Raw genomic sequence first — 56504 nt, 5'->3', positions numbered from 1 at the left:
CGCGACGGCCAGATTCACGAATACGAGATTCATCCGGAAGACTTCGGCATGCAGATGGTGTCGAACCGGACGCTCAAGGTGAATGACGCCGGTGAATCGAAAACCATGCTGCTCGAAGCGCTCGACAACAAACAGGGCGTCGCGCGCGAAATCGTCGTGCTGAACGCGGGCACGGCGCTGTATTCGGCGAACGTGGTGGCATCGATCGCGGACGGCATCCAGATCGCGCGCGAAACCATCGCGAGCGGCCGCGCACGGGCAAAGGTCGACGAACTGGTCCGTTTCACGCAGCAATTCAAGAAATAACTTCAGTATCGAGATACCCATGAGCGACATTCTGGAACGCATCATCGCGGTCAAGCGCGAAGAAATCCGCGCTGCGCAAATGAGCGCGCCGCTTGAAGAATTACGGCTCGAGGCGTCGACGCGCGACCGGCGCGACTTCGTCGGCGCATTGCGCGCGAAGCACGCAGCCGGCCTCGCCGCGGTCATCGCCGAGGTGAAAAAGGCAAGCCCGTCGAAAGGCATATTGCGCGAACATTTCGTGCCCGCCGATATCGCCCGCTCGTACGAAAGCCACGGCGCGGCGTGCCTTTCCGTGCTGACGGACGTGCAGTTCTTCCAGGGCAGCGCGACTTATCTGGAAGAAGCGCGCGCCGCCTGCGCGCTGCCGGTGCTGCGCAAGGACTTCATCATCGATCCGTACCAGATCGTCGAGGCACGCGCGATGGGCGCCGACGCGATCCTGCTGATCGCCGCGGCGCTCGAAACGCCGCAGATGCAGGATCTCGAGGCGTTCGCGCATTCGCTGGGGCTCGCGGTGCTCGTCGAAGTGCACGACAGCAACGAACTGATGGAAGCGCTCACGCTCAAGACACCGTTGATCGGCATCAACAACCGCAATCTGCGCACGTTCGAAACGTCGATCGACACGACGATCGGCATGCTCGAATCGATTCCGGACGACCGTATCGTCGTGACCGAATCGGGCATTCTGTCGCGCGTCGACGTCGAGCGGTTGCGCACGATGGACGTGCATACGTTCCTCGTCGGCGAAGCGTTCATACGCGCGGAGCAGCCGGGCGCGGAACTCGCGCGGATGTTTTTCTGAGCGCGAACAGCAGGTTGAGTTCGACGCATGCGGCGGAGCAGCTTCGAGCCCGCCAGGCCGGATCGAACGGGACACAGGATGAGCATCGAGAGTGAAATCAAGCTGGCGCTGCCGGCCGGACAGGTCGACGCGGCAACCGCGTTTTTCGTCATGCGTACTGGCGAAGCCGGGCATGCCGTCACGCTCGAAAACATCTATTTCGACACGCCCGGCCTGACGCTGGCGCGCTCGAAAAGCGCGCTCCGGCTACGACGCACGCCCGATGGCTGGCTGCAGACGTTCAAGACAGCCGGCTCGGCGAAAGGCGGCCTGCATAGCCGTCACGAATGGGAAATGGCCGTCGCGGGCGATGCGCTGGAAATCGACGCATTGCTGCGCGCGTGCGAAGCACCGGACGTCACGGCAGCGTTGCGCGAGGCGGCGCCAGGCCTCATCGAACTATTTCGCACGAACTTCACGCGCACGCTGTGGCATATGCAGCACGACGGCGCCGGCATCGAAGCGGCGATCGATCTGGGCGAAGTGATTGCCGATGTGAACGGCGAAACGCGCCGCACGCCGATTTCCGAAATCGAACTCGAACTGAAGAGCGGCGATGAAGCAGCGCTTCACGCGCTGGCTCAGGCATTGTCGGCAAACATTCCGGGGCTCGCGCCGGATGACGTCAGCAAGGCACAGCGCGGTTACAGGCTGCGCGAACAGTAACCTGCGCGGCGCGGCGACCCTCGAAGCGGTGGGCAGCAAACGCCACCTTGAGCTACACGTCGTTTGCTGCGACACTTCCCCGCCATGACCTCCGCCACCCGCTCCCGCTCCTCTTCGTCGCAAGCCTCGCTTTTTGGCGAGGCATCTGCTGCGCAACCCGCGTCACCCACGCAACCGGCAAGTAACACCGCCGCCGCGCTCGAAGCCCAGTTCGACGCGTTACCCCCCGCGTGGCGCCAGCACCTGAAACCGTTCACCGGGAGCGATGCCTATGCGCCGTTGTGCGCGTTCGTCGACGCCGAGCGCGCGGCCGGCAAAACCGTCTATCCGGCCGACGTGTTCCGCGCGCTGCGCCTGACGAGCCCTGACGACGTGAAAGTCGTGATCCTCGGGCAAGACCCGTATCACGGTGAGGATCGCGGCACGCCGCAGGCGCACGGACTCGCGTTCTCGGTGCCGCCGGCGGTGCGTCCGCCGCCATCGCTGCGTAATATCTTCAAGGAAATCGCCGCGAATTTCGGCTATGAACCGCCGCGCCACGGCTGCCTCGACACGTGGGCGCGGCAGGGCGTCCTGCTGCTGAACACGGTGCTGACGGTGGAACGCGACTCGGCCGCGAGCCACGCGAAGCGCGGATGGGAAAAATGCACCGATACGTTGATCCACGAACTCGCGATGCGACACGAAGGGCTCGTCTTCATGCTGTGGGGCGCGCATGCGCAGGCGAAGCGCGCGCTGCTGGGCGGACGTTCGCACTACGTGCTCGAAGCGCCCCATCCGTCGCCACTGTCGGCGCACCGCGGCTTTCTCGGTTGCCGGCATTTCGCGCTGGCCAATGAATATCTCGAACAGCACGGCCGGACGCCGATCGACTGGCGTCTGCCCGACGAAGCCGAAACGCTGGCCTGACCGCGCACATCACGCACATCACGCCGCGATTCGCGAGTCGGAACACAACGATATAGCCGGATCAGAAACAAAAAACGCCACGAGGTCGAAAACCCGTGGCGCTTTTCGTTCCGACGAGACCGGGACATCAGCCTCGGATGGAAAATGAAGCCTTACGCTGCGGCGATCGCTTCGCGCGCGCCGGCGAGTGCCGCGTTCGCGACGTCCGGGCCCATGTTCAGGCCTTCGGCATAGATGAAGTTCACGTCGGTCATGCCGAGGAAGCCGAGGAACGTCTTCAGGTACGGTGTCTGGCTGTCGCCCGGCGTGCCGACGTACTTGCCGCCACGTGCCGAAACAACGTGCACTTTCTTGCCCGTCACGAGACCTTCCGCGCCGTTCGCGCCGTACTTGAACGTGATGCCGGCGCGTGCGATGAAGTCGAAGTACGTCTTCAGTTGCGACGACACGCCGAAGTTGTACAGCGGAGCGGCGATGACGACGATATCGGCAGCCTGCAGTTCGGCGATCAGCGCTTCGCTGCGTGCGGCGATGGCGTTCTGTTCCGGCGTGCGTTGCCCGGCCGGCGTGAAGAACGCGCCGAGGATCGTGTCGTCCAGATGGGGCAGCGGCTCAGCCTGCAGGTTACGGACGACGACTTGCGCGCCCGGGTTCGACTGTTGCAGCTTTGCGGTCAGTTCGTTGGCAAGCAGCGTCGAATTCGCGCCTTGCGAGCGGGCTGCCGAGTTGATTTGCAGAATCGTGGTCATGGGTGACTCCAGTTGGGGCGCGCAGTGTTGCGCGAGTGGAGCCATTGTGTTTTTTTACCCGCCCGGGAAAAAGTACCGCGCGAGCGAAGGATTGTTGCATGGGTAGAACAATCCGCCATCTTCAACCCGGGATTTTGTCGCTTTCAGAGGGCCGACGGCGTACCACCGGCCCCCAGCATGTCATTTCCCCAGCCAGCGCTCGCGCCAGTTCCGCGCCGCGACGCGCTTGTCGGTGACCGAAAGCGAGTAGCGCGCGACGTCCGGGGCATCGAGTTTCAACTGCATGGTGCGCAGTTCGTCGCGACGGAACGCATGCACTTCGACCTTCGCGCCCGGCTGGTAACGCGCCAGCAGCGCATCCAGATTCGAGCCGGTGACGCGCAGGCCATCGATCGCGATCAGCACGTCGCCGGCCGACAGGCCCGCCTTCTGCGCCGCGCTACCTTCGTGTACCGTGGCGAGCGTGCAGTCGGCGTTGCCCCGCACGCGCACGCCCAGCGACGGCTTGCCGTTCCTGTCCGGCTCCGGCGCGATACCCACGCCGAACGGTGCGAGCAACGGTTCGAGCGGCAGATCGCGCGTGCCGTACGCGGCCTGATCGAGCAGATGCGCGACGTCGACACCGGTCGCTTCGGCGAAAAGGGCCTCGATTTCCGTCTCCGGCACGCCAACCGGCTTGCCGCGATAGAAATCGCGGCCGAAGCGTTGCCACAGGAGGCGCATCACGTCGTCGAGCGATTTGCGGTTGCCGGTCTGCGCGCGGATCTCCAGATCGAGGCACAGCGCGACCAGCGAGCCCTTCGTGTAATAACTGACGATCGCGTTGGGCGCGTTTTCGTCCTGACGGTAGTACTTGACCCACGCATCGAACGAGCTTTCGGCGACCGACTGTTTCAGACGCCCGCTGCCGCGCTGCACGCTGCCGACCACCTTGCCGACGAGGCCGAAATATTCGTCCTGCGTGATGAGACCGGTGCGCACCAGAATCAGATCGTCGTAGTAGGACGTGAAGCCCTCGAAGAGCCACAGCAACGACGTGTAGTTCTCGCGCGTCAGATCGTATGGCGCGAACGCGGCCGGCTTGATGCGCTTCACGTTCCACGTGTGGAAATACTCGTGACTGCACAGGCCAAGGTACGTCCGGTAGCCTTCGGTCGTTTCCGGACGGCCCGTCACCGGCAGATCGGTGCGATTGCAGATCAGCGCCGTCGACGCACGATGCTCGAGGCCGCCGTAGCCGTCGCTGACCACCTGCGTCATGAACACATAGCGATCGACCGGCGCCTTCTTCGACTTCGGCTCGAAGAGCGCGATCTGCGCTTCGCAGACGCGCTTCAGGTCGGCGGCGAGGCGCTCCATATCCACGGCGACGGTGCGTCCCGCGATCACGATATCGTGCGGCACGCCATGCGCGCTAAACGTGGAGAGCGCGAATTCGCCGAGCGTGACCGGATGGTCGATCAGCTCGTCATAGTTCTGCGCGCGATACTCGCCAAAACCGTAGCGCTTCGTGCCGCGCGCTTCGGGCAACGCGGTCGCGACCCGCCACCGGCGATACGCGTCGCCCGCCGGCTTCTGGATGTCGACCACGCATGGTGCCTCTTCATGGCCGAGCGGCGACAGAAACACGCTCGTGCCATTGAAGAAACCAGTTGTGTCGTCGAGATGTGCGGCGCGCACCGACATATCCCACGCATACACCTCGTAGCGCAGCGTCAGCTCGCCATTGACGGGTGCGGCCCGCCACGTGTGCTTGCCGGTTTTCCCGACGCGCACCTTGCGTCCCGCTTCGTTGAAAGCGCGCAGCGTCACGATGTTGCGGGCGAACTCGCGGACCATGTAGCTGCCCGGAATCCACACCGGCAGCATGAAGGACTGCCCGGCCGGATCAGGATCGGCGACGGTCACGGTCACTTCGAACAGATGGGCGGCGGGTTGCTTCGGGACGATGGTGTAGCGGATCGGCTTCATCGGCGGGACATCCAGACAGTAAGCGGAGCGTTAAAACGGCAGGAGGCGCACGACGCGCCTCCTGTTCGACATGTACGACACGTGCGACGCGGTTAGTGGACGGCGGACAATTCCTTGTCGAGCCGGTCTGCCGGCACGGCGCCCGGCAGGCGGCGGCCGTCGGCGAGGAACACCGTCGGCGTACCGTTGACGTTCATCTGCTGGCCGAGCGCGAGGTTCTTGTCGATCGCGGTGGTGTCGCAGCTGGCGGCGGCCGTCGGCGCGCGGTGATCGAGCATCCACGATTCCCACGCCTTCGCGCGATCGGTCGAACACCAGATCGACTTCGATTTCACCGTCGAATCCGGCGAAAGCACCGGGTACAGGAACGTGTAGACCGTCACGTTATCGATCGACTTGAGCGTCGTTTCGAGCTGCTTGCAGTACGGACAGTTCGGATCGGAAAACACGGCGATCCTGCGTGAGCCGTTACCCTTCACGACTTTCACCGCGTTGCCGAACGGCAGGCTCGCGAAATCGATCTTGTTGGTTTCGGCCAGGCGCGCTTCGGTGACGTTCGTGCGCGTTTTCGCTTCGACGATGTCGCCAAGCACGAGGTAATCGCCATTGACATCGCTGTAGAGGATCTGCGTGCCGAGATTCACTTCGTAGAGGCCGGCGATCGGCGACTTCGAAACGCTCTTGATCGTGGCGTCGCCAAGGCGCGACTGCAGCGTGGCCTTCAGCTTGTCGGTGGTCTGGTCGGCCTGCGCGGAGCAGCCGAGTGCGGCGGCGGCGACGGCCAGTGCCAGCGTCGCGATGCGGATACGTTTTTGCATGTTCAATCCCTGGGCGATTTGCACGCGTGCGTGGCGTGCCTTTCATATGTTGGTGCGGACCGTGTGAAACGAAGGTGCCCTTACCCGAGCGCCGCGGAAACAAGCCAGCGTTTAAGCAGCGGCTGCGCGCCGACGAACGCCATGCCGGTATTGCGGACGGCCCGGGCCACGGTGCCCGGCACGGAAAACAGCTTCTGCAGGCCATCGGTGGCGATCATCAACGCACGGATGTCCTCACGACGTGCGCGCTCGTAGCGACGCAGCAGCACCGTGTCGCCGGGATCGCGGAACGCTTCCTTCTTCGCGATCGTATCGGCGAGCGCGCAGACATCGCGCAGCCCGAGATTCATGCCCTGGCCGGCAAGCGGATGGATCAGATGCGCGGCGTCGCCGACCAGCGCGACACGCGGTGCGATCAGCCGGTCGACCGTTTGCAGCGCGAGCGGAAAACCCTGCGCCGGCGTCACGCACTCCAGCGGGCCGAGCAGGCTTTGCGTCACGCGTTCCACTTCCGCCGCGAGCTGCGCGGGCGCGAGTTCCAGCAGTTCGCGCGCATGCTCCGTCCGCGCCGACCAGACGAGCGACACGTGACCGTCCGGCAACGGCAGCAACGCGATGATCTCGCCTTCCCTGAACCATTGATATGCGGTGTCGCCGTGCGGCCGGCCGGCCTTGAAATTCGCGACGACGCCCGTCTGTCTGTAATCGCGGCGATCGACCTTCGAGCCGATCTGCGCGCGCACCCACGAGTGCGCGCCATCCGCGCCGACGACGAGATCCGCTTCCAGCACACGACCGTTCGCAAGCCCGATTGACGCAGCATCGGGTTTCACGTCGAGCGCCTGGGCGCGCGAATCGATCCACGTCAGATTGGGCTGGAACCGCAGCGCGGCGTCGAGCGCGCGTTCGATCAGCGACGATTCGGCGATCCACGCCAGTTGCGACACGGAGGCCTGGAACGCGGAAAAATGGAGTTCGGCAGCCGCATCGCCGAAAACGCGCATGTCGTAGACCGGCGCAAGGCGCGCGACGTCGAGCGCCTGCCAGACGCGCAGACGTTCAAGCAGGGTTTGCGAACTCGCGGAAAGCGCATAGACACGCGCGTCGAACGCGGCACCGGCGGGGAGCGACGCGCATGTCTGCGCGAGCAGTGCGACGCGTCTGCCGCCTTGCGTCAGCGCGAGCGCGGCGGTCTTGCCGACAAGCCCGCCGCCGATCACGGCAACGTCGAAGGTCTGATGGTGAACAGTCATCCGTTCATTATAGCTGCGCGTGTTCCCGGGGACTGACGCGGCGAGCGCGGCGTTTGCCCTCGCTCCAGGGCGCGTGCCGCCTGGCGGCGGTCGCACAGGCAACGGCAAGAACGCTACGTCAACGCGCCTGCATCGAAAACGCCACGCAAACTACGACATGAAAGCGCTTCTTGCGACCGGTCATGCATCATGTGTATTTCATGCTCACAGCATCGATTTGCCCTGGGCAAGAATCTTGTCGCACACCTGCTTCGTAATCTGCTGTTGCAAGCCGCCACCGCTCAGGTCTAGCTGCTTGCCATCACCGCTATTCAGGATGCCCTTTGAGCCGTCGGTGTAGCCGCTGTCAGACGAAGACGAACCGCCGGGCAACTTGCTCATCAGGGAGTCCTTGACCGACGACGCGCTGCCGCCCAGATAGTTGTTTTTGACACAAAATTCGAGAACTCCCGCTACGTTGCCGGTACTGCTGGATGTCAGCGATTGCAACGAGAGTCCGTTACTCAACCCGCTCAGGTTGCCAGGTCCACCGGTCGACCCGCTGCTGTTTCCAGCCTGATTGAGAAGACCGCTCAATTGCGCGTGGGCCGTGGAAATGGACAGCAAACCAGCGATCAGGAACCCCTTCACTACGGTGCGATGCCTCTGTCTGCTCATAACATCCTCTTTTTTGCGAAACTGAACCAGTTTTCAATATAGTGCCTTTCACGGACACCACGATTGCACGAAGCGAGCGGAGATAAAAAAACCCGCATGGCGCGGGTTTACTCGACAGCAGGGGTCAGTGGCAGTCCTTTTCCCAATGGTGATGGATCTTCACCTTGTGACACCGCGGGTGGTGGTGGTCATCTTGCGCACAGGCCGGCAAGGTTGCGCCAACTGTTACGACCGTAGCACGCAGCGCACGAACGGGCTTCTTCATATTAGCCTCCCTGATGCTCGACGAGCTCGACGACAAATCTCAATATTAATATTACACGGCGGTCCGCGCGCAATGATGAAAATTTGACGTCGCGCGGGAATTGGTGACCTTGCTGCCTGACCGCCGTGTTTCACGACCATACCCGCCACGAATGAATCTATCGACAACCGCGGGGTTGTATCTGGATCGTTGACGAAGCTTGATCACGGGTTCCTGTCTTGCCCGGACCCTTACGAATCAGGGCGTCCGAAAGAGTTACAATTGCCACTTCCGTGTACAAAACCAGTACAAAATCGTTGAGCCAACAACGCCACGATTCGTGCTGTTTGTCGCTTCCCCGAATTCACTTTCCGGCTGTCGCGCTCCGGCCATCGCCAGACACCGCGCAACCCGCTGCACAGCCGTAACAAACTGATTCAAAAGGTTTTCCATGAGCCTCAAATGCGGCATCGTTGGCCTGCCCAACGTCGGCAAGTCCACCCTGTTCAACGCGCTGACCAAGGCGGGCATCGCCGCCGAAAACTATCCGTTCTGCACGATCGAGCCGAACGTCGGCATCGTCGAAGTGCCCGACGCACGTCTCCAGGCGCTGGCTGACATCGTCAAGCCGGAGCGTATCCTGCCGGCGGTGGTGGAATTCGTCGACATCGCGGGTCTCGTCGCCGGTGCGAGCAAGGGCGAAGGGCTCGGCAACCAGTTCCTCGCGAACATCCGCGAGACCGATGCGATCACGCACGTCGTGCGCTGCTTCGAAGACGAGAACGTGATTCACGTCGCGGGCAAGGTCGATCCGCTGTCGGACATCGAAGTCATCAACACCGAACTCGCGCTCGCCGATCTCGCGACTGTCGAGAAATCGCTGACGCGTTATTCGAAGGCCGCGAAGTCCGGTAACGACAAGGAAGCGGCGAAACTCGCCGCGGTGCTCGAACGGGTCCGCGCGCAGCTCGATCAGGCGAAACCGGTGCGTGCGCTGGATCTGTCGGAAGAAGAAAACGCGCTGCTCAAGCCGTTCTGCCTGATCACCGCCAAACCGACGATGTACGTGGCGAACGTGAAAGACGACGGTTTCGCGAACAACCCGTACCTCGACGCGGTGAAGAAGTTCGCCGATGCCGAAGGTGCGCCGGTCGTCGCCGTGTGCGCGGCGATCGAAGCGGAAATCGCGGATCTCGACGACGAAGACAAAGGCGTGTTCCTCGCCGACATGGGCATGGAAGAGCCGGGCCTGAACCGCGTGATCCGCGCCGCCTTCAAGCTGCTCGGCTTGCAGACGTACTTCACGGCGGGCGTGAAGGAAGTCCGCGCATGGACGATCCATATCGGCGACACCGCGCCGCAGGCGGCCGGCGTGATCCACACCGATTTCGAGCGCGGCTTCATTCGTGCGCAGACCATCGGCTTCAACGACTTCGTGACCTGCAAGGGTGAACAGGGTGCGAAGGAAGCGGGCAAGATGCGCGCGGAAGGCAAGGAATACGTCGTGCACGACGGCGACGTCATGAACTTCCTGTTCAACGTCTGACGGCTGCGCGGCGAGTTCGCCGCATTCACTGCAAACCCCGCATGTCCCTGTGACAGCGGGGTTTTTTCATGCCGTAGCGAACGGGACATCGATACTCCTGACCGGTAACCGACAAGGTCATCGGCAAAATAAAACCCGGCAGCAGGCGGCCCAGACCACCGTGTTCACCCGCGTCAGAGCGTGGCTGATACAGTCCGCCCGAATGTCAAAATCCGTTGCGTCAGCAACGTCCTTTTCTGCCGGGGCGCTTCAGTTTCGCGGTTGCTGGTGTTAAATTCCCCGTTCCGGCGACCTTACGCGCTGAAGGAATACCACCGCGTGACTGTCATCGAACACAACTAGAATCGCGCAACCCCAATTTGCGCATGATCCGGTCAAGGAGACAATCGATGAGTTGCAAGCCCCTGTTCCGTTCACTTTCCGTTGCCGCGGTACTGGCGTTCGGCATCAGCACCACGGCCCATGCCGCGACCGAGATCCAGTTCTGGCACGCGATGGAAGCCGCGCTGGGCGAACGCCTGAACGACATTGCGAACGACTTCAACGCATCGCAGAGCGACTACAAGATCGTGCCGGTGTTCAAGGGCACCTACGACCAGACGCTTGCAGCGGGCATCGCGGCCTACCGCAGCGGCAACGCGCCCGCGATCCTGCAGGTCTACGAAGTGGGCACGGCCACCATGATGCAGGCAAAGAAAGCCGTGATCCCGGTCTCGGACGTGTTCAAACAGGCAGGCGTGCCGCTCGACGAAAAGGCATTCGTGCCCACCATCGCCAGCTACTACAGCGACTCGAAGACCGGCCAGCTCGTTTCGATGCCGTTCAACAGTTCGACGCCGGTGCTGTACTACAACAAGGACGCCTTCAAGAAAGCCGGCCTCGATCCGGACAAGCCGCCGAAGACCTGGGATGAACTGCGACAGGATGCGCAGAAGCTGAAGGCATCGGGCATGTCGTGCGGTTATTCGTCAGGCTGGCAGAGCTGGATCCAGCTCGAAAACTACAGTGCGTGGCATGGCGCACCGTTCGCATCGAAGAACAACGGCTTCGACGGCACCGATGCCCAGCTCGAATTCAACAAGCCGCTGCAGATCGCGCACATCCAGTTCCTGCAGAACATGGCGAAGGAAGGCACGTTCACCTATGTCGGCCGCAAGGACGAACCGGTGTCGAAGTTCTATAGCGGCGACTGCGGAATCATCACGAACTCGTCGGGGTCGCTTGCCACGATCAAGAAGTTCGCGAAGTTCAACTTCGGCACCGGCATGATGCCGTACGACGCGAGCGTGAAAGGCGCGCCGCAGAACGCGATCATCGGCGGCGCGAGCCTATGGGTGCTGGCGGGCAAGGATCCGGCCGTCTACAAGGGCGTGGCGAAATTCCTCGCCTATCTGACTTCGCCGCAGGTCGCGGCCAAATGGCATCAGGACACGGGTTACCTGCCGGTCACCACCGCGGCCTATCAGCTGACGCAGCAACAGGGCTTCTACGAGAAGAACCCGGGCAGCGATACCGCGATCAGGCAGATGCTCAACAAGCCGCCCCTGCCGTTCACCAAGGGGCTGCGTCTTGGCAACATGCCGCAGATCCGCACGGTCGTCGACGAGGAACTCGAGCAGGTCTGGACGCAGAAGAAGTCGCCGAAAGAGGCGCTCGACTCCGCCGTGTCGCGCGGCGACGAGCTGCTGCGCCGCTTCGAGAAGGCCGGCAGCTAGGCCGCCGGCCGGTTCCTGCGGGCGCTTGTTAAAAGACGAAGCGCCCGCGTGCATCACCTACGGGAAACATCGATGGAAAAGCGATCCCGCTTTGGTGCAGGCGTGTTGCCGTATCTGCTGGTTGCGCCGCAACTCGCCATCACGCTGCTGTTTTTTCTGTGGCCCGCCGGCGAGGCGTTGTGGCAGTCCACGCAAAGTCAGGACGCGTTCGGCACGTCGAGCGAGTTCGTCGGCCTCGCCAATTTCAAACAGCTGTTCGCCGATCCGCTCTATCTGTCGTCGGTCAATACGACGCTGATTTTCTGTTCGCTCGTCACGCTCGGCGGTCTCGCGATTTCGCTCGTGCTCGCTGCCTGCGCCGACCGCGTGACGCGCGGGGCAAAGACCTATCAGACGCTGCTGATCTGGCCGTACGCGGTTGCGCCCGCGCTCGCCGGCGTGCTGTGGTCGTTCCTCTTCAATCCGAGCATCGGGCTCGTGACCTACGCGCTCGCGAAGGGCGGCATCGTGTGGAATCACGCGCTCAACCCCGGGCAGGCGATGTTCCTCGTCGTGCTCGCTTCGGTCTGGAAGCAGGTCAGCTACAACTTCCTGTTCTTCTATGCCGGCCTGCAGGCGATTCCGCGTTCGCTGATCGAAGCGGCCGCGATCGACGGCGCGGGCCCCGTGCGCCGCTTCTTCGGCATCGCGCTGCCGCTGCTGTCGCCGGTGAGTTTCTTTCTGCTCGTCGTCAATATCGTCTACGCGTTCTTCGATACGTTGCCGGTGATCGACGCGGCCACTGGCGGCGGCCCCGCGCAATCGACCCGCACGCTGATCTACAAGATCTTCGCCGAAGGCTTTCAGGGCCTCGATATCGGCAGTTCCGGCGCGCAGTCGGTGGTGCTGATGGTGATCGTCGTCGCACTGACTGTCGTGCAGTTCCGTTTCATCGAGCGGAGGGTCCAGTACTCATGATCGAGAATCGACGCGGGTTCGACCTCTTTTGCCACGCGGTGCTGATCGTCGGCGTCGTGCTGGTCGTGTTTCCGGTGTACATCGCGTTCTGCGCCGCGACGATGAGCGAGCATGAAGTGTTCAGCGTGCCGCTTTCGCTCGTGCCCAGCACGCATCTGTTCGAGAACATCGCGAACGTCTGGACGCACGGCAGCGGCAACGCGGCGAGTCCGTTCGGACGGATGCTGATGAACAGCCTCGTGATGGCGCTCGTCATTTCGATCGGCAAGATCGCCGTATCGATGATCTCCGCGTATGCGATCGTGTTCTTCCGCTTCCCGCTCAGGAATGTCGCGTTCTGGCTGATCTTCATCACGTTGATGCTGCCGGTCGAAGTACGCATCTTTCCGACCGTGCAGGTGGTGTCGTCGATGCATCTGAGCAACACCTACGCCGGCTTGACGCTGCCGCTGATCGCCTCGGCCACCGCGACTTTCCTGTTCCGGCAATTTTTCCTGACGCTGCCGGACGAACTGATGGAAGCGGCACGCATCGACGGCGCCGGGCCGCTGCGCTTTTTCTGGGACGTGGTGCTGCCGCTGTCGAAGACGAACATGGCCGCGCTGTTCGTGATCACGTTCATCTACGGCTGGAACCAGTATCTGTGGCCGATCCTGATCACGAGCCAGCAATCGCTGACCACGGCGGTGGTCGGCATCAAGAGCATGATCGCGTCCGGCGATACGGCGACCGAGTGGCATCTGGTGATGACCGCGACGCTGCTCGCGATGCTGCCGCCGCTCGCCGTCGTGCTGACGATGCAGCGCTGGTTCGTGCGCGGCCTCGTGGATGCCGAAAAATAAACCGGTCGGGACAGGTTTCGGATCGAACACCACATAACGCAATTTAACGCGACGGCGCGTGACGTAATGCCCGCGAATGCACGGAAAGGCAAAAACGAATGGCTGCACTGACCCTGAAGGGCGTGAAAAAGACGTACGACGGCAAACAGTTCGTGCTGCATGGCATCGACGTCGATGTCGCCGATGGCGAGTTCGTCGTGATGGTCGGACCGTCCGGCTGCGGCAAGTCGACCTTGCTGCGCATGGTGGCCGGGCTCGAAGGCATTTCCGAAGGCTCGATCTCGATCGCGGACAAGGTCGTCAACACGCTGGAACCGAAGGACCGCAACATCGCGATGGTGTTCCAGAACTACGCGCTCTATCCGCATATGAGCGTCGCGCAGAACATGGGCTACGCGCTGAAGATCGCCGGCGAGGATCGCGCGACGATCGACCGGCGCGTCGATGCCGCCGCGAAGATTCTCGAGCTCGAATCGTTGCTCGCCCGCAAGCCGCGTGAACTGTCCGGCGGGCAGCGACAGCGCGTCGCGATGGGCCGCGCGATCGTGCGCGAGCCCGCCGTGTTCCTGTTCGACGAACCTCTGTCGAATCTCGATGCCCGGCTGCGTGTGCAGATGCGTCTGGAAATCCAGCGCCTGCATGCGCGTCTCGCAACCACGAGCCTGTACGTCACGCACGACCAGATCGAAGCGATGACGCTCGCGCAGCGGGTGATCGTGATGAACCAGGGCCACGCGGAGCAGATCGGCGCGCCAACCGAAGTCTACGAGCGGCCCGCGACGGTGTTCGTCGCGAGTTTCATCGGCTCGCCGGGGATGAATCTGCTGGAAGGCCGCGTGTCCGGTGATGGCGCGTTCTTCGAAGTCGCGGGCAACGGGCCGAGGCTCCCGCTCGCGGGCGTGCCGTGTATCGGCCGCGAGGTGGCGGCCGGACGCGAGTGGACGCTGGGCATCCGGCCTGAGCACATGACGCCGGGGCTGGCGGACGCCGTACCCGCGACGCTCACCGTCGATTCCTGCGAGTTGCTGGGCGCCGACAATCTTGCGCACGGCCGATGGGGCAGCCACGACGTCGCGGCAAGACTGCCGCATGCGCATCGCCCGGCGCGCGGCGAAGCGCTGCAGGTGGTGTTGCCCGCCCCGCATCTGCATTTCTTCGATCCGTCGACGGGCAGGCGCGCTAACTGACGGCACTGGTTCATAACGGTGCTGTGTTGTGTAGCGGCGCGATGCATCGAAAAAATAACAAACGGTTCTGACCATGACCCTCGGCATCGCTCTGCCCCGCCCGCGGCGTAAAACAGCATTCATCGCCGCCCTCGCCGCGAGCCTGCTGCTCGCGCTCACGCCCGCATGGGCTTACGTGGCGCCCGCCTCCACGCCTGACGAGGCCGGTCTCAGCAACCACAATACGTACCGGAACCGCGACGGCGAGACTGTCCACGCGCCGGCCCGCTCGCTGTCGGGCAAGATTCCCGAAGGCGCCACCGCGCGCTGCCGCGACGGCTCCTGGAGCTTCAGCCGCCATCACAGCGGAACGTGTTCGCGTCATGGCGGCGTCGCTGAGTGGCTATAGTCCGTCAGCAAGAACATCGCGTCACCCTGGCCAGACGGCATAACCACTGCGGGCAACGGTACTTTCGCCCTGGACGGCGAAGTACAATGCCAGTTCTCCCTGTGCGCCGGTTGCCGGCGCCGTCCGGGAAATGCATACCCATTCACCCACGCCCGGCCGCCCTTTTCAGTGCGGCCTGCGGCGTCAACGCCTGATTTCAAGCAAATGGCCCAATACGTCTTCACCATGAACCGGGTCGGCAAGATCGTGCCGCCCAAGCGTCAAATCCTGAAAGACATCTCGCTGTCGTTCTTCCCCGGCGCGAAAATTGGTCTGCTCGGCCTGAACGGCTCGGGCAAATCGACGTTGATCCGCATCATGGCGGGCGTCGACAAGGACATCGAGGGCGAAGCCACGCCGATGCCGAATCTGAACATCGGCTATCTGCCGCAGGAGCCGCAACTCGACCCGCTGAAAACCGTGCGCGAAGCGGTCGAGGAAGGCCTCGGCGATGTCTTCAGTGCACAGAAGAAGCTCGACGAAATCTACGCCGCGTACGCCGAGCCGGACGCCGATTTCGACGCGCTCGCCGCCGAACAGGCGAAGTACGAAGCCATTCTCGCCACCGCCGACGGCGGCAGCCCCGAGCAGCAGATCGAGATCGCCGCCGACGCGCTGCGCCTGCCGGCGTGGGACGCGAAAATCGAACACCTGTCGGGCGGCGAAAAGCGGCGCGTCGCGCTGTGCAAGCTGCTGCTCGAAAAGCCCGACATGCTGCTGCTCGACGAACCGACCAACCACCTGGACGCGGAATCGGTCGACTGGCTCGAACAGTTCCTCACGCGCTTCCCGGGCACAGTGGTTGCTGTAACCCACGACAGATACTTCCTGGATAACGCCGCCGAGTGGATTCTCGAACTCGACCGCGGTCATGGCATTCCGTGGAAGGGCAACTACAGCAGCTGGCTCGACCAGAAGGAAGAGCGGCTGAAGCAGGAAGAAGCAACGGAATCGGCACGCCAGAAAGCGATCAAGAAGGAACTGGAGTGGGTGCGCCAGAACCCGAAGGGACGCCAGGCGAAATCGAAGGCACGTATTGCGCGATTCGAGGAACTGAGCAGCCAGGATTACCAGAAGCGCAACGAAACATCGGAAATTTTCATCCCCGTTGGCGACCGTCTCGGCAACGAGGTGATCGAGTTCAGGAACGTGTCGAAGGCATATGGCGACCGTCTGCTGATCGACGACCTGAGCTTCAAGATTCCGGCGGGCGCGATCGTCGGCATCATCGGGCCGAACGGCGCCGGCAAGTCGACGCTGTTCCGCATGCTGACCGGCAAGGAGCAGCCGGATTCGGGCGAGATCGTGCAGGGCCCGACCGTGAAGCTCGCGTATGTGGATCAGAGCCGCGATGCGCTGGATGGCTCGAAGACCGTCTTCGAAGAGATTTCGGGCGGTGCGGATGTGCTGACCGTCGGCAAGTATGAAACGCCGTCGCGGGCGTACATCGGCCGTTTCAACTTCAAGGGCGGCGATCAGCAAAAGAACGTCGGCAATCTGTCGGGCGGCGAACGCGGCCGGCTGCATCTGGCGAAAACGCTGATCGCGGGCGGCAATGTGCTGCTGCTCGACGAACCGTCGAACGACCTCGACGTCGAAACACTGCGCGCGCTCGAAGACGCTTTGCTGGAGTTCGCGGGCTCGGTGGTGGTGATCTCGCACGATCGCTGGTTCCTCGACCGTATCGCGACGCACATTCTGGCGTTCGAAGGAGACTCGCAGGTGACGTTCTTCAACGGCAACTATCAGGAATACGAGGCAGACAAGCGTAACCGTCTCGGCGAGGAAGCAGCACGGCCGAAGCGCCTGCGCTACAAGCCGATCACGCGCTAGGTCTCGCGCCTTCGGCGCAGCGGGTCGGCCTCTGTCGAGGCTGATCCGCGCGCCCGGTGGGACGGGTTGATGCAGGTGTTGGCGGGGCAGGGTCTGCACGGTTGACTTCACCCGCCGACTGGCCATCGATCTGCACGATAAAGCTAACGGTCTGGGGTCTGGCCGCACGCAATGCGCGGCAACGAGGAGGCAGGCATGCCGATGTCGAAAGGCAGTCGCGTGGTCGTCGCACTGACAGGCGTGGCGGCGATACTGGTGGTCATCGTGTTGGCCGGCCTTCTGTTCATCCAGCACGAGGTGAAAGAGCGCATTGCCGCCGCCCTCGGCCCACGCGGCAGCGCCGACACAATCGACGTCGGCTTCAAAACCATCCGCCTCACCAACGTCCGCCTGCGCGCGCCCGACGGCTGGCCCGCCGCCGATCCGTTTCGCGCCGACACCGTCGTCCTCGAACCCGACCTTCGCGACCTGATCCAGCGGCGCATCCACATGCGCAATGTCGTGGTCAGTGGATTCAACATGACCGTGCTGCGCACGAAGGATGGCGGCGTCCAGTTGCTGCCGAATCTGCGGCAGACGTTGAACAGCCCCGCGAATACCGGCGCGAGCGACGCCAGCGCCAGCGAAGCATCATCGCTGCCATTGGAAAAGATCGTCGACCACATCGAATTCCAGCACGGCACGTTTGTGTTTTACGACCTGACGGTGAGCAATCCCGCGTACCGGATCTCCATCACCGATGCGAGCGCGACGATCGATCACATCCATGTGCCCGATCTGGACGAACCCACGACGCTCGCCATCAATGGCTCGATCAAGGGGCCGTCGCATACCGGCACCGTTTCATTTGGTGGCTGGATAAAAATCGCCAGCAAGGATTCGCAGACCACCACCACGCTGCGCGGCGTCGATATCAGGACGCTCGATCCGTACCTGCTCAGGAAAGCCGGCGCGAGAGCGCAGGTGACGGACGGCACGCTCGACATGAAAGTGGACTCGACCGTGCACAACTACCAGCTTCACGCGCCGGGTGTGATAACGGTGCACCATCTGCAGCTCGCCGACAGCGGCAGCCCCGTCGACACGTTCCTTTCAATCCCGACCAAAGCGGCCGTCGCCGCACTCAAGAAGCATGGCGACGACATCACGTTGCATTTCGTGCTCGAAGGCAATCTGCGAGACCCGAAGTTCTCGCTGAACGAAAGCCTGCTGACGAAAATGAGCAACGGCTTCGCGGAGGCGCTCGGCGTGAGTGTCGCGGGCGTCGCGAAGGGTGCCGGCGAAACGGTCAAGGGACTGGGGAACGCGTTGCTGAACCTGATCGGCAAGGAACCCGCGGACACGTCGCATCCGCCTCGCTCATCGCCGTAGCTGTCTGGCGCATCGGGCGCGCGGCACGCCGCGCGCGTCATGATGCGATCAGACCGGCAAGCCCAGTTCGCGCAATTTCGCTTCGGTCCGGGCAGCGTCGGTGTGATGGACGCCGTGCCAGCCAAGCGCGGTCGCTGCTTCGGCGTTTTTCAGGTTGTCGTCGATAAAGACGAGTTCCGCCGGCTGGACGCCCGGCAGATGTGACTCGATGCGCTTCGCCATCTCCGAGAAAATCGCCGGATCGGGCTTCACGAGTTTCACGCGCCCCGAAACGACGATGTCCCTGAAGCGCCGCAATACCGGGAAGTTGTCCCACGCGTAAGGAAACGTCTCGGCCGACCAGTTCGTCAGCCCGAAGAGCGGCACGTTGGCCGCGTCGAGTTTTTCGAGCGTGGCGATGCCGTCTTCGAGCACACCGCGGATCATCTCGTGCCAGCGCTCGTAGAACGCGCGGATCAGCGCTTCGTGTTCGGGAAATTTCGCGATCAGCTCGTTTGTGCCCGCTTCGATCGTCTGCCCGCCGTCCTGCTGGATGACCCAGTCCATCGCGCAAACGTGCGTGAGAAACCAGTGGCGCTCCGCTTCATCCGGAATCAGCGTGCGGTAGACGTACTGCGGGCTCCAGTCGATCAGCACGCCACCGAAATCGAAAACAACTGCCTTGATCGCCATGCACACTCCATCGCCAGTTGTACGGGGAAGTCTGTCGGAAAGCGGGCGCACTGCGACGCAGTCGCCCGGCTCCAGTTATGACACGCGTGCCTGCGCCGCTCGTATGCCGCGCGTCAGATCGCCTGCGTGCGTGTTTCCAGCCACGCCTTCGCAGCGCCCGTCACATGCGGCGAAACGCGGGCGCGCACCGTCTCGTGATACGCGTTGAGCCACGCGCGTTCGTCGTCGCGCAGCAGCGCGAGATCGACGCAGCGGGTATCGATCGGGCACAGCGTCAGCGTTTCGAACTTCAGGAAGTCGCCAAACGCGGTCTTTTCCGCCTCGCGGTTCAGCACGAGGTTTTCGATCCGGATGCCCCACTTGCCCGGCCGGTAAATGCCCGGCTCGATCGACGTGATCATGCCCTCTTCCATCGCCGTCCACGCTTCGGCCGGCGCGTAGTGCGAGATTACCTGCGGGCCTTCGTGCACGTTCAGGAAGTAACCCACGCCGTGACCCGTGCCGTGGCCGTAGTCCGCGCCCGCTTCCCAGATCGGCGCGCGAGCGATCGAATCGAGCATCGGCGAGCGGATGCCGCGCGGAAACTGTGCGCGCGAGAGTGCCATCGTGCCCTTCAGCACGATCGTGAAGTCGCGGCGATGCCCGGCGTTGATCGTGCCGATCGGCACGACGCGCGTGATGTCCGTCGTGCCGCTCAGGTACTGGCCGCCCGAATCGATCAGCAGGAGACCATCGCCCTCGATCGTGGCGTGCGAAGCCTGCGTCGCGCGGTAATGTGGCATCGCGCCGTTCGCGTTGAAGCCGGCGATCGTGCCGAAGCTCAGCGTGACAAAGCCCGGACGACGCGCGCGCGCCGCCGTCAGACGTTCGTCGATGGTGAGTTCGGTGATCGTTTCACGGCCGAGCGCGCCCTCGAACCACGCGAAGAATTCGGCGAGCGCCGCGCCGTCCTGCTCCATCGTCGCGCGAACGTGTTCCGCTTCGGCCGGTGTCTTGCGCGACTTCAGGAACGTCGAGGGATTCACCGCTTCGACGATTTTCACGTTCGACGGCACGACCTGCAACAGACCAAAAGTAATACGCCGCGGATCGATCAGCAGCGTCGAGCCCGACGGCAGCGCGGCGAGCGCATCGGCCGCCTCCACGTATGGTTTCACCTGGATGCCGTCGCGCCCTAGCGCATCGGCGAGTGCCTGCGGCACCTTGCCACCGGCGACGAAGAGCGACGCGCTGTCGAGCCCGATCAGCGCATGCGCGACGAACACGGGGTTGTAGCTGACGTCCGCGCCGCGCAGGTTCAACAGCCACGCGAGGTCGTCGAGCGTCGAGATGAAATGCCACTGCGCGCCCTTTTGCTGCATCTCGCGGCGAATCTGGTCGAGCTTGTCGGCGCGCGCGACGCTCGCGTGCGGCGCGGCGTGTTCGTAGACGGCTTCGACCGGCAGCGTCGGGCGCTGCGGCCAGATCGTGTTGAGCAGATCGATGTCGGTACGCAACGCGACGCCGCGCGCCGTGAGCGCATCGCTCAACGCACGCGCCACCGCCACGCAGAGCACCGCGCCGTCGACGCCGACCGCCGCACCGCTTGCGACGTTCTGCGCCAGCCAGTCGATGTGCGGCGCGCTCTGCTGGCCGCCCATCATCTTCATCAACTGCACGCCGGTGCCGGCGAGTTGCGCTTCGGCCTGCACCCAGTAGCGGCTGTCGACCCAGAGGCCGGCAAAATCATCGGTGACGACCAGCGTGCCCACCGAGCCGGTGAAACCGGAGAGCCACTCGCGCCCCTGCCAGCGTCCCGGCAGATATTCGGAGAGGTGAGGATCGGCGGACGGCACGAGATAAGCGGCGAGGTTTTCGCGCTTCATGGCGCCGCGCAGCACCGCGATGCGTTCGGGAATGGAAGAGGTTTCGGGGAGTCGGGCGTTCATTGTTTCACCTGCGGGGAATTCATCTTATCGACGGGATAAAAGGCCGACCGTCACGGCGACGGCAATCAGGGCGACGGAGGTACAGGCCAGCCATTCGAGCGTATCACCATCATGGAAGATACCAGCGACGTTCCCGGCCATCGCGGCGACGACCGCCCCGGCGACGCCTGCAACCATCGCCACCGGGATGCGCGCACGGCCCGCGCGCCGCAACGGATGCAGCCATCCTCCGACCAGCCCCACCACCGCGCCGAGTATCACGATTCCTGCCCAACCCATCAGCGACAGGCCTCGAATGATTTAAGACCGCTCTTATAGGGTCGAAGCGTTTGCACAGCTAGCATTTTTGTCTCGTTAACTAACAGATCAGCACGGCGCCTTGCGTGTAGCGGTTGAGTTTAGGGGCCGGGGTAGCGCAAGGCAAGCCGCAGGTCTTGCCCAGGCGGATATCCGGTCCGATGTCCGGGCGATTTCCCGCCGGATTTCCACCCCGGTACCCGGCCACGCACCCGACCTCCGAACGTCCACTCGCTGGGCGTGCGGAACGCGCCGAATGTGCTGAACGTGCTTCCCCCATGCGAATTGCGCTCGTCGAGCCCGACCGCCGCCAGGCCGATCTGATTGGCCGTCTGCTGCTTGCCGGCGGCCATGCCTGCGAGCACTTCCAGGCCAGCACGCCGTTTCTGGAGAGCGCCGCCAGCCAGACTTTCGACCTGCTTCTGGCGGATGTCTGGTCCGGCGACCTCGCCGCCGGGGACGTCATTCCGCTCGCCCGCGAGGTGCTGCCCGGCCTGCCCGTCATGGTGCTGATCACGGCGCCGCGCGAAAGCGAAATCGTCTCGATCCTGCACGCCGGTGCCGACGACTGTCTGACCAAGCCCGTACGCGGCCCCGAAATGCTGGCGCGCGTCGACGCGCTGCTCCGGCGGGCCGGCGTGCGCCGGCCGCGCAGCCGGCTGCGCAACGTCTTCGGCGAATACGTTTTCGAGACGATGCACGACGTCGTCACGTTCCGCGGCCAGCGCGTCGAGCTGACGCCAAAGGAGTTCCGCTTCGCCCTGCTGCTGTTCACCAACCTGTCGCGGCCGGTTTCGCGCGCGCACATCCTCGAAACGGTCTGGACGCGCGGCCGCGACGTAAGGTCGCGCACCCTCGACACGCATGCGTCGCGGTTGCGCTCGAAACTTCAGCTGCGCCCGGAACTCGGCTATGCGCTCACGCCGCTCTACGGCTACGGATACCAGCTCGACAGGATCGCGGTCTGACCCTGCGGCAGAACTTCATCCCGGTATCAGGCGCGCTCAATGAAAGATCCCTGGAAACGCTATAATATTGCGCTACACCATAGCGCCGCCCACAATCGCGCCCCATGCAGCTTCTAACGATCGGAATCAACCACCACACCGCGCCTGTCGCCTTGCGCGAACGCGTGGCGTTTCCGCTCGACCAGATCAAGCCGGCGCTCGCGACGTTCAAGGACATCTGGCTCGGCCCGGCCTCCCGTTCGGCACCCGAAGCCGCCATTCTGTCCACCTGCAACCGCACCGAGCTCTACTGCGCCACCGACGATCAGGCGGCGCGCGAAGCCGCCATCCAGTGGCTGTCCCGCTATCACAATCTCCCGGTTGGCGAGCTGGCGCCGCATGTGTACGCGCTGCCGCAGTCCGAGGCCGTGCGCCACGCGTTTCGCGTCGCATCGGGACTCGATTCGATGGTGCTCGGCGAAACGCAGATCGTCGGCCAGATGAAGGACGCGGTGCGGACCGCGTCGGAAGCCGGTGCGCTCGGCACGTACCTGAACCAGCTTTTCCAGCGCACGTTCGCCGTCGCGAAGGAAGTGCGCAGCACGACGGAAATCGGCGCGCAGTCCGTTTCGATGGCCGCGGCAGCCGTACGGCTCGCGCAGCGCATCTTCGACAAAATCTCGAACCAGCGCGTGCTGTTCATCGGCGCGGGTGAAATGATCGAACTGTGCGCGACGCACTTTGCCGCGCAGCAGCCGCGCGAGCTCGTAGTCGCCAACCGCACCGCCGAGCGTGGCGCGCGGCTTGCCGAACGCTTCAACGGCCGCGCGATTCCGCTGGCCGACCTGCCCGCGCGCATGCACGAGTTCGACATCATCGTGTCATGCACGGCGTCGACGCTGCCGATCATTGGCCTCGGCGCGATGGAGCGCGCGGTGAAGGCGCGTCGTCACCGGCCCATTTTCATGGTCGATCTGGCCGTGCCGCGCGACATCGAACCCGAAGTCGGCAAGCTCGAAGACGTGTTTCTCTACACCGTCGACGACCTCGGCGCGATCGTCCGCGAAGGCAACGCATCGCGTCAGGCAGCCGTCGCGCAGGCCGAAGCGATCATCGAAACGCGCGTGCAGAACTTCATGCAGTGGCTCGACGCGCGCAGCATCGTGCCGGTCATCCGTCACATGCACACGCAGGCGGACTCGCTGCGCCGCGCCGAACTCGAACGCGCGCACAGAATGCTCGCGCGCGGCGACGATCCGGCCGTCGTGCTCGAAGCGCTCTCGCAGGCGCTGACGAACAAGCTGATCCACGGTCCGACGCACGCACTCAACCGCGCCAGCAGCGAAAATCGCGACAAGCTCATCGAACTGATGAGCGGCTTCTATCATCACGGCGGCGCCCCCGGCCCGTCGGACCCGTCAGACCCGTCCGGTTCATCGGACCGTTAGCGACGCTGTCGCTCTCGCCGCGGTATTGCCGGCAGCACACCCGCCGCGTGTCGGCCACGTTTCACGCCCGGCATCCGCGAATTTCCCGAATTTCCCATTAGCAGTCGTCCTTTCCGGAGCCCGCTCCGATCCGTCCGATGAAAACGAGCATGCAAAGCAAGCTCGACCAGCTCACCACCCGGCTGGCCGAACTGAACGACCTGTTGAGCCGCGAGGACATCACCGCGAATCTTGACCAGTACCGCAAGCTGACGCGCGAACACGCGGAGCTCGGGCCGGTTGTCGAGCACTATGCGCTGTGGCGCCAGGCGCTCACCGACGAAGCCACCGCGCAGGAACTGCTGTCCGACGCATCGATGCGCGACTTCGCCGAAGAAGAAATCCGCGCCGCGCGCGAGCAGAAAGCGAAGCTCGAAGGCGAACTGCAGACCATGTTGCTGCCGAAGGATCCGAACGACAGCCGCAACATCTTCGTCGAAATCCGTGCGGGCACGGGCGGCGACGAATCAGCGCTGTTCGCGGGCGATCTGCTGCGCATGTATCTGCGCTACGCGGAACGCAACAAGTGGCAGGTCGAGATGATGTCGGCGAGCGAGTCGGATCTCGGCGGCTACAAGGAAGTGATCATGCGGATCGCCGGTGAAGCGGTGTATTCGAAGCTGAAGTTCGAGTCCGGCGGCCATCGCGTGCAGCGCGTGCCCGCCACCGAAACGCAGGGCCGCATCCACACGTCGGCGTGCACGGTCGCGGTCATGCCGGAAGCCGACGAAATCGCCGAGGTCCAGATCAATCCGGCCGATCTGCGCATCGACACGTTCCGCGCGTCCGGCGCGGGCGGCCAGCATATCAACAAGACCGATTCGGCTGTGCGGGTAACTCACTTGCCGACGGGCATCGTCGTCGAATGTCAGGATGACCGCTCGCAGCACAAGAACAAGGATCGCGCGCTCAAGGTGCTCGCCGCGCGCATCATGGACAGGCAGTCGCAGGAACGGCACGCGAAGGAAGCCGCCACGCGCAAGAGCCTGATCGGCTCGGGCGACCGCTCGGAGCGCATCCGCACATACAACTTTCCGCAAGGGCGTCTCACCGATCACCGGATCAACCTGACGCTCTACCGCCTCGACGCGATCATGGACGGCGATCTCAGCGAACTCATCGCGGCGCTGGTGAGTGAGCACCAGGCTGAACTGCTCGCCTCGCTCGGCGACGCCGACTGACACACGCACCCCAGCCATGCACAACGCCGACCTTGCCGACACCGCCGCTGCCCTGTTGCGCGCCGCCGCACTCCCGGCGCTCGAAGCGCGCATCCTGCTCGGGCACGTGCTGGGATGGCGGCGGACAGAGCTGATCACCCGTAGCGACGAGCCGTTAGACGCGGCGCTAATCGCGCGGTATCGGGCGCTGGAAGCGCGGCGCCTCGCGGGCGAACCGGTTGCGCAACTCGTCGGCGCGCGTGAATTTTTCGGGCTTGAGTTCGATGTCACGCCGCATGTACTGATTCCGCGACCCGAAACCGAATTGCTGGTTGAAACCGCGCTCGAAGCACTGGAAGGCCTGAAGCAACCTCGCGTGCTCGATCTCGGCACAGGCACCGGTGCGATTGCCGTCGCGATTGCGTCGGCGCGGCCCGATGCGCAGGTCTGGGCGGTCGACCGTTCGCCCGAGGCGCTCGCTGTCGCAACCAGAAACGCCGGCAAGCTGCTCGACGCCGCGCGGCCTGGCGGCGCGCCCGCGTTTTTCGAAGGCAACTGGTACGACGCACTGGACGCCGGCCGGGCACTTCGCTTCGACGTCATCGTCAGTAACCCGCCTTATATCGCGAGCGGCGATCCGCATCTGTCGGAGGGCGATCTGCGCTTCGAGCCACGCGGCGCGCTCACCGACGAAGCCGACGGCCTCTCGGCGATCCGCGCGATCGTGTCCGGCGCGCCCGCGTGGCTCGCGCCCGGCGGTGTGCTGTGGATGGAGCACGGCTACGATCAGGCGCAGGCCGTGCGCGCGCTGCTCGAAGCCGGCGGCTTCGACGAAGTCCGTTCGGCGTGCGATCTCGCGGGCATCGAACGCATCAGCGGCGGCCGGCGCGCGGCGACCTGAACCCGTATTGCGGGCGCACGAACCGCACGCCTGCCCAGCAGGGCAACGCCCAGCCTGCGCAATCGAATTCCGCTATCATCTGGGTCTATCCCGCAATTTCCGAAAACCGCAAGGTCAGTCATGGATACGCAACAACGCATCAAGCAAATCGTCGACGAAAACAACGTCGTGCTCTTCATGAAGGGCAACGCGCAATTCCCGATGTGCGGCTTTTCGGGCCGCGCCATCCAGATCCTGAAAGCGTGCAATGTCGGCGAATTCAAGACGGTCAACGTCCTCGACGACGAAGGCATCCGTCAGGGCATCAAGGAATTCTCGAACTGGCCGACCATTCCGCAGCTTTACGTGAACGGTGAGTTTGTCGGCGGCTCGGACATCATGATGGAGATGTACCAGTCCGGCGAACTGCAGCAACTGTTCGCGGCTGCGTAATCCCGCTCGCGTGGCGCACGCCATGGAAACTGAGGCTGCGCCCGCGCCCGCCAGGCGCCGGCTGATCGTCGCCATCACCGGCGCGACCGGTGCCGTCTACGGCATCCGGCTGCTCGAGACGCTGCGCCGGCTGGGCGGCGTCGAGAGCCATCTGCTGATTTCCAGCGCCGGCTGGCTCAACGTCCAGCACGAACTCCAGCTCGGCAAGGACGACGTACATCCGCTCGCGGACGTCGTCCATTCGGTGCGCGACGTCGGCGCGAGCATCGCGTCGGGTTCGTTCGCCACCGACGGCATGATCATCGCGCCCTGCTCGATGAAAACGCTCGCGAGCGTCGCACACGGCTTCGCCGATAACCTGATCACCCGCGCCGCCGATGTCACGCTCAAGGAGCGCCGCCGGCTCGTGCTGCTGGTGCGTGAAACGCCGTTCAACCTTGCGCATCTGCGCAACATGACGGCCGTGACCGAAATGGGCGGCGTGATTTTTCCGCCGCTACCGGCGTTTTACAACCAGCCGGCATCGATCGACGAAATGATCGACCACACCGTCGCGCGTGTGCTCGATCTGTTCGCGCTCGGTCCAGCGCTCGCGCCCGCGTGGCCGGGCCTGCGCGGAACGCACGACTGAATCTGCCGTCAGCGCGATTTGCTCCACCGGTGCGAAATCGCCGCGCGAATCGAGACCACGTGATCATCAACGCGTTTAATCTCGCGATTACCTACATTCGCGAGACAATCAAATCCGTTTTGTGCCGTTTATCAAACGGCAGTGCACCTCTATAGTGGTAGTAACGAAACTTTCTGGCCGCTGACCACGCGGCTTCGCTGCCATGATCCGCTTACCCACGCTGTACCTGTCGCACGGCGCGCCTACGCTGCCGATCGATCCGGCGCTTCCGTCCGCCGAATTCGCGACGCTTTCGGCTCAATTGCCGCGTCCCCGGGCCGTCCTGATGCTGTCGGCTCACTGGGGCACGGCGCAGCCGGTTGCGAGCACATCGGACGCGCCCGAAACCATCCACGACTTTTACGGCTTCCCGCGGCAGTTGTATGAGATTCAGTACCCGGCGCCCGGCGCACCGGATGTCGCCCGTCAGGCGGCAGCCCTGCTCGGCGAACACGGCATCGCAACGACGACGCAGCCGCACGGGCTCGATCACGGCGCCTGGGTGCCGATGCTGCTGCTCTTTCCGCAAGCCGACGTGCCCGTCGCGCAGTTATCGATCCAGCCGCGCATGGACCCGGCGCACCACTTCCGGGTCGGTCGCGCGCTGCGGGCGCTCAAGGATGAAGGCGTGATGGTGATCGGCTCCGGCCAGATCACGCACAATCTGCGCACCGCCGATTTCTCGGCGCGCCCGGAAGATGCCGATCCGCGCGTGGCCGGGTTCACCGACTGGTTCGAATCGAAACTCGCTGCGCGCGACATCGATGCGTTGCTCGACTATCGCGCGCAGGCGCCGCATGCCGTGCTGATGCATCCGACCGACGAGCACCTGCTGCCCGTCTTCTCGGCGCTCGGTGCCGCCGACGACGACTTCACGCTGTCGATCCAGTCGCTCGGTACGTATCAGCGCTCGCTCGCGATGACGAACTACGTGTTCGGTAACGTCTGATCCGACGCCGTTTCGCCGGCGGGAAAAGAAAAGCCCACTGTCGTCTGAAGCAGACTCAGTGGGCTTTTTTGCGTCGCGGTCCGGCACATCGCGCGCCGGACCTCGGGACCCCGGGACCTGAAGAAACCGCGTTATGCGCCGATGCCTTCCAGAATCTCGTCGTGCGATTCGCGCTCGTCGAGGTATCCGGTGCGGTAGCCAGTGTGCACGCCCCAGTAATAGAACACGAGCGCGAACGCGATCACTACCACCATATCCCAGCCGTACGGCAGGATGCCGCGACCGCCAAACTGTTTGCTACCGATCAGCGAAAGCAGCGCCATGACAGGCAGATAGGCGACCAGCCACCATGCGGCTTTCAGGTCACGTCCCCAACCGCCGAAACCCGACTTCGCCTGGAAGTAGAAATAGACCGGTAGCGCGACGATCATCAGCAGAATGATTTCGCCCGTCAGTGGCCACTTCGCCCAGTACAGGACCAGCGATGCGCACACGAACGCAAACGGCGCGATTGCCCGCATCCCCGGAATATGCAGCGGACGCTCGAGGTCCGTCGCCGAGCGGCGCAGCGACATCAGGCTGATCGGGCCCGTCAGATACGAAATCACCGTGGCGACCGAGATCACCGCGGCGAGCGAACTCCAGCCGCGAAAGAAGAACAGGAAGATGAACGAAACCAGCAGGTTGAACCACATCGCCTGACGCGGCACGCCGTAGAACGGATGCACGTTGCCGAACATCTTCGGCATCGTGTTGTTGCGCTCCATCGCGTAGATCATGCGCGTCGTCGTGGCCATATAGGTGGTGCCGGTGCCGCTCGGGCTCACGAACGCGTCGACGTACAGCAGGAACGCGAGCCAGTTCAGGTTCAGCGCGAGCGCCAGCTCAGCGAACGGCGACGCAAAATTGAAGTGGCTCCAGCCCTTCATCACGTCGGACGGATTCACCGCGCCGATGTACGCGACCTGCAGCAGCACGTAGATCACGAGCGCGAGCAGGATCGAGCCGATCACCGCGAACGGCACGCTCTTCGACGGGTTGCGCGCTTCGCCGGCAAGGTTGATCGGGCTCTGAAAGCCGTTGAACGCGAACACGATGCCGCTGGTCGCGACCGCGGTCAGGACCGACGACCAGCCGTACGGCGCGAACGAACCGGCGTCGCCGAAGTTTTCCTTGTGGAAGCCGGTCAGCATCAAGCCGAGGATCGTCGCGCCAGGAATGATGAACTTGAAGACGGTGATCGCCGAATTCGCCTGCGCGAAAAGCTTCACGCCCCAGTAGTTCAGCAGGAAATACACGATCACCAGCGCCGCCGACAGCAATAAACCTGGTGTCGTCAGAGAGCCGTTCACGAACAACGCGTGCGCCCAGTCGTATGGCCAGGTGCTCATGTACTGGATCGATGCTTCGGCTTCGATCGGAATCACCGAGACGATCGCGATCCAGTTTGCCCACGCGCTGATAAAGCCGACCAGCGCGCCGTGCGAATAACGCGCGTAACGCACCATCCCGCCCGATTCGGGGAACATCGCACCCAGCTCCGCATAGGTGAGCGCGATGGCCAGAATCACGACGGCGCCAATTACCCATGCACATATTGCCGCCGGGCCTGCAATTTTTGCCGCCTTCCACGCGCCGAACAACCAGCCCGATCCAATGATGGATCCGAGGCCGGTCAGCAGCAGCGCGACTGGCCCGATGCTCCTCTGAATAGAACTTTTCACGTCTTCTCCTATATCGAAAGCGTGTGAAGCGCTGTGCAGGTAGCCTGACAGCTGAACATATACGCTTCATCACGCGCGCAGCCCGGTTGGTCGACAGAAAGTGCAACCTCTACGCGGGCGCGTAGTTTACCGGTTGCACCCGGTCAGCGCAGTGTCAAATGTTCTGGCCCCGGCAAACGCCAATGCAAGCAGGATTATCTGGACAGCAACAAGCAGACCATTCCGAAAAAACCTGTAAAGAATAGGGGAATTGGGTTGACCTTCGTAAGAAATCGCCGTATAACGTTCGGGCAGGATTTCAAGCGGCGAGTGAAGGTCTTTCGTAGTTCGCCCATCAACGGTACTCCGGTTGGTCCCATTGCCCCTTCCTTGATTTTCATGCACACCCGGGCTTCGGCCTTATTCACCATCTTTAGGAACAAGTAATATGGAAACCGGTACCGTCAAGTGGTTCAATGACGCAAAGGGCTTTGGCTTCATCACGCCGGACGGCGGCGGCGAAGATCTGTTCGCGCATTTCTCGGAAATCCGTGCAGAAGGCTTCAAGTCGCTGCAAGAAAACCAAAAGGTCACGTTTGAAGTCAAGACGGGCCCGAAGGGCAAGCAAGCTGCTAACATCAAGCCGGTGTAAGCAACGCGCTTCCTTCTGGATGCAAAAAACCCCGCTTCGGCGGGGTTTTTTTATGTCCGCAATTTCATGCGTGAGCGATTTTAATAACGTAGCGCCGATTATCCAAAGATGCGCCGCGCATGAATCCCGAGACCGGTCGCCACACTGGCGAGCCGGTCGCCGAATACGGCTTGCGCGCCAGGAAAAGCCGCCGCCAATGCATTCGACAGAAACGCGAGGCCCGTCGAGCCGCCCGTGAAATACACGGCCGTCACGTCGCGCGTCGCAACGCCCGCGGCCTGCACGGTGTCGCGCGCGGCCTGAACGATGCGCTGCATGTCGTCGTTGCCCGCCTGTACGAGTTGCGCTTCGTCGAAGGCGAGACGCAGATCGTCTTCCACCTCGTCCAGATCGATCACCGTTTCGCCGCCCGCTGCCACGCCGATCTTCGCTTCTTCCGCGTGCGCGGCCAGCGCGTGGCCCAGACGGCGCTCGACGACGCGCATCAACCGGTCGTGCTGGCGCGTCTCCGTATAAAGGTGCCGCATCAGTCCAAGCTCGCTCACCCGCTTCGGCGAATAGACGGTGTTGATCAGGTGCCACGTCGCGAGATCGAAGTAGACGCGGTTCGGCAGTTCGCGCCCTTCTGGATCGAGCGACTGGTAGCCGAGCTCGCGCAGGATCGTCGCGAGTTCGACGCGCCGGTCGAAATCGGTGCCAGCGACGTGAACGCCATGATGCGCGAGCACGTCGTCCTTGCGCTCGATACGGTGCATCCGGTCCGGCCCCACCCGTACCAGCGAAAAGTCCGACGTGCCGCCGCCGATGTCGGCAACCAGCACCAGCCCTTCCCCGGTCAGATGCGATTCGTAGTCGAAAGCCGCCGCGATCGGCTCATACTGGAAATGGACGTCGCGCAGGCCCACCGAGCGCGCCGCCGCTTCCAGCTGCTGCTGGGCGAGCTGGTCGGCGCGCGGATCGTCGTCGACGAAAAACACCGGGCGGCCCAGCACGGCGCGGTCGATCGACGCGCCCGCGACCTTTTCGGCCTTGCGTTTCAGGTGGTCGAGGAAAATGCCGATCACGTCGGTATAGCGGATCGCGGAGCCGTCGCCGAGGTCCGTGGTCGTATCGGCGAGCGCGGAGCCGAGAATGCTCTTCATCGAGCGCATCAGCCGGCCGTCGAAGCCGTCGATGTAGGCTTCGAGCGCCGCGCGGCCGAATTCGCGGGTGTTCTCGTCGGTGTTGAAGAAGACAGCGGTCGGCAGCGTCGTGTAGTCGCCCTCGACCGGCGCCAGGCGCGACGTCGCGCCGTCAGGCAGCGCAACAGCCGAATTCGAGGTGCCGAAGTCAATCGCGCAGTAGGTCATGGCAGGAATCGCTCACGGTTGGCGCGCACGGAAAGACGGAAATGGACGGGCTTTGTAACACGAAGCGCTCGCAGTATCAACCGGGGCCGCGCGACTTCGCACGGAATGGAATTTGCTGCCGCAGTGTCCCAGGTGAACCTGGTCAAGCAGGTTATGTCGTCAATTTTCGGGAGATCTTGAGGGATGACCGAGCCGTCCTCCGCCTCGACCCACGAGCGGCCCGCCTCGCCGGCCAGCCCGACGTCGCCCGGCGACGAATCCGGCGCGCCCGGAACCCACGCCGGGCGGCCACCGGTTATCGAAACCGATCTGCCGTCGCGGCTCGACCGGCTGCCGTGGGGCCGCTTCCACACGCTGATCGTCTTCGCGCTCGGCGTCACCTGGCTGCTGGACGGGCTCGAAGTGACACTGGCCGGCGCCGTGGCGAGCGCACTGAAATCCAGCCCGGCGCTGCATTTTTCCAACGCCGACGTCGGTCTGACCGGCAGCGCGTATATCGCCGGCGCCGTGCTCGGCGCGCTCGGGTTCGGCTGGCTCACCGACCGGCTCGGACGCCGGAAGCTCTTTTTCATCACGCTCGCTCTCTATCTGGCCGCCACCGCGGCAACCGCGCTTTCGTGGAATCTGGCGAGCTTCATTGTGTTCCGGTTTCTGACGGGCGCGGGCATTGGCGGCGAATACACCGCGATCAATTCGACGATTCAGGAGTTCACTCCAGCTCGCGTGCGCGGCTGGACCGATCTCGGCATCAACGGCACGTTCTGGATCGGCGCCGCGCTCGGCGCGACGGGCTCGCTGGTTTTGCTCGACAACAGCCTGCTGCCGGCCGACTGGGGCTGGCGCGCCTGCTTTTTCATCGGCGCCGCGCTCGCGCTCGTGATCCTGCCGATGCGCGCGTGGATTCCCGAGAGTCCGCGCTGGCTCATGACACACGGCGAGCACGACGAAGCGCGGACGATCGTCGAAGGCATTGAAACCCGCTTTCGCCGCGAAGGCCATATGCTCGCGCAGGGCGGTCTTCAGACTTTGCGCCTCCGCTCGCGCGAACGCACGACGCTGCGCGAGGTGTTTCACACCCTCTTCGCATTGCACCGGCGGCGCGCGCTGGTGGGCATGTCGCTGATGACCGCGCAGGCGTTCTGCTACAACGCGATATTCTTCACCTACGCGCTCGTGCTGACCGACTTCTACGGGGTGCCGGGCGATCGCATCGGCTGGTATCTGTTGCCGTTCGCGCTCGGCAACTTTCTTGGTCCGTTGCTGCTTGGCCGGCTCTTCGACGTGATCGGCCGCCGCAGGATGATTGCATCGACGTATGCCATTTCGGGCGTGCTGCTCGCGGTGAGCGGCTATCTCTTCGAGCAGCAGTTGCTCGATGTGACCACGCAGACAATCGCCTGGATGGTGATCTTCTTCTTTGCATCGGCGGCGGCGAGTTCGGCATATCTGACCGTCAGCGAATCGTTTCCGCTCGAAATCCGCGCGCTCGCGATTGCCGTGTTCTATGCGTTCGGCACGGCTCTCGGCGGCATCGCCGGGCCCGCGTTTTTCGGGCGCCTGATCGATACGCACGAGCGCGCGCAGGTGTTCACGGGATATCTCGTCGGTGCGGTGCTGATGATTGCCGCCGCGGTGATCGCGGCGATCTGGGGCGTCGACGCGGAAAGAAAATCGCTGGAAAGCGTCGCGTCGCCGCTTTCCGCGCTCGACGCGGACCATTAAGGCCAACGACTACAAGAACTCTTCCGAAAACGAAAAACGCGCGATCGAGGTCGCGCGTTTTTCAATGGCAAAGCTGGGAGTGAAGGCAAAATACCAGTATCAGAACGCCTTCTTCCACGCGCCGCCATAGGCGATCTCGCCCAGCGGCTGACGCTGGCGCACCGACTTCTCGCGCTCGCGCAGCACCGGATCGAGTTTGTCGACATCGCCGTAATGGCCGAGCGAAATCATCGCGATGACTTCGACGTCGGCGGGAATCGCAAACGCGCTACGAAACGCGGGGACATCGAAGCCGCTCATCTGGTGCGCGGCGAGACCGAGCGCGTGCGCCTGCAGGACGAGCGCCATCGCTGCCGCGCCCGCATCGTACGGTGCGCAGCGGTTGATTTCGCCCTTGCTCGTCAACGTCTGTGTCGTGACCGCGATCAGCACCGGTGCCGGCCCGTTCCACCCCTGGTTGAACGGCACCAGCGTCGCGAAGGCGCGCTTGAACGCGACTTCGTCGGTGGTGCGGTCGAACACGACGAAACGCCACGGCTGCCCGTTATACGACGAAGGCGCCCAGCGCGCCGCTTCGAGCACCGAATGCAACTGCTCGCGGCTCACCGGTTCGCTCGAATACGCGCGCGGGCTCCAGCGGCCAGCAAGAAGTTCGTGGATGGGGACAGTCGTTGGAGCGGGTTTTGTCATCATGCGCTTCTCTCGATCGAAATCCAGTCGACGGGCGGACGCCCGGGGTCACATAGCATAACCGGCCTTTACGCCGCGCGCTGCTTGCGCCCGCGCATAAGCGCGATCATCGCATCCGGAAAAAAACCGGAGCGATACGATCATCGCTCCGGTTTCCTTTGTGCCATGTCCGCTGTCGCGCGGGCGAAGCGCTCAATCCACGCTCGCTGTGCCGCCGAAGGAACAAAACCCGCGCAACCGGCCGCCGGTATCACACCGCCTGCGCGGCGACTGGCCGCCCGCCGCGGTTGATCCGCAGCACGATCACAGCGGCAACGAGACACAATCCGCCCGAGATCATCGACGCCACCGTATAGGTGCCAAGGCTTGCGCGCAACATGCCGGCGCCAAGCGCCGCGAACGCCGCGCCGAGCTGGTGACCGGCGACCACCCAGCCGAACACGACCGGCGCCGATTCCTTGCCGTAGACGTCGGTGGCAAGACGCACGGTCGGTGGCACGGTGGCAATCCAGTCGAGACCATAGAACACGGCAAAGAGCGGCAACCCGAAGAAGTCGATTCCGAACGCGTGCGGCAGGTAAATCAGCGACAGCCCGCGCAACCCGTAGTACCAGAACAGCAGCACGCGGCTGTTGAAACGATCCGACAGCCATCCGGACAACGTCGTGCCGAACAGATCGAAGATGCCCATGGCAGCCAGCAGCGACGCGCCCTGCACTTCGGTCATGCCGTAGTCGCCGCACATCGCGATCAGATGGGTGCCGACGTAGCCATTGGTACTCGCACCGCAGATAAAGAAGCTGAAGAAGAGCAGCCAGAAGTCGCGCGTTTTGCTTGCCATCGACAGTGTGCCGAAGGCGATCGCCAGTGGATTCTGCTTCGTGAGGTTCGACGCGACAGGCGCGTCGGCCGGCTCGCCATAGGGGCGCAACGCCATGTCGGCGGGTCGCTCCGGCAACAGGAACGCAACCAGCGGCAGGACGATCGCGGCGGCGCCCGCCACCACCAGCACAACCGGTTGCCAGCCGTGATGCTCCGCGATCGCCGCGAGCAGCGGCAGGAACACGAGCTGACCTGTAGCCGAACTCGCAGTCAGGATGCCCATCACGAGACCGCGATGCGTGGTGAACCAGCGCGTCACCACCGTCGCCGACAGCGACAACGCCGCCACCCCCGTCGAGCCGCCGACCATCACACCCCAGATCAGCACCATCTGCCACGGATGCGTCATCAGCGACGAAAGCGCGACACCGCCCGCCATCGTCGCGAGCGCGATAAGGAGCGTGGGACGTACGCCGAACCGTTGCATCGCCGCTGCCGCAAACGGCCCCATCAAGCCGTACAGCGCGATGTTCACGGAGATCGCGAGGGAGACCGTCGCGCGGCTCCAGCCGAACTGATGCTCGAGCGGCACCATCATCACGCTCGGCGTGGCGCGCGTGCCCGCCGCGGCCAGCAGCACCAGAAACACCACCGCCACGGTCAGCCATCCATAGTGGAAGCGTCCGCCAATCAGTCTCGCAGCCCAGTTCATCGTCTCTCCAGCCGGCGCGCGGCGTCCGTTTTTTCGCCGCTCGCGCGAATTGTTACCGATACAGTAAAGGACTTGTGACAGATCAGTCACAATGTGTGTTGCGATGTTAGTGACTGGTCGGTAACATGTCAAGCGTCGGTAACCGGAGGTGGAACGTCCATGGCACAGAGCGAAACTGAAAAACGCACCGCGCATCGCCGCGCACGCACGCAGACGGCGGGTCCCGACGCGCAGGCGCATCTGCTGCGCGCGGCGGACGAGCTGTTCTATCGCGACGGCGTGCGGGCGGTGGGTGTCGATACGGTCGTGGAGCGCGCTGGCGTCAACAAGATGAGCCTGTACCGGCAGTTCTCGTCCAAGGACGATCTCGTGCTGGCCTACCTCGAACGCAAGGACGGGCAGTTTTTCAGCTACGTCGAGAAGAGCTTCGCGAAGTATCCGGGTGAGCCCGCAAGGCAGCTGCAACAGTACTTCGACGATCTGGCCGTGCGCGCTTCGGTGAAGGATTATCGGGGCTGTCCGTTCGTGAATATCGCCGTCGAGTTTCCCGACGTGACGCACCCCGCGCGCCAGTTCGTCATCGACAACAAGGCGCGGCTGATGGCGCGAATCCTTGCGCTTGCAACCGAAGCGGGCGCGGACGATCCCGAGGCGCTCGCCGACGCACTCGGCCTCCTGATCGAAGGCGTCTACGCAGCAAGCCAGACGTATGGTCCGGGCTGCGGGCCCGTGCGCGCCGCGCCGCGCGTCGCGGCGCAGCTGATCGCAGCAGCCTGCGGGCGCGCGCCGGGCTGAAGGCACGGCGGCGGCCGCCGCTCGCGCGTCGAGCAACGGGAAAACGATCCAGCGCTGCAACGCCTGTACGACCGTTGCCGGCAAGGCCGTTAAAATACGGCTTTCCACGTCGCCCTTCCGTCATGCCGCTGTCCGCCGAAACCCGCGAATCGATCCTTTCCGCCACCCGTCACTGGCTGACGCGCGCGGTCATCGGACTGAACCTGTGTCCGTTCGCGAAGAGCGTGCATGTGAAAGACCAGATCCGCTACGCGATCAGCGAAGCGACGAACATGGAAGGCGTGCTGGCCGATCTCGAAACCGAACTGCAGACGCTCGCCGACGCCGATCCGGCCGATATCGACACGACGCTCCTGATCATTCCGGACGCGCTGGCCGATTTCCTCGAGTACAACGACTGCCTGTTTTTCGCCGACCGGATGCTAGAGCAGATGCGTCTTGAAGGCGAATTGCAGATCGCGAGTTTTCATCCGCGGTATCAGTTCGACGGCACCGGGCCAGACGACATCGAGAACTACACCAACCGCGCGCCGTATCCGGTCCTGCATCTGTTGCGCGAAGCGAGTATCGAACGTGCGGTCGATGCGTTCCCCGACGCAGCCGATATCTACGAACGCAATCAGGAAACGATGCAGCGGCTTGGCCTGGATGGCTGGCGGAAATGGATGAGCGAGCCGGCTAAAGACTGACGCTGGACGTCACACAGGCGCGCATCACCTGAAGGCAGGCGTTCGACGCACCTGCCCGAAATAACCGCCGCGCGAATCACACGACTTCTGGCGCAAAGAACCGCTCACGCAGTTCGACGAGACCGAGCGTCTCCATCACCTCGTTGAGCCGTTCCGCCGGCCGGCGGCGCGGCAGATCCTTGTACTGGGCGATGATGAGTTCGTTCTTCATCGAATGCTCCCAGCCGACGAGTTCCGTCACGCTCACCTGATAGCCGTGCGCTTCGAGTTGCAGGCAGCGGAGCACGTTCGTGATCTGGCTGCCGAACTCGCGCGTATGCAGCGGATGGCGCCAGATTTCCGTCAGCGCGTGGCCGAGCGAGCGGCTCTTGTTGCTGCGCAGCACGCCCGCCACTTCCGCCTGGCAGCACGGCACCACGACGATGTACTTCGCCTTTTTCTCCAGCGCGAAGCGGATCGCGTCGTCGGTGGCGGTGTTACACGCGTGCAGCGCGGTGACGATGTCGATCGTCGCCGGCAGACGCTCCGACGTAATCGATTCCGCCACCGACAGATTCACGAACGACATCCCGCCGAAACCCAGCCGCGCCGCCAGTTCTTCCGACTTCGTGACGAGGTCCTCACGCGTCTCGATGCCGTAGATATGCGACGCGTCGTGCTGCTCCTTGAAAAACAGGTCATACAGGATAAAACCCAGATAGGACTTCCCCGCGCCGTGGTCGACGAGCGTGAGGCTGCCCTGCGTGTCCTTCAGGTCTTTCAGCAGCGGCTCGATGAACTGGAACAGGTGATAGACCTGCTTCAGCTTGCGCCGGCTGTCCTGATTCATCGTGCCGTCGCGCGTGAGGATGTGCAGCTCCTTCAGCAGCTCGATCGACTGATTCGGACGGATTTCGTGGGTTTTCGCCGCTTTCGGCGGCTTTGCGGGACTGGCGGATCGGGTGGACATCGAATTTGTGCAGCGCCAACCGCACCGGGAACGTGCGACAGATGACGGAACGATTGAAAAGATACTGCCAGTTTACCGAAAAGCGCGGAGAGGAACCGGGTGCGTCCGCGCGAAGAGCGAGAAAACCGCCGGAGACACATCCATGCACCTGGAACATTTCATGCTGAATGTCACGCGGCGCGCGCGGAAAGCGCCGGTCGCAAACGGACGGCAATTCCGCTTCGCCCTTACGGGGAGCGGCACACACCATCAACACAAGCAGCTGCTCTGAGAGGAGCAGCTAGCGTGTGGGAGGTCGGCACCGGAACATCGGGCCGAACGTTACGTAACCTGCAGCGCGCCGTGACCGGACAAGAAGCACGCTCAGACGAAAATGAGGCGGCAATGGACGCGATACCGAACGGAAACGCGGAGCAGAAGTTCCAGGAGATGCTGACGCGACTCCTCACCACGCCCGCGTGGACCGAAAAGCAGCAGATTGAACTCGAAATGGCGCGCGACATCTCGGTGGAGATGCTGCGGATTGCCGAGTTGATGCGTGATGGCGCCGTCGACATGGAAACCTGTCTCACGCTGCTCAAATACGCAAAGGTGCTCGACTTCGTCATGACGACGCTGGCTTCGCGGCGTGATATCAAGCCCCAGACGCTACGCGTGATCTTCAAGCTCGCCGGTCTGAAGGTCGATGAGGAGTACCCGGGTTGATCGAATCGGCCGATTCGATCCGCCCCTGAAGGCGATGCACGCTGCCGGCCGCCGGCAGCGGCCGGCTTTCAGGGTTTGACGCGTCTCATCAGACGCGCGTAGGACGCTTTCAGATGCCGCTGGACTGCCGCATGTGCCTGCACGGGGTCCCGTTCCTCGAGCGCTTCCAGAATGGCGCGATGCTCATCGAGCGCCGCCGCCCAGGTATCGTCCCCTTCGAAATGCACCCGCAGCTTCGACGACAACGGACTGTGCCGCTCGTCGAACAGGTCCGCGATTGTTTTCACCAGCACGTCGTTTTCCGACATCTGCGCAACGCACAGGTGGAACTGGCGGTCGGCGGCTATCGGAATCTGGCCGGCGGCGACTTCCGCTGCCATGCGTTCGTACAGGGTGCGCAGCGCCTTGAGCGCCTTCGGCTTCGCGAACGGCGCGACGCTCGCCGCGATCGCGCCTTCGATCAGCGAGCGGGCGTCCATGATTTCGCGCGGGCTTTCGCCGAGCGTGCCTGAATCGGGCGATGGCGCGCCGGCCGCGGCGGATGCCGGGCGCGAACTCACATACACGCCCGATCCCATGCGGATCTCCACGCGCCCTTCCAGTTCCAGCGCGACAAGCGCCTCGCGCACCGACGGCCGCGATACGCCCAGCATCTGCGCCAGTTCGCGCTCGGACGGCAGGCGTCCGTTCGGCGCGAAGCCTTGCTGGCCGATCAGTTCGCGCAGCTTGTCGGCGATCTGGAGATAGAGACGACGCGTTTCGACGGGTTTGACTGGCAAACGTGGCTCCGGGCGGCTGGACGGTTCGATGGCGGCGACGCCAGGCTGCGCGCCCGGCAAAGCGTGAATTGTAATCAGCGAGACCCACGGACGGTCCGACGTTTTGCCATCGAACGTGCATGTGGGCCAAACTGGCTTGACCAGATTAGCAATATACTTCTATGATCGGCAACTGGTCAGGCCGAAATAACACCATGTCGTGAAGCCGGCAAGGCGCCCCCCAACTTCAGAACGTCCATCCCGCGATGAATCCTGTCTCATCTGTTTCGTCCTGCACGACCGTGTTTCCGGAGCGCTGACGGATGGCGAATTCCATTCTGCAATTCGGTACCAGCCGCTTCCTGCAGGCGCATATCGATCTCTTCGTGTCGCAGGCGCTTAAGGACGGTCACGCCGCGGCCGGCAACATCACCGTCGTGCAGACCACGTCCAGCGCCGAAAGCCGCGCGCGCATCGAAGCGTTGCGCGCCGACGCGCGTTATCCGGTGCGCGTTCGCGGCATGCGGCACGGCGACGTGATCGACACCACGATCGAATGCGACGCGATCACCGAAGCGCTCGACGCCCGCACCGACTGGCCGCTCGTCGTCGAGCGCTTCGCGCATGACGCGCGCGTCGTGATCTCGAACACGAGCGAGGCCGGCTTCGCGCGCTTTCCCGCCGACACCGCCGCTTTGCTGCGCGATATCGCCACGCCGCCGCAAGGCTTCGCGGCGAAGCTCGTCGTGCTGTTGCACGCGCGTTTTCTCGCGGGCGCCGCGCCGCTGTCGATTTTTCCGTGCGAACTCATCACGCGTAACGGCGACACGTTGCGCGATCTGGTCGCGGGCATCGCGCGTGAATGGAACGCGGATGCGGCGCTCGTCGAGTACATCGAGCACGGCTGTATCTGGGTGAATTCGCTCGTCGACCGGATCGTGTCGGAGCCGATCCATCCGGTCGGCGCAATTGCTGAGCCGTATGCGCTGTGGGCCGTCGAGCGTCGCGCGGGCATGGTGCTGCCGTGCGGGCACGCGGCAATCGTCGTCACCGACGACCTGCCGCACTACGAGCGACTCAAGCTGATGCTGCTGAACCTCGGGCACACGTATCTGGCGGAGCGCTGGCTGTCCGGGCGCCGTCCCGCCGATGAAAACACGCGCCACGCGATGCAGGACACGAGGCTGCGCGCCGACCTCGAAGCACTCTGGTGCGACGAAGTGCTGCCCGTCTTCGATGCGCTCGGCGAAGCGGACACCGCGCGCGCCTATCTCGCCGACGTGCGCGAACGTTTCGGGAATCCGTTTCTCGACCACCGGCTTTCAGATATCGCGCGCAATCACGAGGAAAAGAAACGTCGCCGCCTGCGCCCGGTCATCGAGCTCGCGCGCGAACTGCGCATCACGCCCAACCAGCCACGCCTGAAGGCCGCGCTCGGCGAGACGACGCGTCGGGCCTGAGCGAATCCTGAGCGAACCGTCACCCGCATAGACGAAAGAACAGAGGTTTTCCATGTCGAGCCCAACACTTGCAACGCCCAACACCGTCGCCGCGCACGCCGTGATCCGCCTGCATCCGAACGACGACGTCGTGATCGCGACGCGTCAGCTCATGTCCGGCACGCGGATCGACGCGGAAGATCTCGTCGTGTCCGGGCTGATTCCGCCGGGCCACAAGATCGCGACGCGCGCGATCGCGAAAGGCGAACCGGTCAAACGCTACAACCAGATCATCGGCGTCGCGCGGGAGAACATCGCGCGCGGTCAGCACGTACATGTGCAGAACCTCGGCATGGCGGACTTCTCGCGCGATCACGCGTTCGGCGTCGACCGGCATCCCACGGAATACGCGAGCGAACCAGCGCACTTCATGGGCATTCGCCGCGACGACGGACGCGTCGCGACGCGCAACTACATCGGCGTCTTGACGAGCGTGAACTGCTCGGCGACGGTCGCGCGCGCAATCGCAGATCATTTCAGGCGCGATGTGCATCCGGAGGAACTCGCGGATTTTCCGAACGTCGACGGCGTGATCGCGCTCACGCACGGGCTCGGTTGCGGTATCGACATGCAAGGCGAAGGCATCCGGATCCTGCGCCGCACGCTCGCGGGTTACGCGATGCATCCGAACTTCGCGTCGGTGCTGTTCGTCGGCCTCGGCTGCGAGACGAACCAGATTGGCGGTGTGCTCGAAGCCGGCGGATTGAGCGACGATAAACCGCGTCTGCGCAGCTTCACGATTCAGGATAGCGGCGGCACACGCAAGACAATCGAGCGCGGCATCGCGATGGTGCGCGAAATGCTGGCCGACGCGAACCGCGCGACGCGCGAGCGGCTGCCGGCATCGCATATCGTCGTCGGTTTGCAGTGCGGCGGCTCGGATGGCTATTCCGGCATCTCGGCGAACCCGGCGCTCGGCGCGGCCGTCGACCGCCTGGTGCGAAACGGCGGCACGGCGATCCTGTCGGAGACGCCTGAAGTTTACGGCGCGGAACACCTGCTCACGCGGCGCGCGGTGAGCCACGAAGTCGGCGAGAAACTGCTCGCGCGCATCGCCTGGTGGCAGGACTACTGCGAGCGCAACGGCGCGGCGCTCGATAACAATCCGTCGGCCGGCAACAAGGTCGGCGGCCTCACGACGATCCTCGAAAAATCGCTCGGCGCCGTGGCGAAAGGCGGCACAACAAATCTCGTCGAAGTGTACGAATACGCGCAGCCGGTCACCGCGAAAGGTTTCGTGTTCATGGATTCGCCGGGCTATGACCCGATGTCGGCGACCGGCCAGGTGGCGTCGGGTGCAAACCTGATCTGCTTCACGACCGGACGCGGTTCCGCGTATGGCTGCGCGCCGTCGCCGTCGCTAAAGCTCGCGACGAACACGCCGCTGTGGGAACGCCAGGAAGACGACATGGACATCAACTGCGGCGGTGTGATCGACGGCACGGCGAGCATCGATGAACTCGGCGAAGCCGTGTTTCGCATGATGCTCGACTGCGCGTCCGGCAGGCCGTCGAAGAGCGAACTGCACGGCTATGGACAAAGCGAGTTCGTGCCGTGGCAGGTCGGTGTCGTGACCTGAAACGGCGCGGCGCTGCTGGGTACTTTTGAACTGTGTGGTGAGGTCGACTCGCTGCTTCAGCGTGCGCGTTTGCTCCCGTTCGCCGTGGGTGTGAAAATGGCGCACCTCGCGTCTTTGCACGCTTCCCTCTTCTTCGCGCCTGCCGCATGCCCCTTTCGCACGATTCAGTTTCTGTTGCCGTCATCGGCGGCGGCCCGGCCGGGTTGATGGCCGCCGAGGCGCTCGCGCGGCGCGGCGTGTGCGTCGACGTCCATGACGCGATGCCTTCCGTCGGCCGCAAGTTCCTGATGGCCGGCAAAGGCGGCATGAACATCACGCACTCGGAGCCGCTCACGCCGTTTCTCGGCCGCTATGGCGCGCGCCGCGAGCAGATCGCGCCGCTCCTCGACGCGTTCGGCCCCGACGCGTTACGTGCGTGGCTGACGGAGCTGGGCGTCCCGACGTTCGTCGGCAGCTCGGGGCGCGTGTTCCCGACCGACATGAAGGCCGCGCCGATGCTGCGCGCGTGGCTGCATCGGCTGAAAGAAGCCGGTGTGCGGTTCCACATGCGCCACAAGTGGATCGGCTGGGACAGCGACGCAGGAACAGCCGATGCGCCGAAGCACGTGCTGCGCTTCGCCACGAGCGGCGACGACGGCGAGCATCTTGTCACGGCCGATGCAGTCGTGTTCGCGCTGGGCGGCGGTAGCTGGCCGCGGCTCGGCTCGGATGCTTCATGGGTCCCGCTGATGCAGGCGCGCGGCGTGCCGATCGCGCCGCTGCTCCCGTCGAACTGCGGCTTCGACGCCGACTGGAGCGCGTATTTCCGTGAACATTTCGCCGGCCAGCCGGTGAAACCCGTCGCCATTTCCGTCATCGATATAGACAAAAAAGTCCATTATCGAAAAGGTGAGTTCATTTCGACGGAAACGGGCATCGAGGGCAGTCTGGTGTATGCGCTTTCGTCGGTGATCCGGGATCGTCTGCTGGGGGACGGCGAGGTCGTCATTCACCTCGATCTCGCGCCGGCGCACTCCGCTGAGCGCGTTGTGGACGAAGTCACGCGCCCGCGCGGGTCGCGCTCGATGTCGACGCATCTGCACGGGCGGCTCGGGATTTCGGGCGTCAAGGCGGGTTTGCTGCGCGAGTGTCTGTCGAAGGAGGCGTTCGCCGATACGCAGAAGCTGGCGCACGCGATCAAGGCGCTGCCGCTGCGTTTGACGCGCGCGCGGCCCATCGAGGAAGCGATCAGCAGCGCGGGCGGCGTGCCGTTCGAGGCGCTCGATGCGCGCCTGATGCTGCAACAGATTCCGGGCGCGTTCTGCGCCGGCGAGATGCTCGACTGGGAAGCGCCGACGGGCGGCTATCTGCTCACAGCCTGCTTCGCGAGCGGCCTGGTTGCGGGCCAAGGCGCAGCCGGGTACGTCGGGGCGCCGGAAGCGGTGTGAGGTTCGGGGTTAGGACCGGCGTTCGGGTTGGGGATAACAACCGGCGTCACTACGCTGAATCTCAGCGCGCCTGCAGACGCCACAACGACGTCACCTCTTTCACGCGCGCCGCGTGCAGCGGATCGTTCGCATCGGTCGACTTCGGATGACGCGGCTTGATGTCCTCACGTCCGACGAGCTTCAACCCAGCCTGATCGATCGCCGCGAGCAGGCTTTCGCGCGAGCGCAAGCCAAGATGCTCGGCGAAGTCGGACAGGATCAGCCAGCCTTCGCCGTCTGGCGAGAGATGCGCCGCGAGGCCGTTCAGGAAGCCAAGCAGCATGCGGCTGTCCGGATCGAACACGGCATATTCGACCGGCGATGCGGGCCGCGCCGGCACCCACGGCGGATTGCAGATCACGAGCGGCGCGCGGCCTTCGGGAAACAGATCGGCCTGTACCACCTTGACCTGAGCGTCGTAACCCATCCGCGCGAGGTTTTCGGTGGCGCACACGAGCGCGCGCGGATCCTGATCGGTCGCGACGATCTTCTTCACGCCGCGTTTTGCCAGCAGCGCGGCCAGCACACCGGTACCGGTGCCGATGTCGAATGCCTTTTCAAGCGTTGGCAACGGCGTACGCGCAACGAGATCCACATACTCGCCGCGCACCGGCGAGAACACGCCGTAATGCGGATGGATGCGATCCGCGAGCACGGGAATCTCGACACCCTTCTTGCGCCATTCATGCGCGCCGATCAGGCCGAGCAGTTCACGCAGCGATACCACCGAAGGCTCGCCGGTCGCCGCACCGTACGTCTCGGTGCACGCCTCGCGCACTTCCGGCGCGCGCCGCAGCGGGATCGTGTAATCGCCGTCCAGCGGAATCAGCACCATGCCGAGAACGCGCGCGCGTTGCGACTGCGTCTGACGATGGAAATTGAACGCTTCTTTCAGCGAAGTCGCCGTCTTGCGCGGATTGCGTTCGACCCGCCGCGTCATCGCCTGCAACAGCTGACGCGCGTTCTGGAAGTCGCCGCGATAGAGCAGCGCCGTGCCTTCGCACGCAAGACGATAAGCGGCATCGGCGGTAAGACGATCATCGGCGATGGTCACACGCTTTGGCGGCGGCACGGCCGTCTCTGAACGCCAGAGGACGGCGCGCGGGCCGTCGTCTTCGGGAAGGGTGATCGTGGCGGAAGTGGTCATGAGTACGCGAGGAAGAAACGGGGCGGCCGCGATACGGTCTGCGCCGGCAGCGGCACGGCCGCTCACAGCTTTGGCGCGATAGTACCGCTCACCTGGACGCACGTCTTCCTGTATTTCCGCGTGTGACGGATTTTGCATGGCGCGTCGCACGTGTATTTCCGCTGACGCGCACGAGCGCGCCTCATCACCCCCCAGGGGCGCGCGCGGGCAGCAGCGTCGCCGCATGCGTCGAATGCGTCTGCATCGCGATATCCTGCGCAGTCAGTCCGCGATTGTCGCGCAGCGCCGGATTGGCGCCACGGGCGAGCAACAGCTGGATGGTGTCCGCGCGATCGTAGCCCGCCGCCCACATCAATGCCGTGAGATCGTTCTTGTAGAGACGGTTGACGTCGACCCCCGCATCGAGCAGCAGCTGCACCACCGCCGTTGCGCCCTGACCGGCGGCATATTCCATCGCGGTTTTGCCGATGCGGTCGGCGGCCGCCGTGTCCGCCTTGTGGTCCAGCAGCAGCTTCACGATTGCGTCGGAGCCGCCATACGCAGCGGCCATCAGCGGCGTAATGCCGGAGACATCGGCCTGGTTCGCGTTCGCGCCGTGATCGATCAACGTGCGCGCCATATTGAGCGAGCCTTTCTTGCAGGCCGTGATCAACGCAGTATCGCCGATCCGGTTGCGCGAACCCGTCGACGCCCCGGCGGCAAGCGCAGCGTTCACGCCGGCTTCGTCGCCGCTTCGCGCTGCGTTCAGCAATTGCTGGTTGATCCCCACGTCGTCATCGGCGACGCTCTGCGCAGGCGCGCCGCCGAGCGCGATCGCCATCACCGCGGCACCCACCGCCGTCCACGCACGCTGCGTTCTTTTCATCGTCGTGTCTCCCCTCGAAGCGCTGTATCGATTGTGTGGCGACCGTCATTTTCATCCGCACGCGCGTTACTGCAGGTTCGCGATGTACGCTGCCAGATTCATGATGTCGTCGTCCGTCAGGCCTTTCGTGACGCTCGTCATGTTGCCGGCATCGTTCGTGCGCCGACGTTCGCGGAAGTCCTGCAACTGTTTGACGATGTACGCATACTGCTGCCCGGCGACACGCGGAATCTCGTTCTGCCCGGTGAAACCGCCCAGATGGCACATCGTGCACAGCACCTCGGCCGTCTTGCGACGCCCCGCTTCGACACGCACCGGATCAGCCTTGTAGGGCACCGCCACCGGCTTCTGCGCGGCAAAATAGTCGGCGAGGTCCTGCATGTCCTCGCGCGACAGGTTCGCCGCCATCGGCGACATGCGCGGGTCCGAGCGGCGTCCCTCCTTGAAGTCGCGCAGTTCGAGATAGATATAGCGCGCGCTTTGCCCCGCGAGAATCGGGTAATCCGGGCTCGTCGAATTGCCCATCGGCCCGTGACACGCCGCGCAAACCTGCGCCTTCGCCTGGCCGGCTTCGGCGTCGGCATGCGCGACACCGGGCAGTGCGCTTCCGAGGCCGGCGCACACCATCAACGCGGCGGCCCACGCGCGCCAGGGAAGGCGGCGTGGGCGGATCACTGCGATAGCGATCACCATGCGCGTCACTGCAACGCGAACACGATGACGGAATTACCCCGCTTGAAGTCGAGTTGCGTATTGCCGCCCGCGGCGACGGCGACGTACTGCTTGCCGTGTACGGTGTACGAGACCGCCGGTGCGTTCACACCTGCGCCGCACTGGAATTCCCAGAGCTTCTTGCCCGTTGCCGCGTCGAACGCGCGGAAGAGTCCGTTGCCTTCGCCGTTGAACACGAGATTGCCGGCTGTCGCGAGCACGCCGCCGATCAGCGGCTGATCGGTCTTGAAGTCCCACGCGATCTTGCCCGTATCGACGTTCACCGCGGACAGCTTGCCCCACTGCGCTTCGGTCGGAATCGTCTTGAAGGCGCCGCCGAGCCACAGCTTGCTGCCGCCCGGATACGCGACGTCTTCGACCTGATACGTCATCGGTTGATGCAGGTTCGCGGCGTACGCGAGCCGCGTCTTCGGGCTGAATGCCATCGGCGACCATTCGACGCCGCCGTTCGCGCCCGGCAACATCCGCGCACCGGTCGACGTCGGCAGCGTCCACATGTCTTCCTGCGGAATCATCGCCTTCGAGAAACGGATCAGCTTGCCGGTGCGGCGATCGTTCACGTAGATGTGGCCGGTTTTGCCGCCGTGAAGGATGCCCGGCACCATGTGGCCGTTCTTGTCACGGACGTCGACGAGGATCGGCGGGCTCACGGCGTCCATGTCCCAGACGTCATGCGCGATGTACTGAAAGTGCCATTTGTATTCGCCGGTATCGAGATTCACCGCGACGAGCGAATCGGTGTACAGGTTGTCTCCCGGACGGATCGCGCCGTACAGGTCAGGCGACGGATTGCCGACCACGAAATACACCGTACGCGACGCCCGGTCGACCGCCGGCGTCATCCACACGCCGCCGCCGAGCGTCTTGTAGAAGTCGCCGCCCTTGTCGGCCAGCTGCTTCTGTTCCGCGGCGATGTCGCGCTTCATGTTGCGACCGGTCGCGTCGTCGGTGGCCCAGACGCCTTCCTGGCCTTTGTCGGGAATCGTGTAGAAGGTCCAGATCAGCTTGCCGGTGGCGGCATCGAACGCTTTCACGAAACCGCGAATGCCGTACTCGCCGCCGTTCGTGCCAATCAGCACCTTGTCTTCGACGACGGTCGGCGCCATCGTTTCCGAGTAGCCTTCTTCGGGATCGGCAATCTGCGTTTCCCACAGCAGGTTGCCGGTCTTCGCATCGAGCGCGACGAGCTTCGAATCGAGCGTGCCCATGAAGAGACGATCACCCGAGATCGCGACGCCGCGGTTATTCGGCCCGCAGCAGAACGTCGTAACCGGACCCATCTTGTGCTTGTAATGCCAGTACTCCTTGCCGGTCACGGCATCGACGGCATACACGTGGTTGAACGATGTCGTCACGAACATGATGCCGTTCGAGACGATCGGCGCGGTTTCCATCGATTCGTTCACGGCGGTCTGGAAAATGAAAACGGGCTTCAGCTTCGAGACGTTCGTCGTGTTGATCTGCGTGCCGGGGTAATAGCGCGTCTGCGCGTACGAACCGTTTGAATGAATCCAGTCGCCCGCGTGCGTGTTGGCCGCGTCGAGCTGCTGCTGGCTGACGGGTCGAAGAACGTCCGGCATGGGCGTGCTGGTGGTCGTCGCGCTGTTCTGGACTTCGTCGGCGGCGAATGTTGCGGCGGGTGCCATTGCGCCGATCGTCAGCGCAAGTGAGACGCAAAGCGACCTTGTATGGCGGGATGGATGCATGGATGTCTCCTCGACTCGTCTACTGGGTTATTTGCATGCAAATACAACACTGCGCCTTTTGGCGGAGGTGTCGGGTGCCGGATGGCACAACCCTTTCGGTCGCGAAAACGTCCGAAAAACTGGATTGCTTCTTTAGGGGGCTGGTGTGCGGAGACGGGGGAGCCGATGAGCGCTCTCTTATCGAAAACCGGCTTACCAAGCGTAGGTGATGATGCCCCGCTTTTCTACCCGGTTATACGAGTGGGGGACTGCGATGGTCGCGGACGCGGGACGAAGTGCGAAAACGTGAGGGAAAGCTCACGTGGGCGGGGGATGCCCGCGCGGAGGTCGTTGGTGAGTGCTTCTGCTGTTGCACGTGAGCTTGTCTCCGCCCGGGTGCGGGCTGGACTGACTCAGGAGCAATTGGCTGAAAAGATGCAGACGACGCAATCAATCATCGCACGTATGGAGAGCGGGCACACCTTGCCGTCCATGCGCACACTGTCCCGTTATGCCGAGGCAATGGGAAGCCGTGCCGTGGTGCGTCTTGACGGCCGCATGAAACGCGGAGTCCGCCGGACGGCGCCAGGCCGAACGGCGACGCGGTCGCCGCAAGCCAGGGGCCGCCTGACAAAGCACTTCGATTCCCATCGTTGATCGCGGTCAGCCAGAAAACAAGAAGCCCAGTCGAACGACTGGGCTTCTTGTCTGAAACGATTGGTGCCCCCTGTCTGATTCGAACAGACCACCTCATGATTACAAGTCAAGTGCTCTACCAAATGAGCTAAGGGGGCATCGGACGGCGATTTTACTTCATTTCACGACCTTGAGGTGACCTCTGCCGCCACCTTTTGAGCCATCGTCGTCGGGTTTCGGTGCATCGCCGGCGTCGTCGGGCTTTTGCGCCGTCGAGGTATTGCGCGAACCGGCCGGAACGGCCGCTGGCGTACTGCCGCCGATCGTCACAGGTGCATCGACGGCCGCGCCTGCGTCATCTTCTTCGCTGGAATCCGCCGCTTCGCCACCCGGGGAATCGACCGGGAACGCCATGCCCTGCCCGTTCTCGCGCGCATAGATCGCAAGCACGTTCGCGATCGGCACTTCGATCCGGTGCGACTTCCCCGAAAACCGCGCGTTGAACTCGACAAGCTCATTGCCCATCTGCAACTGGCTCGTTGCCTCGAAGCTGATGTTCAGCACGATTTCGTTGTCGCGCACGAACTGGCGCGGAACGCGTGTCTGGTTGTCGACCCGTACCGCGATGTGCGGCGTGTAACCGTTATCCGTGCACCACTCGTACAGCGCGCGCAGCAGGTAAGGCTTCGTGGAAATCTCTTGCATCAACATTCCCCGTACCGGACGAAAGACGTCGCGTAATCAGTCGCAATCAGCACGACGGCGCGACGCTTTCACCCCCAGAACCAGACTCAACGACGCATCACCTTTTCCGAAGGTGTCAGCGCTTCGATATAGGCCGGACGGCTGAAAATGCGTTCGGCGTACTTCATCAGCGGTGCGGCGTTCTTCGACAGTTCGATGCCGTAGTGATCCAGACGCCACAACAGCGGCGCGATCGCCACGTCGAGCATCGAGAACTCTTCGCCGAGCATGTACTTGTTCTTGAGGAAGATCGGTGCGAGTTGCGTCAGACGGTCACGAATCGCGATACGCGCCTTTTCGTGATTTTTCTCGGCAGCCTTGCCCTTTTCGTTTTCCAGCGTGCCGACGTGCACGAACAGTTCCTTCTCGAAGTTGAGCAGGAACAGACGCGCGCGTGCACGTTGCACCGGATCAGCCGGCATCAGCTGCGGGTGCGGGAAGCGCTCGTCGATATACTCGTTGATGATGTTCGATTCGTACAGAATCAGGTCCCGTTCGACGAGGATCGGCACCTGACCATACGGATTCATCACCGCGATGTCTTCTGGCTTGTTGAACAGGTCGACGTCGCGAATCTCGAAGTCCATGCCCTTTTCGAACAACACCAGCCGGCAGCGCTGGGAGAAGGGACAAGTCGTGCCAGAGTACAGAACCATCATTTTTACATTTCCTCAAAAAGCTGAAGGGCCAGCGCGGAAAAAACCGCCTCGCGGTTTTTCCTTGCGCCGGCCCCACGCCGGTCACGGCGTGATTATTTGATATCTTTCCAGTACGCGGCGTTCAATCGCCAGGCGAAAAAGCTCAGGATGCCGAGGAACATCAGCACCCATACGCCCAGCCGTTTGCGCGTCTGCTGCGTGGGTTCGGACATCCACGACAGGTACGACACGAGGTCGGCAACAGCAGAATCATAATCTACTGCCGACATCGTCCCCGGCGTGACCTGCTGGTAGCCGACAAACTTGCGGATCTTTTCGCCCGTGTTTTCGTCGGTGTCGTCCTCGAACTTCGCGGTACGCTGGCCCTGAAGCTGCCACAACACGTGCGGCATGCTCACGTTGTCATACACCATATTGTTCCAGCCTGTCGGCCGTGTGTCATCGCGGTAGAAACTGCGCAGATACGTATACAACCAGTCCTTGCTGCGCGCCCGCGCTTCCACCGACAGATCCGGCGGTTGCGCCCCGAACCACGCTTTCGCGTCTTCAGGCCGCATCGCCACCGACATCGTGTTACCGACCTTGTCGGTCGTGAACAACAGGTTCTTCTCGATTTCCTTCTGCGAAATGCCCAGATCCTCCAGGCGGCTGTATCGCATCAGGTTCGCGCTATGGCAGTTCAGGCAATAGTTTACAAACAATTGCGCGCCATGCTGCAGGGAGGCGAAATTGTCCGCGTTATCGGGCGCGCGGTCGAGCGGGAAATTCTCGTCCGCGTGCGCCGGACTCACCATCAGCGCGAAGGCCATTGTCGAAGCGGCGCCGATCAGCGCAAGCGTCGAAAGCAGTTTTTTCATTGTGGGTTCTCCTGGCGCGCGTTAGTGAGGCTTGAACCGGACCCGTTCGGGCGGTTGTTTGAACCGTCCGAGCCGTGTCCAGAACGGCATGCCGAGGAAGAACGCAAAGTAGATCAGTGCGCAGATCTGCGCGATCAGCGTCGAGGCAGGCGATGGCGGCTTCGTCCCGAGGAAGCCCAACGTCAGAAACGCCAGCACGAAGATCCCGTAGAACACCTTGTGGAAGAACGGCCGGTAGCGGATCGATTTCACCGGCGACTGGTCGAGCCACGGCAGGAAGAACAGCGACACCACCGCCGTTCCCATCACCACGACGCCCCAGAACTTCGACTCGGTGAACGCCATCGCCAGAACCACCAGTACGGCGAGCACCGGCAGACCGAACTTCCACTTGCCGCGCGCGCGCACCAGCGCGAGCAGGCCCAGCAACGCGATCACGACCATCAGGACGATCTTGAACGGATCGGTCGTGGCGCGCAGCATCGCGTAGAACGCAGTGAAGTACCAGACCGGAGCGATTTCCGGCGGCGTCTGCAGCGGGTTCGCCGGGACGAAGTTATTCGCCTCGAGGAAGTAGCCACCCATTTCCGGCGCGAAAAAGATGATCGCGGCGAAGATTAACAGAAACACGGACACGCCCAGAAAATCGTGGACCGAGTAATACGGATGGAACGGGATGCCGTCGAGCGGTTTGCCGTCCGCGTCCTTCTTCGCCTTGATCTCGATGCCGTCCGGGTTGTTCGAGCCCACTTCATGCAGTGCCACGAGGTGAGCGACCACCAGTCCGAGCAGCACGAGCGGAATCGCGATCACGTGAAACGCGAAGAAGCGGTTCAGCGTGACGTCGGACACCACGTAATCGCCGCGAATCCACAGCGACAGATCCGGCCCGATAAACGGAATCGCCGAGAACAGGTTCACGATCACCTGCGCGCCCCAGAACGACATCTGGCCCCACGGCAGCAGGTAGCCGAAAAACGCTTCGGCCATCAGGCACAGGAAGATCGCGCAGCCGAAGATCCACACGAGTTCACGCGGCTTGCGGTACGAACCGTAGAGCAGCCCGCGAAACATATGCAGATACACGACGACGAAGAACAGCGACGCGCCTGTGGAATGCATGTAGCGGATCAGCCAGCCCCACGGCACCTCGCGCATGATGTACTCGACCGACGAGAACGCGAGCGTCGCGTCGGGCTTGTAGTTCATCGTGAGAAAAATGCCGGTGACGATCTGGTTCACCAGCACCAGCAGCGCAAGCGAGCCGAAGAAGTACCAGAAGTTGAAGTTCTTCGGTGCGTAGTACTCGGAGACGTGCTGTTTCCACGTCGAGGTCAGCGGAAAGCGGCGGTCGATCCAGCCGACCAGCCCGGTCGTCTCTACTTCTTTTTCGATCGCCATTTTTACGCTTCTCCTTTCTCGTCCTTGCCGATCACAAGCGAATTCGCCGACGTGAACATGTAGGGCGGAATGTCGAGATTCTGCGGAGCCGGTTTGTTCTTGAAGACGCGGCCGGCCATGTCATAGGTCGAGCCGTGGCACGGGCACAGGAAGCCGCCTGGCCAGTCGTCCGGAAGATTGGGCTGCGCGCCCTCCTGGAAGCGTGGCGTCGGCGTGCAGCCCAGATGGGTGCACACGGCGACGGCGACCAATATGTTCTTGCGGTCGGCGCGGGAGCGGAATTCGTTCTTGCAGTAGTCCGGCTCCGGCATCGAGAAGGGTTTCTTGCTGTCCGGGTCAGCGACTTCCTGATCGGCTTTCTTGACGTCGGCGAGCATCCTGTCGGTGCGGTTGATGATCCACACCGGCTTGCCCCGCCATGCCACGGTCATCATGTCGCCGGGCTTCAGGTTGCTGATATCGACTTCGACCGGGGCGCCTGCTGCCTTGGCCTTTTCAGATGGTGCAAACGAACTAACAAAGGGCACTACAGTGGCAACTCCTCCTACGCCACCTGCTACGGTCGTCGCAATCAGCCAGGTACGACGGCTGCCGTCGACGCGTTCATCTTCCTTGTCTCGCATCACACGCCCCACTTCTGAGTTGGATTTTTCCGTCAAGCCAGTTCTACCGCCGCTAGTTTGCTCGAATGGAGTCGGCATTTACAAGGGCCGAATACCAAAAAGCGTGCGAAGTCTTTGATAAATCAGGGTATCCCCGCACAAATCGCAAACATTTCTATGCGGTTTCTTAAGCGTTCCCTCCGTTATCCAGCCTTTTTGTTCACTAATCAGCGGAAAATCAGACTGGATTATGGACATCGATAAAGAGATGCTCGAGATCGAAGGTCTCGGACAGATGCGCACCGATCGCCTGGACGCCGAAGCGCTCGGTCGCGTGATGGCCCGCGGCGAGGAACGCGACGCCGCTTTCGGCCGCCGTGTGGGTGGTCGGTTCGGAGATTTCGCCGGTGAGGAAGACATCGGCGCCGGCGGCGATCGCCGCGTCGAAATAGCTTTGCGCGGCGCCCGTGCACCAGGCGACGCGGCGCAGTTCACGGTCCGGGTCGCCGAGGACGAGCGGCGTGCGGCCAAGCGTCTGCTCGACCTGCGCGGTGAAGTGGGCGAGCGTGATGGGCATCGGCAGCGTGCTCAGCCAGCCGAGGTTGGTGTCGCCGAAACGGGTTTCATCGGGGATCCAGCCCATTTTCACGCCCAGTTGCGCGTTATTGCCGAATTCCGGGTGGTCGTCGAGCGGCAGATGGTAGGCGAACAGGTTCAGGTCGTTCTGGATCAGCAGCTTGATGCGGCCATGTTTGCGGCCGGTGATCTGCGGCGCCTCGTTGCGCCAGAAGTAACCGTGATGGACGAAGACCGCGTCCGCGCCCCACTCGATTGCCGCCTCCAGAAAGGCCGCCGAGGCGGTCACGCCGGTCGCGATCTTTTTTACGCGACGCCGGCCTTCGACCTGCAGGCCATTGGGGCAATAGTCCTTGAACCTCGCGGTTTGCAGAAGATTGTTCAAGTACAATTCCAGTTCGATCCGATCCATATAAACCTCTAATATCTTCAGATGCTTAGACGCTTTTGGCTGTTCTTCGCCCAGGCGGTGACGGTACTGCTGGCGCTGATGTTCATCATTGCGACACTCAAGCCGCAATGGCTGCAGCGCCAGGGTCAGTTCGGCAAGCAACTCGCCGAACCGATCGTCGCCCTGCGCGAAGTGGCGCCAGGCATCGGCGGGGGTAGCGGCGCCGCGCAGGCTTCGTACGCCGACGCGGCGCACAAGGCCATGCCGGCGGTCGTCAACGTGTTCTCCAGCAAGGACGGCTCGCTTCCGCCCGACCCGCGCGCGAAAGATCCGCTCTTCCGCTACTTCTTCGGCGACAGGAACAACAACCGCAGGCAGCAGGAACAGCCGGCGGCCAATCTCGGCTCGGGCGTCATCGTGAGTCCGGAAGGTTACATTCTAACGAACCAGCACGTCGTGGACGGCGCGGATCAGATCGAAATCGCGCTCGCCGACGGTCGCACCACGAACGCGAAGGTCATTGGCGTCGATCCGGAGACGGATCTGGCCGTGCTCAAGGTCAACATGACCAATCTGCCGACGATCACGCTCGGCCGCATGGACCAGACGCGCGTCGGCGACGTGGTGCTCGCGATCGGCAACCCGTTCGGCGTCGGCCAGACGGTAACGATGGGCATCATCAGCGCGCTCGGGCGCAATCACCTCGGCATCAACACGTTCGAAAACTTCATCCAGACCGACGCGGCGATCAATCCGGGTAACTCGGGTGGCGCGCTGGTGGATGTGAACGGCAATCTGCTGGGCATCAATACCGCCATTTACTCGCGCTCGGGCGGCTCGCTCGGCATCGGGTTCGCGATTCCGGTTTCGACGGCGCGCAGCGTGCTGGAAAGCATCATCACGACGGGCTCGGTGACGCGCGGATGGATCGGCGTCGAGCCGCAGGACGTCACGCCGGAAATCGCCGAGTCGTTCGGGCTCCAGCAGGATTCGGGCGCGATCGTCGCGGGTGTGCTGCAGGGCGGACCCGCCGACAAGGCCGGCATCAAACCGGGCGACATTCTGGTGAGCGTGAACGGTGAGAACATCACGGACACGACGCGCCTCCTGAACGTGATCGCGCAGATCAAGCCGGGCACGAACGCGAAGGTTCATGTCGTGCGCAAGAATAAGGAACTGGATGTCGACGTGATGATCGGCAAACGCCCGCCGCCGCCGAAGCAGCCCGCGGACGACAGCGACGATCAGGGCAACGATGGCGGTTGAGCGACGACCGCCTGTGGCCGGGCCGGCCCGCATGGGCAGGCAGCGCGCGGGGCCCCACGCCTGAACGGACTTTCCCGGCCAGCAGGACCCGGCAAGGCATGTGGACGAAAGCAAAAAGGGGCAGCCACTGGCTGCCTTTTTGCTTTTCCGGCGCAATCCGGATCCCCGGCGTTACAGCGAGGACAGGACGCGAGCCTTGAACACTAGCTCGTCGGCGAGCTTTCCTCTTCCTTCACGACCGGCTGCTTGCCGACGATCAACCGCGCCGCGATGATCCCGGCTTCGTACAGGACGATCAGCGGAACCGCGAGAATCAGCTGCGAAAACACGTCCGGCGGCGTCACGACGGCCGAAACCACAAACGCGCCGACGATCACATACGGACGGATCTCCTTGAGCTTTTTGATCGACAGGATGCCCATGCGCACGAGCAGCACGACGACGATCGGCACCTCGAACGTCACGCCGAACGCGATGAACATCGTCAGCACGAAGCTCAGGTAATTGTCGATATCGGTGGTCATTTCCGCGCCGAGCGGCGCGTTGTAATGCGCCATCACGCGGAAAATCGTCGGAAATACGACGAAGTACGCAAACGCCATCCCGCACAGGAAGAGCACGTAGCTGCTGCCGACGAGCGGCGTCACCAGCTTCTTCTCATGCTGATAGAGCCCCGGTGCGACGAACGCCCAGATCTGGTACAGCACGAACGGCAGCGCGATCACCAGCGCGACGAGCATCGTCACCTTCATCGGCACGAAGAACGAGCCGGTGACGTCCGTGACGATCATCTTGCCGTCCTTGGGCAGGTTCTGCATCAGCGGACGCGCGAGCAGGCGGAAGATGTCTGGCGCCCAGTAGACCAGCCCGAGAAATACGACGATGACCGAGATACCCGCCCGGATGATGCGATCGCGTAATTCGACGAGATGCGAGATGAAGGTTTCTTCAGGGGCTTCGCCCTGGTTTTGCTGGGGGTCGCTCACGCCGGCCCTCGGTTGAAGTGTTTCGCTGGGGACATCAGAAGAAGCGCGTCGGACGGCGCAGGCTCACCGGCGTGTGCCGCGCGACGCGCGCCGCGCCCGACTGCACGCGCGTGCGACGCAAGGTGGCGC

General features: G+C 63.4%; 55 protein-coding genes and 1 tRNA gene (2 of these 56 cut by a window edge). 29 read left to right on the top strand and 27 right to left on the bottom strand.

What is annotated here, in order from left to right:
* From trpD to LPA34_RS17625, 4 genes are all read left to right on the top strand, one after another.
* Window positions 1-306 carry the final stretch of an anthranilate phosphoribosyltransferase gene (gene trpD / locus LPA34_RS17640; RefSeq protein WP_228980468.1) on the top strand. 726 nt of this gene lie to the left of the window's left edge, so the window shows 306 of its 1032 coding nt (coding positions 727-1032); its start codon lies off the left edge, out of view; its stop codon occupies window positions 304-306.
* A 19-nt stretch (window positions 307-325) separates the two neighbouring features.
* On the top strand, window positions 326-1111 hold the full coding sequence (gene trpC, locus LPA34_RS17635; protein WP_228980461.1) for an indole-3-glycerol phosphate synthase TrpC: 786 nt from the start codon (window positions 326-328) through the stop codon (window positions 1109-1111).
* 78 nt (window positions 1112-1189) lie between these two features.
* Entirely contained in the window at window positions 1190-1816 is a 627-nt protein-coding gene (locus tag LPA34_RS17630) for a CYTH domain-containing protein (protein WP_228980460.1), read from the top strand.
* An 84-nt stretch (window positions 1817-1900) separates the two neighbouring features.
* Window positions 1901-2725: a uracil-DNA glycosylase gene (locus LPA34_RS17625; RefSeq protein WP_228980459.1), complete on the top strand. Its 825-nt coding sequence runs from the start codon at window positions 1901-1903 to the stop codon at window positions 2723-2725.
* A gap of 152 nt (window positions 2726-2877) precedes the next feature.
* Here LPA34_RS17625 and LPA34_RS17620 read toward each other — a convergent pair whose 3' ends face one another.
* From LPA34_RS17620 to LPA34_RS17600, 5 genes are all read right to left on the bottom strand, one after another.
* The gene (locus LPA34_RS17620; RefSeq protein WP_228980458.1) at window positions 2878-3474 is read right to left on the bottom strand and encodes an FMN-dependent NADH-azoreductase; all 597 of its coding nucleotides are present in this window, start codon (window positions 3472-3474) and stop codon (window positions 2878-2880) included.
* Between the two features lie 180 nt (window positions 3475-3654).
* Window positions 3655-5445 carry a M61 family metallopeptidase gene (locus LPA34_RS17615; protein WP_228980456.1) on the bottom strand — a complete coding sequence of 597 codons (1791 nt, stop codon included), beginning with the start codon at window positions 5443-5445 and terminating at the stop codon, window positions 3655-3657.
* A 92-nt stretch (window positions 5446-5537) separates the two neighbouring features.
* Window positions 5538-6263 carry a DsbC family protein gene (locus LPA34_RS17610; protein WP_228980454.1) on the bottom strand — a complete coding sequence of 242 codons (726 nt, stop codon included), beginning with the start codon at window positions 6261-6263 and terminating at the stop codon, window positions 5538-5540.
* Between the two features lie 80 nt (window positions 6264-6343).
* The gene (locus tag LPA34_RS17605) at window positions 6344-7516 is read right to left on the bottom strand and encodes a UbiH/UbiF family hydroxylase (protein ID WP_228980452.1); all 1173 of its coding nucleotides are present in this window, start codon (window positions 7514-7516) and stop codon (window positions 6344-6346) included.
* Between the two features lie 204 nt (window positions 7517-7720).
* On the bottom strand, window positions 7721-8173 hold the full coding sequence (locus LPA34_RS17600) for a DUF2501 domain-containing protein (RefSeq protein WP_228980451.1): 453 nt from the start codon (window positions 8171-8173) through the stop codon (window positions 7721-7723).
* Between the two features lie 695 nt (window positions 8174-8868).
* On the opposite strand from LPA34_RS17600, the gene ychF reads away from it, so the two are divergent.
* From ychF to LPA34_RS17560, 8 genes are all read left to right on the top strand, one after another.
* Window positions 8869-9963 carry a redox-regulated ATPase YchF gene (ychF, locus tag LPA34_RS17595; RefSeq protein WP_228980448.1) on the top strand — a complete coding sequence of 365 codons (1095 nt, stop codon included), beginning with the start codon at window positions 8869-8871 and terminating at the stop codon, window positions 9961-9963.
* Between the two features lie 389 nt (window positions 9964-10352).
* Window positions 10353-11678, top strand: coding sequence for a sn-glycerol-3-phosphate ABC transporter substrate-binding protein UgpB (ugpB, locus tag LPA34_RS17590; protein ID WP_228980446.1), 1326 nt, complete (start codon window positions 10353-10355; stop codon window positions 11676-11678).
* Between the two features lie 72 nt (window positions 11679-11750).
* Window positions 11751-12635 carry a sn-glycerol-3-phosphate ABC transporter permease UgpA gene (gene ugpA, locus LPA34_RS17585; RefSeq protein ID WP_228980443.1) on the top strand — a complete coding sequence of 295 codons (885 nt, stop codon included), beginning with the start codon at window positions 11751-11753 and terminating at the stop codon, window positions 12633-12635.
* Window positions 12632-13477 carry a sn-glycerol-3-phosphate ABC transporter permease UgpE gene (gene ugpE, locus LPA34_RS17580; RefSeq protein WP_228980437.1) on the top strand — a complete coding sequence of 282 codons (846 nt, stop codon included), beginning with the start codon at window positions 12632-12634 and terminating at the stop codon, window positions 13475-13477. Before ugpA ends, ugpE begins: the two co-directional genes overlap by 4 nt.
* Window positions 13478-13575: 98 nt before the next feature.
* Window positions 13576-14664, top strand: a complete 1089-nt coding sequence (locus LPA34_RS17575; RefSeq protein WP_228980435.1) for a sn-glycerol-3-phosphate import ATP-binding protein UgpC — start codon at window positions 13576-13578, stop codon at window positions 14662-14664.
* Window positions 14665-14737: 73 nt separating this feature from the next.
* Complete coding sequence (locus LPA34_RS17570; protein ID WP_228980432.1) at window positions 14738-15052, top strand: DUF3761 domain-containing protein; 315 nt, start codon at window positions 14738-14740, stop codon at window positions 15050-15052.
* Between the two features lie 204 nt (window positions 15053-15256).
* Window positions 15257-16924 carry an energy-dependent translational throttle protein EttA gene (gene ettA, locus LPA34_RS17565; RefSeq protein WP_228980430.1) on the top strand — a complete coding sequence of 556 codons (1668 nt, stop codon included), beginning with the start codon at window positions 15257-15259 and terminating at the stop codon, window positions 16922-16924.
* Between the two features lie 195 nt (window positions 16925-17119).
* A complete protein-coding gene (locus LPA34_RS17560) occupies window positions 17120-18295 on the top strand; it encodes a DUF748 domain-containing protein (protein ID WP_228980429.1) in 1176 nt (391 codons plus the stop codon).
* A 48-nt stretch (window positions 18296-18343) separates the two neighbouring features.
* Here the strand turns inward: LPA34_RS17560 and LPA34_RS17555 are convergent, their stop codons facing one another.
* The 3 genes from LPA34_RS17555 to LPA34_RS17545 all read right to left on the bottom strand — a co-directional run bounded on the left by LPA34_RS17555 (window position 18344) and on the right by LPA34_RS17545 (window position 21174).
* On the bottom strand, window positions 18344-18967 hold the full coding sequence (locus LPA34_RS17555; RefSeq protein ID WP_228980427.1) for an HAD family hydrolase: 624 nt from the start codon (window positions 18965-18967) through the stop codon (window positions 18344-18346).
* 113 nt (window positions 18968-19080) lie between these two features.
* The gene (locus tag LPA34_RS17550) at window positions 19081-20895 is read right to left on the bottom strand and encodes an aminopeptidase P family protein (RefSeq protein WP_228980426.1); all 1815 of its coding nucleotides are present in this window, start codon (window positions 20893-20895) and stop codon (window positions 19081-19083) included.
* A gap of 24 nt (window positions 20896-20919) precedes the next feature.
* A complete protein-coding gene (locus tag LPA34_RS17545; RefSeq protein ID WP_228980421.1) occupies window positions 20920-21174 on the bottom strand; it encodes a hypothetical protein in 255 nt (84 codons plus the stop codon).
* Between the two features lie 296 nt (window positions 21175-21470).
* Here LPA34_RS17545 and LPA34_RS17540 point away from each other — a divergent pair, with 296 nt between their 5' ends.
* The 7 genes from LPA34_RS17540 (at window position 21471) to LPA34_RS17510 (ending at window position 27738) form a co-directional block, all read left to right on the top strand.
* The gene (locus tag LPA34_RS17540; RefSeq protein ID WP_228980420.1) at window positions 21471-22160 is read left to right on the top strand and encodes a response regulator transcription factor; all 690 of its coding nucleotides are present in this window, start codon (window positions 21471-21473) and stop codon (window positions 22158-22160) included.
* 104 nt (window positions 22161-22264) lie between these two features.
* Window positions 22265-23587: a glutamyl-tRNA reductase gene (gene hemA / locus LPA34_RS17535; RefSeq protein WP_228980419.1), complete on the top strand. Its 1323-nt coding sequence runs from the start codon at window positions 22265-22267 to the stop codon at window positions 23585-23587.
* Between the two features lie 137 nt (window positions 23588-23724).
* Complete coding sequence (prfA, locus tag LPA34_RS17530; protein ID WP_228980418.1) at window positions 23725-24807, top strand: peptide chain release factor 1; 1083 nt, start codon at window positions 23725-23727, stop codon at window positions 24805-24807.
* A gap of 16 nt (window positions 24808-24823) precedes the next feature.
* Complete coding sequence (gene prmC, locus LPA34_RS17525; RefSeq protein WP_228980416.1) at window positions 24824-25687, top strand: peptide chain release factor N(5)-glutamine methyltransferase; 864 nt, start codon at window positions 24824-24826, stop codon at window positions 25685-25687.
* A 120-nt stretch (window positions 25688-25807) separates the two neighbouring features.
* On the top strand, window positions 25808-26119 hold the full coding sequence (gene grxD, locus LPA34_RS17520; RefSeq protein ID WP_228980415.1) for a Grx4 family monothiol glutaredoxin: 312 nt from the start codon (window positions 25808-25810) through the stop codon (window positions 26117-26119).
* A gap of 22 nt (window positions 26120-26141) precedes the next feature.
* Window positions 26142-26750 carry a UbiX family flavin prenyltransferase gene (locus LPA34_RS17515; protein WP_228980412.1) on the top strand — a complete coding sequence of 203 codons (609 nt, stop codon included), beginning with the start codon at window positions 26142-26144 and terminating at the stop codon, window positions 26748-26750.
* Between the two features lie 202 nt (window positions 26751-26952).
* On the top strand, window positions 26953-27738 hold the full coding sequence (locus LPA34_RS17510; protein WP_228980408.1) for a DODA-type extradiol aromatic ring-opening family dioxygenase: 786 nt from the start codon (window positions 26953-26955) through the stop codon (window positions 27736-27738).
* A 131-nt stretch (window positions 27739-27869) separates the two neighbouring features.
* Here the strand turns inward: LPA34_RS17510 and LPA34_RS17505 are convergent, their stop codons facing one another.
* Window positions 27870-29462, bottom strand: coding sequence for an APC family permease (locus LPA34_RS17505; RefSeq protein ID WP_228980405.1), 1593 nt, complete (start codon window positions 29460-29462; stop codon window positions 27870-27872).
* A 427-nt stretch (window positions 29463-29889) separates the two neighbouring features.
* Here LPA34_RS17505 and LPA34_RS17500 point away from each other — a divergent pair, with 427 nt between their 5' ends.
* Window positions 29890-30093, top strand: a complete 204-nt coding sequence (locus LPA34_RS17500) for a cold-shock protein (RefSeq protein WP_090537350.1) — start codon at window positions 29890-29892, stop codon at window positions 30091-30093.
* Window positions 30094-30191: 98 nt separating this feature from the next.
* On the opposite strand, the gene LPA34_RS17495 is transcribed toward LPA34_RS17500, so the two are convergent.
* A complete protein-coding gene (locus tag LPA34_RS17495) occupies window positions 30192-31442 on the bottom strand; it encodes an Hsp70 family protein (RefSeq protein ID WP_228980403.1) in 1251 nt (416 codons plus the stop codon).
* A gap of 183 nt (window positions 31443-31625) precedes the next feature.
* Between LPA34_RS17495 and LPA34_RS17490 the strand changes: the two genes are divergently transcribed.
* Complete coding sequence (locus LPA34_RS17490) at window positions 31626-33164, top strand: MFS transporter (protein ID WP_228980400.1); 1539 nt, start codon at window positions 31626-31628, stop codon at window positions 33162-33164.
* A gap of 99 nt (window positions 33165-33263) precedes the next feature.
* Here LPA34_RS17490 and LPA34_RS17485 read toward each other — a convergent pair whose 3' ends face one another.
* Window positions 33264-33857 (bottom strand): nitroreductase family protein, encoded by a 594-nt coding sequence (locus LPA34_RS17485; RefSeq protein WP_228980398.1) that lies wholly within the window; start codon window positions 33855-33857, stop codon window positions 33264-33266.
* A gap of 247 nt (window positions 33858-34104) precedes the next feature.
* Complete coding sequence (locus LPA34_RS17480; protein WP_228980397.1) at window positions 34105-35388, bottom strand: MFS transporter; 1284 nt, start codon at window positions 35386-35388, stop codon at window positions 34105-34107.
* A gap of 159 nt (window positions 35389-35547) precedes the next feature.
* On the opposite strand from LPA34_RS17480, the gene LPA34_RS17475 reads away from it, so the two are divergent.
* Both LPA34_RS17475 and LPA34_RS17470 read left to right on the top strand, forming a co-directional pair.
* Window positions 35548-36183, top strand: a complete 636-nt coding sequence (locus LPA34_RS17475) for a TetR/AcrR family transcriptional regulator (RefSeq protein WP_228980396.1) — start codon at window positions 35548-35550, stop codon at window positions 36181-36183.
* 122 nt (window positions 36184-36305) lie between these two features.
* Window positions 36306-36872 (top strand): DUF1415 domain-containing protein, encoded by a 567-nt coding sequence (locus LPA34_RS17470; RefSeq protein ID WP_228980394.1) that lies wholly within the window; start codon window positions 36306-36308, stop codon window positions 36870-36872.
* 76 nt (window positions 36873-36948) lie between these two features.
* Here LPA34_RS17470 and LPA34_RS17465 read toward each other — a convergent pair whose 3' ends face one another.
* A complete protein-coding gene (locus LPA34_RS17465) occupies window positions 36949-37821 on the bottom strand; it encodes a class I SAM-dependent methyltransferase (protein WP_228980392.1) in 873 nt (290 codons plus the stop codon).
* A 384-nt stretch (window positions 37822-38205) separates the two neighbouring features.
* Between LPA34_RS17465 and LPA34_RS17460 the strand changes: the two genes are divergently transcribed.
* On the top strand, window positions 38206-38526 hold the full coding sequence (locus tag LPA34_RS17460) for a type II toxin-antitoxin system HicA family toxin (RefSeq protein ID WP_228980390.1): 321 nt from the start codon (window positions 38206-38208) through the stop codon (window positions 38524-38526).
* A gap of 68 nt (window positions 38527-38594) precedes the next feature.
* Here LPA34_RS17460 and LPA34_RS17455 read toward each other — a convergent pair whose 3' ends face one another.
* A complete protein-coding gene (locus tag LPA34_RS17455) occupies window positions 38595-39305 on the bottom strand; it encodes a FadR/GntR family transcriptional regulator (RefSeq protein WP_228980388.1) in 711 nt (236 codons plus the stop codon).
* A 302-nt stretch (window positions 39306-39607) separates the two neighbouring features.
* Here LPA34_RS17455 and LPA34_RS17450 point away from each other — a divergent pair, with 302 nt between their 5' ends.
* From LPA34_RS17450 to LPA34_RS17440, 3 genes are all read left to right on the top strand, one after another.
* Window positions 39608-40744, top strand: a complete 1137-nt coding sequence (locus LPA34_RS17450; protein WP_228980386.1) for a mannitol dehydrogenase family protein — start codon at window positions 39608-39610, stop codon at window positions 40742-40744.
* A 52-nt stretch (window positions 40745-40796) separates the two neighbouring features.
* Entirely contained in the window at window positions 40797-42362 is a 1566-nt protein-coding gene (locus tag LPA34_RS17445; RefSeq protein ID WP_228980384.1) for a UxaA family hydrolase, read from the top strand.
* Between the two features lie 146 nt (window positions 42363-42508).
* A complete protein-coding gene (locus tag LPA34_RS17440) occupies window positions 42509-43789 on the top strand; it encodes a BaiN/RdsA family NAD(P)/FAD-dependent oxidoreductase (RefSeq protein ID WP_228980382.1) in 1281 nt (426 codons plus the stop codon).
* Between the two features lie 61 nt (window positions 43790-43850).
* Here LPA34_RS17440 and LPA34_RS17435 read toward each other — a convergent pair whose 3' ends face one another.
* The 4 genes from LPA34_RS17435 to LPA34_RS17420 form a co-directional block, all read right to left on the bottom strand.
* Window positions 43851-44975, bottom strand: coding sequence for a methyltransferase (locus tag LPA34_RS17435; RefSeq protein WP_228980380.1), 1125 nt, complete (start codon window positions 44973-44975; stop codon window positions 43851-43853).
* Between the two features lie 184 nt (window positions 44976-45159).
* Entirely contained in the window at window positions 45160-45840 is a 681-nt protein-coding gene (locus tag LPA34_RS17430; RefSeq protein WP_228980378.1) for an ankyrin repeat domain-containing protein, read from the bottom strand.
* A 66-nt stretch (window positions 45841-45906) separates the two neighbouring features.
* A complete protein-coding gene (locus LPA34_RS17425; RefSeq protein ID WP_228980506.1) occupies window positions 45907-46467 on the bottom strand; it encodes a c-type cytochrome in 561 nt (186 codons plus the stop codon).
* A 71-nt stretch (window positions 46468-46538) separates the two neighbouring features.
* Entirely contained in the window at window positions 46539-48218 is a 1680-nt protein-coding gene (locus LPA34_RS17420) for a pyrroloquinoline quinone-dependent dehydrogenase (protein ID WP_228980503.1), read from the bottom strand.
* Between the two features lie 42 nt (window positions 48219-48260).
* Here LPA34_RS17420 and LPA34_RS26990 point away from each other — a divergent pair, with 42 nt between their 5' ends.
* On the top strand, window positions 48261-48914 hold the full coding sequence (locus tag LPA34_RS26990) for a helix-turn-helix domain-containing protein (RefSeq protein ID WP_324251755.1): 654 nt from the start codon (window positions 48261-48263) through the stop codon (window positions 48912-48914).
* A 61-nt stretch (window positions 48915-48975) separates the two neighbouring features.
* Here LPA34_RS26990 and LPA34_RS17410 read toward each other — a convergent pair.
* The 7 genes from LPA34_RS17410 to LPA34_RS17380 form a co-directional block, all read right to left on the bottom strand.
* A tRNA-Thr gene (locus LPA34_RS17410) sits at window positions 48976-49051 on the bottom strand.
* Between the two features lie 19 nt (window positions 49052-49070).
* The gene (locus LPA34_RS17405; protein WP_228980373.1) at window positions 49071-49598 is read right to left on the bottom strand and encodes a ClpXP protease specificity-enhancing factor; all 528 of its coding nucleotides are present in this window, start codon (window positions 49596-49598) and stop codon (window positions 49071-49073) included.
* 86 nt (window positions 49599-49684) lie between these two features.
* Entirely contained in the window at window positions 49685-50296 is a 612-nt protein-coding gene (locus tag LPA34_RS17400; protein WP_090537322.1) for a glutathione S-transferase N-terminal domain-containing protein, read from the bottom strand.
* Window positions 50297-50388: 92 nt separating this feature from the next.
* Window positions 50389-51153, bottom strand: coding sequence for a cytochrome c1 (locus tag LPA34_RS17395; RefSeq protein WP_228980372.1), 765 nt, complete (start codon window positions 51151-51153; stop codon window positions 50389-50391).
* Between the two features lie 21 nt (window positions 51154-51174).
* Complete coding sequence (locus tag LPA34_RS17390) at window positions 51175-52554, bottom strand: cytochrome b (RefSeq protein ID WP_228980371.1); 1380 nt, start codon at window positions 52552-52554, stop codon at window positions 51175-51177.
* Window positions 52555-52556: 2 nt separating this feature from the next.
* Window positions 52557-53177, bottom strand: coding sequence for a ubiquinol-cytochrome c reductase iron-sulfur subunit (gene petA / locus LPA34_RS17385; protein ID WP_228980501.1), 621 nt, complete (start codon window positions 53175-53177; stop codon window positions 52557-52559).
* A 217-nt stretch (window positions 53178-53394) separates the two neighbouring features.
* Entirely contained in the window at window positions 53395-54144 is a 750-nt protein-coding gene (locus LPA34_RS17380) for a Nif3-like dinuclear metal center hexameric protein (RefSeq protein ID WP_228980370.1), read from the bottom strand.
* Window positions 54145-54165: 21 nt separating this feature from the next.
* On the opposite strand from LPA34_RS17380, the gene LPA34_RS17375 reads away from it, so the two are divergent.
* Window positions 54166-55389 carry a S1C family serine protease gene (locus LPA34_RS17375; RefSeq protein ID WP_228980368.1) on the top strand — a complete coding sequence of 408 codons (1224 nt, stop codon included), beginning with the start codon at window positions 54166-54168 and terminating at the stop codon, window positions 55387-55389.
* Between the two features lie 203 nt (window positions 55390-55592).
* Here LPA34_RS17375 and tatC read toward each other — a convergent pair whose 3' ends face one another.
* Window positions 55593-56375, bottom strand: a complete 783-nt coding sequence (gene tatC / locus LPA34_RS17370; protein ID WP_228980366.1) for a twin-arginine translocase subunit TatC — start codon at window positions 56373-56375, stop codon at window positions 55593-55595.
* 34 nt (window positions 56376-56409) lie between these two features.
* A protein-coding gene (gene tatB, locus LPA34_RS17365; RefSeq protein ID WP_228980364.1) for a Sec-independent protein translocase protein TatB crosses the window boundary here: on the bottom strand, window positions 56410-56504 show its 3' end. 433 nt of this gene lie beyond the right edge of the window; the window shows 95 of its 528 coding nt (coding positions 434-528); its start codon lies off the right edge, out of view; the stop codon is at window positions 56410-56412.

The sequence above is a fragment of the Paraburkholderia gardini genome (genome assembly GCF_907164575.1).
Lineage (GTDB): Bacteria > Pseudomonadota > Gammaproteobacteria > Burkholderiales > Burkholderiaceae > Paraburkholderia > Paraburkholderia gardini.
The sequence above is the reverse complement of the archived record's forward strand: the minus strand, read 5'-3'. Positions and strand labels throughout refer to the sequence as shown.

Bases quoted from the DNA above. Each gene is read 5' to 3' on its own strand.
- trpC (WP_228980461.1), top strand. From the start codon at position 326: ATGAGCGACATTCTGGAACGCATCATCGCGGTCAAGCGCGAAGAAATC.
- LPA34_RS17630 (WP_228980460.1), top strand. From the start codon at position 1,190: ATGAGCATCGAGAGTGAAATCAAGCTGGCGCTGCCGGCCGGACAGGTC.
- LPA34_RS17625 (WP_228980459.1), top strand. From the start codon at position 1,901: ATGACCTCCGCCACCCGCTCCCGCTCCTCTTCGTCGCAAGCCTCGCTT.
- LPA34_RS17620 (WP_228980458.1), bottom strand. From the start codon at position 3,474: ATGACCACGATTCTGCAAATCAACTCGGCAGCCCGCTCGCAAGGCGCG.
- LPA34_RS17615 (WP_228980456.1), bottom strand. From the start codon at position 5,445: ATGAAGCCGATCCGCTACACCATCGTCCCGAAGCAACCCGCCGCCCAT.
- LPA34_RS17610 (WP_228980454.1), bottom strand. From the start codon at position 6,263: ATGCAAAAACGTATCCGCATCGCGACGCTGGCACTGGCCGTCGCCGCC.
- LPA34_RS17605 (WP_228980452.1), bottom strand. From the start codon at position 7,516: ATGACTGTTCACCATCAGACCTTCGACGTTGCCGTGATCGGCGGCGGG.
- LPA34_RS17600 (WP_228980451.1), bottom strand. From the start codon at position 8,173: ATGAGCAGACAGAGGCATCGCACCGTAGTGAAGGGGTTCCTGATCGCT.
- ychF (WP_228980448.1), top strand. From the start codon at position 8,869: ATGAGCCTCAAATGCGGCATCGTTGGCCTGCCCAACGTCGGCAAGTCC.
- ugpB (WP_228980446.1), top strand. From the start codon at position 10,353: ATGAGTTGCAAGCCCCTGTTCCGTTCACTTTCCGTTGCCGCGGTACTG.
- ugpA (WP_228980443.1), top strand. From the start codon at position 11,751: ATGGAAAAGCGATCCCGCTTTGGTGCAGGCGTGTTGCCGTATCTGCTG.
- ugpE (WP_228980437.1), top strand. From the start codon at position 12,632: ATGATCGAGAATCGACGCGGGTTCGACCTCTTTTGCCACGCGGTGCTG.
- LPA34_RS17575 (WP_228980435.1), top strand. From the start codon at position 13,576: ATGGCTGCACTGACCCTGAAGGGCGTGAAAAAGACGTACGACGGCAAA.
- LPA34_RS17570 (WP_228980432.1), top strand. From the start codon at position 14,738: ATGACCCTCGGCATCGCTCTGCCCCGCCCGCGGCGTAAAACAGCATTC.
- ettA (WP_228980430.1), top strand. From the start codon at position 15,257: ATGGCCCAATACGTCTTCACCATGAACCGGGTCGGCAAGATCGTGCCG.
- LPA34_RS17560 (WP_228980429.1), top strand. From the start codon at position 17,120: ATGCCGATGTCGAAAGGCAGTCGCGTGGTCGTCGCACTGACAGGCGTG.
- LPA34_RS17555 (WP_228980427.1), bottom strand. From the start codon at position 18,967: ATGGCGATCAAGGCAGTTGTTTTCGATTTCGGTGGCGTGCTGATCGAC.
- LPA34_RS17550 (WP_228980426.1), bottom strand. From the start codon at position 20,895: ATGAACGCCCGACTCCCCGAAACCTCTTCCATTCCCGAACGCATCGCG.
- LPA34_RS17545 (WP_228980421.1), bottom strand. From the start codon at position 21,174: ATGGGTTGGGCAGGAATCGTGATACTCGGCGCGGTGGTGGGGCTGGTC.
- LPA34_RS17540 (WP_228980420.1), top strand. From the start codon at position 21,471: ATGCGAATTGCGCTCGTCGAGCCCGACCGCCGCCAGGCCGATCTGATT.
- hemA (WP_228980419.1), top strand. From the start codon at position 22,265: ATGCAGCTTCTAACGATCGGAATCAACCACCACACCGCGCCTGTCGCC.
- prfA (WP_228980418.1), top strand. From the start codon at position 23,725: ATGAAAACGAGCATGCAAAGCAAGCTCGACCAGCTCACCACCCGGCTG.
- prmC (WP_228980416.1), top strand. From the start codon at position 24,824: ATGCACAACGCCGACCTTGCCGACACCGCCGCTGCCCTGTTGCGCGCC.
- grxD (WP_228980415.1), top strand. From the start codon at position 25,808: ATGGATACGCAACAACGCATCAAGCAAATCGTCGACGAAAACAACGTC.
- LPA34_RS17515 (WP_228980412.1), top strand. From the start codon at position 26,142: ATGGAAACTGAGGCTGCGCCCGCGCCCGCCAGGCGCCGGCTGATCGTC.
- LPA34_RS17510 (WP_228980408.1), top strand. From the start codon at position 26,953: ATGATCCGCTTACCCACGCTGTACCTGTCGCACGGCGCGCCTACGCTG.
- LPA34_RS17500 (WP_090537350.1), top strand. From the start codon at position 29,890: ATGGAAACCGGTACCGTCAAGTGGTTCAATGACGCAAAGGGCTTTGGC.
- LPA34_RS17495 (WP_228980403.1), bottom strand. From the start codon at position 31,442: ATGACCTACTGCGCGATTGACTTCGGCACCTCGAATTCGGCTGTTGCG.
- LPA34_RS17490 (WP_228980400.1), top strand. From the start codon at position 31,626: ATGACCGAGCCGTCCTCCGCCTCGACCCACGAGCGGCCCGCCTCGCCG.
- LPA34_RS17485 (WP_228980398.1), bottom strand. From the start codon at position 33,857: ATGATGACAAAACCCGCTCCAACGACTGTCCCCATCCACGAACTTCTT.
- LPA34_RS17480 (WP_228980397.1), bottom strand. From the start codon at position 35,388: ATGAACTGGGCTGCGAGACTGATTGGCGGACGCTTCCACTATGGATGG.
- LPA34_RS17475 (WP_228980396.1), top strand. From the start codon at position 35,548: ATGGCACAGAGCGAAACTGAAAAACGCACCGCGCATCGCCGCGCACGC.
- LPA34_RS17470 (WP_228980394.1), top strand. From the start codon at position 36,306: ATGCCGCTGTCCGCCGAAACCCGCGAATCGATCCTTTCCGCCACCCGT.
- LPA34_RS17465 (WP_228980392.1), bottom strand. From the start codon at position 37,821: ATGTCCACCCGATCCGCCAGTCCCGCAAAGCCGCCGAAAGCGGCGAAA.
- LPA34_RS17460 (WP_228980390.1), top strand. From the start codon at position 38,206: ATGGACGCGATACCGAACGGAAACGCGGAGCAGAAGTTCCAGGAGATG.
- LPA34_RS17450 (WP_228980386.1), top strand. From the start codon at position 39,608: ATGGCGAATTCCATTCTGCAATTCGGTACCAGCCGCTTCCTGCAGGCG.
- LPA34_RS17445 (WP_228980384.1), top strand. From the start codon at position 40,797: ATGTCGAGCCCAACACTTGCAACGCCCAACACCGTCGCCGCGCACGCC.
- LPA34_RS17440 (WP_228980382.1), top strand. From the start codon at position 42,509: ATGCCCCTTTCGCACGATTCAGTTTCTGTTGCCGTCATCGGCGGCGGC.
- LPA34_RS17435 (WP_228980380.1), bottom strand. From the start codon at position 44,975: ATGACCACTTCCGCCACGATCACCCTTCCCGAAGACGACGGCCCGCGC.
- LPA34_RS17430 (WP_228980378.1), bottom strand. From the start codon at position 45,840: ATGAAAAGAACGCAGCGTGCGTGGACGGCGGTGGGTGCCGCGGTGATG.
- LPA34_RS17425 (WP_228980506.1), bottom strand. From the start codon at position 46,467: ATGGTGTGCGCCGGCCTCGGAAGCGCACTGCCCGGTGTCGCGCATGCC.
- LPA34_RS17420 (WP_228980503.1), bottom strand. From the start codon at position 48,218: ATGGCACCCGCCGCAACATTCGCCGCCGACGAAGTCCAGAACAGCGCG.
- LPA34_RS26990 (WP_324251755.1), top strand. From the start codon at position 48,261: ATGGCGGGATGGATGCATGGATGTCTCCTCGACTCGTCTACTGGGTTA.
- LPA34_RS17405 (WP_228980373.1), bottom strand. From the start codon at position 49,598: ATGCAAGAGATTTCCACGAAGCCTTACCTGCTGCGCGCGCTGTACGAG.
- LPA34_RS17400 (WP_090537322.1), bottom strand. From the start codon at position 50,296: ATGATGGTTCTGTACTCTGGCACGACTTGTCCCTTCTCCCAGCGCTGC.
- LPA34_RS17395 (WP_228980372.1), bottom strand. From the start codon at position 51,153: ATGAAAAAACTGCTTTCGACGCTTGCGCTGATCGGCGCCGCTTCGACA.
- LPA34_RS17390 (WP_228980371.1), bottom strand. From the start codon at position 52,554: ATGGCGATCGAAAAAGAAGTAGAGACGACCGGGCTGGTCGGCTGGATC.
- petA (WP_228980501.1), bottom strand. From the start codon at position 53,177: ATGCGAGACAAGGAAGATGAACGCGTCGACGGCAGCCGTCGTACCTGG.
- LPA34_RS17380 (WP_228980370.1), bottom strand. From the start codon at position 54,144: ATGGATCGGATCGAACTGGAATTGTACTTGAACAATCTTCTGCAAACC.
- LPA34_RS17375 (WP_228980368.1), top strand. From the start codon at position 54,166: ATGCTTAGACGCTTTTGGCTGTTCTTCGCCCAGGCGGTGACGGTACTG.